The following is a 46,434-nucleotide window of genomic DNA, read 5'->3' as shown; positions in this document are numbered from 1 at the left end:
GGCTGAAGCGACGGAAGACGGTGTTCCATTCTCCAAACAGCTCCGGCAGATCGCGCCAAGGCGAGCCGGTGCGCACGATCCACAGCACCGCCTCGATGAACATACGATTGTCCCGGCCCGAAGAGCCGCGCGTCCGCTCGTCGCCGATGATGTGCGGCGCTATCCGCGCCCACTGCTCATCCCCAAGCACCAGTCGATCAAGAACACCCATCGCTGCCTCATCAAAGGCAGCTTTGAATCACAGATCATTCAGCCCGGGAACCCCAAGAGTCCACACTACCTAGCCGACCCCCAGCACGTAGAGCCAGAAGGTGATGGTGATGAGCCCGAGCGCGGTGGAGAGCGACACCGCGCTGGAACTGGTGCCGACCCCGACGCCGTAGCGCTGGGCCAGGAGATAGGCATTGATGCCGCACGGCATGGCGGCGAACAGCACGGCGACGCCGGCCCACACCGGCGGCATGGGCAGGATGCGGGTGAGGCCCAGCACCAGCAGCGGGTGCACGATCAGCTTCAGCCCGCAGATGAGGGCGGTGGGGCGCAGGTCGCCGGAGACGCCGTAGCGCTTCAGCGCCAGGCCGAGCGAGATCAGCGCGCAGGGGGTGGCCGAGGCGGCCATCATGTCCAGCACCTGCTTGAGCACGCCGTGCGCCTCGAAGCCGAACAGCCGGCCGAGGCCGCCGGCATAGATGCCGAGCAGGATGGGATTGAAGGCCAGCGAGCGGAACAGGCGCTTGCCGGTGGCCAGCGAGAAGCCCGAGCCGCCCTCCACCGCGATGGTGGCGGCCACCAGCATGATCGGCAGGTGCACCGCGATCAGCAGGAACAGCGGCACCGCGCCTTCCTCGCCATAGGCCTTGAGGATCAGCGGCACGCCGACGAACACGGTGTTGGCCTGCCCGGCGGAGAAGCCGTGGATCACCGCCTCGGTATGCGAGCGGTGGAACAGCTTGCGCGCCGCCAGCGAGGCGATGAAGAACACCGCGAAGGCGCCGGTGAAATAGGCGATCCAATAGCCCCAGGGCTGGGCGTCGGGCAGCTTGCTCTCGCTCAGCGTCTTGAAGATGAGGATCGGCACCGCGAGGCTGAAGACATATTCCGCCAGCCCGTCCGAGGCGGTGTCGCTGATAAGGCGGGTCTTCGATGCCCCGTAGCCGAGCCCGACAATCCCGAAGACCGGAAGGACGATGAGCGCGAGGTCCGCGAGAATGCCGAGCATGGGGGTCAGGCTGCGGCGGTGAGAGCCGCTCCGCTGTGAGGAAGGCCCTCGCCGAGCCGCACCATCTCCACGTCGCTGACCGGCACCATCACCCGCAGCCGGCCTTCCAGCCGGAGAGCGAGATCGGGGGCGGCGGTGAACTCCAGCTCCACGCAGAGCGCGCCGCCGCAATAGGCGACGTCGACGCGATGGGGCAGCACGTCGTGGATCACGAACGGCTCAAGGAGGCGCAGCAGCACGTTGGGATCGGGCGTGGCTTCGACGACAAGGCGATAGGCGGCGCCGGCAGGCACCCGCGAGAGGTCAGACATGGACGGAATTCCGGATATACGAGCGACAGATGCGATTCAGCGATCCCGGCCGACCTGGTCGACCGGGCGGAGAATTCGCAGCGCGCCACCGAAGGGGCGCGATGTCTCGCAACCGGAAATGCACATGGATTTGAGGTTAGGCGGATGCGGGTGCGGCGTCAACGGCCGCAGCCTTGCGTCCGCCTCATGCCGGCTCGCGCCAAGTTGCTTTCAGCGCAAGGCCGGATGGCCTTAGACTGCGCTCCGGCCGGGCGACCTCCGGCCGTGGCGAGGCATTGCGAAACCCATGCGCGCAGAGGTTCACGGGGCGGCCGGTGTCCATGAGGCGCCGGCACAGCCGCAAGCGGCGGAAGCGGGGGCGGGCTGGCGCATGCGCGTGCTCACCCTCGGCATCGCCGCCGTGGTCATGCTGCTGGTCGGCGCGGCGGGCCTGCTGTGGATGCGCCATGGCGTCGCCATCTTCTTCGACACGGTGGCGGCCGGGCTCGCGACGTGCTTTTGACTCTCCGCTGATTTCCGCCCGTTGATTTCCGCCCGATCGTCACGGATACCGCCGCCCCATGCCCGCCTTGTCCTCCCGCACCAAGATCATCGCCCTGTTCTGCGCGTTCGCCGCCGGCGCGCTCCTGCTGGTGGTGGGCGTCACGCTGCTGATGCCGGAACGGCCGGTGGCCGGCACCACCTCGCTGGTGGGCGGGCCGTTCCGGCTGACCGACCAGGATGGCGCGGTGGTGACGGAGGCGGCGCTGAAGGGCCATCCGACGCTGGTGTTCTTCGGCTTCACCCACTGCCCGGACGTCTGCCCGACGGCGCTGTTCGAGATTTCCGAGATCTTCCGCGCGCTCGGGCCGGATGCGGACAAGGCGCAGGCGGTGTTCATCACGGTGGACCCGGAGCGCGACACGCCGGAGGTGATGAAGTCCTACGTCTCCAGCTTCGTGCCGCAGATCAAGGGCTTCACCGGCACGCCGGAGCAGGTGGAGGCGGTGAAGAAGGGCTACCGGGTGTTCTCCCGCAAGGTGCCGCTGGCCGATGGCGACTACACCATGGACCATACGGCGGTGATCTATCTGATGGACAAGTCGGGCAATTTCATCGCCCCGTTCAACACCAAGCGGCCGCCGGCCGAGGCGGCGGCGGAGCTGAAGCGCTACCTCTGAGCCGCGACGGCGCGCATGTGCCGGCGGCGGCCCGGCACCGGGCGGCGCCGGCCGAGGCCGTGCTCGGTCTTGTCCCACCAGTGCGGCCGCACCACCAGTTGCACGACGGCCCGCCAGGCGGCGGCCGACTGGAACAGCCAGTAGAGCGGCAGGCCCAGCAGCACCGGCGCCAGCGCCAGCCGGCCGCGCCGCCGCAGGCCGAGCCCGCAGCACAGCCCGGCGGCCAGGTAGCCGACGGCGAGATTGGTGGCCGACAGCGCGGTGACCGCCACCCCGAGCGCGCTGCCGGAGGGCATCAGGAACACGCCGCGGGCGATGTCCGCCGCCAGCACCACCAGGCACAAGGGGTGCACCAGCGCCGAGGCGAACGGGCCGGCGGTGAGCAGCGCCAGGGCCGCCATGTTGCCCCAGCCCAGGTCCCGGCCCAGCCGGCGGGGCTCGCGCCCGTGCACCAGCAGGGTCTGCGCCCAGCCCTTCAGCCAGCGCGTGCGCTGGCCCATCCAGGCCTGCCGGGAGATCGGCGCCTCCTCCTCGGTGGAGGAGGCGATGACCGCCGTGGCCCAGCCGGCGCGGGCAAGGCGCACGCCCAGATCCGCGTCCTCGGTGACGTTGTAGGGGTCCCAGGCGCCGACGGCCTCCAATCTATCGCGGCGGAAATGGTTGGAGGTGCCGCCCAGCAGGATGGGCAGGCCGAGGCTGGCCAGCGCCGGCAGCAGCACGTCGAAGTGGCCGGCATATTCGGCCGCGAAATGCCGGCTGATCCAGCTGTCCTCCGCATTCTCCACGGTGAGGCGGGCCTGCACGCAGGCCACCGCCGGCCCGGCGCCGCGGAAGGCGGCGAGCGCCCGGCGCAGTTGGTCGGGGGCGGGCACGTCCTCGGCGTCGAACACCGCCACATAGCGGCCGCGCGCGAACGGCAGCGCGGCGTTGAGCGCCTTGGGCTTGGTGCGCGGGCCGACGGCGGGGGCCACCACCACCGCGAACCAGGGCGGCAGGGCCATGCGGCGCAGCGCGGCGCGCATGGGCGCGTCGTCGGGCTCGATCACCAGCTTGATGTCCAGCTTCTCCGGCGGATAGTCCAGCCGCCGCAGCGCCGCCACCAGGCGCGGCAGCACCCGCACCTCGCGATAGAGCGGCACGATCACGCTGTAGGGCGGCAGATCGGCGCCGCCGAGGCCGAGCGGCACCTCGCGCGGGGCCTTGACGAAGCAGGCGCCGAGCCGCAGCGCCGCGCCGCCGAGGAACACCGCCGACAGCAGCCCCTCCACCGCCAGCAGGGTGGCGAGCGGCGCCGTCGCCGTGAGCGCGACGAACGTCGCAGCCCCCAGCGCCAGGGGCGGCAGCAGCCGGCGGGAAGGGGTGAGCAGAGCGGCGGAGAGGTCCGGTGCGCGGGTGCGCAGGCCGAAGGCGGCCTCCGCGCCGATGCCGGCGGCGCCATGCCGGGCCAGGGCCAGGTGGAACCGTTCCGGCGGGACGAGGCGCGCCCGTGCGGCCAGATCGGGATCGCGCTTCAGGGCGCGGGCGAGCCGGCGCAAGGCGAGGCCGCGCGCGGCGAAGGTATAGACGGCGTCGCCGTCGTCCCGCGGCGCAAGGATGGTACCGAGGCGCAGCACGTCGGGGGTGAGCGCGGGCGGAAAGGGCAGCGCGGTCAACGGGTCCACGCCCAGCCCCAGATGGGCGGCGGCGCGGGCGCAGGCGGCATCGGGCGAGAGGTGGCCGGCGCAGATCAGCACCTCGTCGCCGCCGACCCGCAGCGCCCGGGCGCGGGCGTGCGCCCAGGCCAGCAGCTCGGGCGCCACATGGCCGCGCAGGGCGTCGAGCTCCACCGGCAGCGGGGGTGCGAAGCGGGCAGTGGCGGGGAAGCGGGGTGGCGGAGCCGGATCGGCAAACATCGTCCGCTTGCGGTCGCGCGCGGCCTCGCCCACCATGATCCACTCCCCCCGGGAGATCCGATGCTCGCAAGGGTAGTATGGCAGTCATGCAGGCGCTAGCGCTGATTTGTTTCGCGTCCAGGTTGCGGCGATTGGGTGCCGCCGCGCTGGTGCTGGCTTTCGCCGGCCCCTTGACGGTGGCGCCGCTCCACGCCCAGAGCCCGGGAACGGCGGCCGGTCCGGTTGTGCCGAGCTTCTGGAGCGCGTCGCGGCGGCTGGAGCGGCCGGACGCCACGCGCCTGCCCTCCACCATCCGCTTCCTCACCACCGACGACTATCCGCCGTTCAATTTCGCCGCCGCCGATGGCGCGCTGATGGGCTTCAACGTGGACCTCGCCCGGGCGGTGTGCGCCGAGCTGGCGGTGACCTGCACCATCCAGCCGGTGGCCTTCGACACGCTGCTGGACGCGCTGGAGCAGAACAAGGGCGACGCGGTGATCGCCGGCGTCGCCGCCAGCCCCGCCAACCGGGCGCGGGCGGATTTCTCCGAGCATTATCTCGGCACGCCGGCCCGCTTCGTCGGCCGCGGCGACATCGCGCTCACCGCCGCCAGCCCGGCGGAAGTGGCCTCGAAAAGCGTCGCCGTGGTGGGCGGGACGGCGCACGAGGCCTATCTGCGGGCCTTCTTCAACGAGGCGGCGATCCGGCCCTATCCGGACGCGGCGGGGGCGCGCGCCGCGCTCACCTCCGGGCAGGCGGACCTGCTGTTCGGCGACGGCATCTCGCTGTCGCTGTGGCTGAACAGCGCCCAGGCCGCCGGCTGCTGCCGCTTCGTCGGCGGGCCGTTCACCGAGAGCCGCTATTTCGGCGACGGCCTCGCGGTGGCGGTGAAGCCGGGCAACGAGCAGCTCCGCCGCGCCATCGACTATGCATTGCAGCGGGTGTGGGAGAAGGGCGTCTATACCGACCTCTATCTGCGCTGGTTCCCGGTGGGCTTCTACTGAGCTGATCCGGCCTGCCGCGAGGGCAGGCGAAATGTCGCAATCGTGTGTGGCGCGCGCGGGCCGTCTTGCTGAGATGGGGCAGGGTCCGCCGCTGGCGGGCCGCTTCCCGGAGGCCCCCATGTCGCTGCGCCGCATCCCCCGCCTTGCCCTGGCGCCCATCCTTCCCGCAGCCTGCCTGCTCGCGGCGTTCGCCGCCTTGCCCGCCGGCCCTGCGGCGGCGCAGGCCGCCGGCACCACCACTGCCAACGCGCCAAGCACCGTGCGCGGCGCCATCGCCGCCGTGGACGGGGCGATGCTCACGCTCACCACCCGCGCCGGCGCCACGGTGAAGGTGCGGCTCGCCGCCACGCCGGCGGTGACCGGCCTCGTGCCCATCACCATGGCCGACATCCCCACCGACGCTTATGTGGGCGTGGCGGCGGTGCCGCAGCCCGGCGCCCCGGCGGGCGCGCCCGAGACGGCGGTGTCGATCCACGTGTTCCAGCCGGCGCAGCGCGGCGTCGGGGAGGGCACCCACGGCTATGACGTGGCGCCCAATTCCAGCATGACCAACGGCGCGCTGGCGCAGAAGGTGGTGGAGAAGGACGGCTCGCTGCTGACCATCGCCTTCAAGGGCGGGGAGAAGCAGGTGCGCGTCACGCCGCAGACCTCGCTGGTGCGCTTCGAGCCCGGCAGCGCCAGCGAACTGAAGCCCGGCGCGCAGGTGCTGATGCGCACCACCCCCGGCGCCGACGGCGTGCCGGAGGCCGCCCGCGTGCTGGTGGGCCGCGACGGCGTGGTGCCGGCGCTGTAGAGGCGCTGCCCGCCCGGTGCGCATGCATAAAAGTGCGCCCCGGCTTTCTCTGTCCCTTCTCCAAGCTGGACACATGCACTAGAGCAGGGTCGCGCGGTGGCCCGGCCACGGCCCCGCGCGCCCCGACGCGGCTTCGCCCCGCGCGCAATTCCAGGCCGCGCCCGCCGCAAGGCCGGCGCCCTGACCCGGAGACCTGACATGACCACGGCCGCCCCGACCGAAGACCTTGCCACCGAACTGCGCACGTTTGCGGAAACCGCAGGCGCCTGGCCGTTCGAGGAAGCCCGCAAGATCGTCGCGCGGCTGAAGCGCAAGCCGAAAGACGAGGTGCTGTTCGAGACCGGCTACGGCCCCTCGGGCCTGCCGCACATCGGCACCTTCGGCGAGGTGGCGCGCACCACCATGGTGCGCCATGCCTTCCACGTGCTGACCGAAGACAAGATCAAGACCCGCCTGCTGTGCTTCTCCGACGACATGGACGGCATGCGCAAGATCCCGGAGAACGTGCCGGACCGGGCCGCGCTGGAGCCCTATCTCCAGATGCCGCTGACGGCAGTGCCCAATCCGTTCGGCGGCGACTACCCGAGCTTCGGCGACCACAACAACGCCATGCTGCGGCGCTTCCTCGACACCTTCGGCTTCGACTACGAATTCGCCAGCGCCACCGATTATTACAAGTCCGGCAAGCTCGACGCCGTGCTGCTGCGCGCGGCGGAAAAGTACGATGCCATCATGGCCGTGATGCTGCCGACGCTGGGCGAGGAGCGCCAGGCCACCTACAGCCCGTTTTTGCCCATCTCGCCGGTCAGCGGCCGGGTGCTCTATGTGCCGCTGAAGGCGGTGGACGCCAAGGCCGGCACCATCACGTTTACCGACGAGGACGGGGTGGACAAGACGCTGCCCGTCACCGGCGGCAAGGTGAAGCTCCAGTGGAAGCCGGATTTCGGTGCCCGCTGGGCGGCGCTCGGCGTCGATTTCGAGATGTTCGGCAAGGACCACCAGACCAACGCGCCGGTCTATGACAAGATCTGCGAGGTCCTGGGGGGCACCGCGCCGGAGCATTATGTCTATGAGCTGTTCCTCGACGAGAACGGCCAGAAGATCTCCAAGTCCAAGGGCAACGGCCTGACCATCGACGAATGGCTGACCTATGCCAGCCCAGAGAGCCTGGCGCTCTACATGTTCCAGTCGCCGCGCTCGGCCAAGAAGCTGCATTTCGATGTCATCCCGAAGGCGGTGGACGAGTATTTCAGCTTCCTCGCCCGCTATCCGACGCAGGACTGGAAGAACCGCCTGGGCAATCCGGTGTGGCACATCCATTCCGGCGAGCCGCCGGCGATCGACATGCCGGTGTCCTTCACCATGCTGCTCAACCTCGCCTCGGCCTCCAACACCGAGGATGAGAGCGTGCTGTGGGGCTTCCTGAACCGGCACGTGCCGGGCGTGTCGGCTGAGACCCATCCCAAGCTCGCCGAGCTGGTGGGCTATGCGGTGAAGTATTTCAACGACTTCGTCAGGCCCAGCAAGGTGTTCCGCGCGCCCGACGACGTGGAGCGCGGGGCCCTGGAAGTGCTCGACGCGGCGCTTGCCGCCCTGCCGCCGTCTCCGACCGCCGAGGAGGTGCAGACCGCGCTCTACGACGTGGCCCGCCCGATCCCGCGCTACCAGGACCTCAAGGCCAAGGGCGCCACGCCGGAGAAGCCGGGGGTGTCGGTGGAGTGGTTCAACACGCTCTATCAGGTGCTGATCGGCCAGGAGCGTGGGCCGCGCTTCGGCTCCTTCGTCGCCATCTACGGCGTGGCGGAGACCCGCGCGCTGATCGCCAAGGCGCTGGCCGGCACGCTGGCGGGCTGAACGCGACCGCCGGGGCTTCGCCGCGCCGGCTCCTCAGCCGGTCGCGGCCTTGCGCGGCCGGCCGCCCTTGCGGCCGTTCTCCCGGGAGCTGGCGGCCTTCGCGGCGGTCCGCGCCCGACCTCCCGCGCTGCCGAGCTGCTGTGCCATCCACGTCTTCGAGCCGAACACGCCTTGCAGCAGCGCCGGCACGTAGACGTCGGCATCGAGCTTCGGCCAATGCAGGCCGAGCCCGGCAGGGCTGATCTCGATCTCCGCCAGATCGTCCTTCGACGCGCCGGCCAGCCCTTCCACCAGCCCGACCGGAACGGCGATCTCCACGCCGGTGCCGAGCCGCACCACGAGGCGCGACGTGCGGCGGTCGAAGCGGGCGGAGACCGCGCGCCCGGCCTCCCGGGCGTCGGCCATGCGCTGTTCGGCCTCGGCGAACGCCTGTTCAGTCACCGCCATGGATCGCCCTCCACGCCTCGCATAACCGTGTCAGCGCCGCATCGAGCGCGCTCTTGATGCGTCCGACCTCGGGCCGACTGAAGCCATAGGTCTCGCGCAATTCGCTCGGCCCCTCTGGGCAATTCAGCAGGAACACCGCCTCGCCCCCGTTCCCGACGACATGGACGTGCGCGGGCCGGTGATCGTTGGGATAGCGCAACGCGCAAGCCTTCGAGGCGTAGGACCGTCGGCATTTGACTAGCCTAGCAAAACCCAAGCGGTTCGGATAGGGGTGCGGCGGAAGCGCCATGCCGCCGGATGACATGGTCCGTTCTTCCAAACTTCATCTATCGATGTGTATGATAGATTGAAGTCACATTCTTCTATCGTGGTTTGGAGAGAGACATGACGCTGCGCCTGGGGGACACGGTTCCCGATTTCACCGCCCAGACCACGGAAGGGCCGATCAGCTTCCATGCGTGGCTCGGCAATTCCTGGGGCATCCTGTTCTCGCATCCGAAGAACTTCACCCCGGTCTGCACCACCGAGCTCGGCCAGGTGGCGCACCTGAAGGGCGAGTTCGACAAGCGGAACGTCAAGGTCATCGGCCTGTCGGTGGACACGATCGAGAACCATCCGGCCTGGGTGGATGACATCAAGCTCGCCACCGGCGCGCAGCTCAACTTCCCGCTGATCGCCGACAGCGACAAGAAGGTCTCCGACCTCTACGACCTGATCCATCCCAATGCGAGCGACACCACCACCGTGCGCTCGGTCTTCGTCATCGGGCCGGACAAGAAGCTGAAGCTCACCCTCACCTATCCGGCGAGCACCGGCCGCAACTTCCAGGAAATCCTGCGCGTGGTGGATTCGCTCCAGCTCACCGCCCAGCATTCCGTCGCCACCCCGGCGGACTGGAAGCAGGGCGAAGACGTCATCATCGTCCCATCCGTCTCCGACGATGCGGCCAAGGAGAAGTTCCCGGAAGGCTGGAAGACGGTGAAGCCCTATCTGCGCATCGTCCGCCAGCCGGGCTCCGCCTCGGCCTGAACAGCGCGTCCCCCGCGCGGGCGGGGCTGAACGAACGGGCCATGGTCCCACGCCTGCGGGCGGCGGGGCCATGGCCTTTTTCGTGGCGGTCCCCGCGGGCTTGCCGGGGGCGACGGCCTCAGCCCGCGTGGATGGTTCCGATGTCCCGGCTGCGCGCCAGCCGGCGCAGCAGCCTGCGGGTATCCGCCGCCTTGCGGCCGAGCGGCCCCGCCGCCGGCCGCCGCTGCGGCGGGGCCGGGTCGCCGGGCTGCGGCAGGCCCATCTCCACATCCATGCGGGCGTAGAAGCCGGCGTAGCGGGCGAGGAACAGCGCCTGGGTCGCCGCATCCATCTCCTGGTAGCGCCGTGGCCGGCCCATGTTGAACTGGCCGATGGTGCCCGGCTGGGCGAACGGCGCCAGCACCCGCGCGACATCCACGTCGACGCCGATCTGCGCCGCCACGCGGGCGATGGTGGCCTCGGTGTCGAAGCAGATCTGGTTGTAGGTGAAGACTTCCGTAGTCTCGACCGCCGCCCAGCGCTCGAACACGGCGATCTGCGCGTCGATGGACGCCAGGGCCGCGAGCGGGCCGCCCACCTCCGAGAAGGCGTCTTCCCCGCGCGCCCGCGCCCGCACGCCGTGGTCCGCCATGGACAGGGCCATCTCGCGCGGATCGCGGATGCCGGCGCTGGCCAGCACCGTACCGGCGGCGATGCGGCGCGCCACTTCGGGATGCAGGTCGCCGTGGGTCTTCAGCACCACGGGCCGTCCGCAGGCCGCGTCGGCGACGCGGTCGAGCAGGCCGGGGCTGACGGCGTCGTAATAATTGGCCGTCCCGAAGGGGCCGCCATGGCGGATGCGGCAGAAGCCGAGACCGCCGAGGGACAATATCTCCTCGGTCAACTGGTACAGATACGTGCTGGCGGACTTGGTCACGCCGTAACAAATGTAGATCATTCCGGCCCCGGACTATCCGTGGGTCCACCAAGGGCAAGTGTCCGGGTGTCCGCCGGGCCTGTCAAGATCGGGCCGTGCCGGGCGCCGCGGGGGCGGGCGCGGTTTGTCTTGACACCACTGGCGCCCCCCTTAATTTGCGCGGCCTGCGCCCGGGTCGCGGCAAGGTTGGCGATGATCTATATTTGCTATGGCGCGACCAAGTCCGCCAGCACGTATCTGTACCAATTGACCGAGGAAATACTGTGTGTGTCCGGCAAGGGGTTCGGGCGCATCCGGCGCCGGGACAGCCGGAAGCTCGAAAACTACTATGATTTCATCACCGGGCCGTTCCTGGAGCGGGTGGAGCGGGCGGCGGGCGGGCGCAACGTCGTCCTGAAGACCCATGGCGCGCTCCAGCCGGAGGTGGCCGAGCGCATCCGGGCGGGCGAGATCCTCGCCAGCGCCAGCATCCGCGACCCGCGCGAGATGGCCCTGTCCATGGCCGACAACGGCGCGCGGGCGCGCAAGCTCGGCATCCTGCCGTTCGCCGAGATCCACACCCCCGCCGACGCGCTGCCCTCCATCGCCATGCAGATGGACTATTTCGCGCAATGGGCCGCCGTGCCCGGCGTCGAGCTGTTCACCTATAACGAGATCTGCTTTGCCTCCGAGGCCGCCGTCGCCCGCGTGGCGCGCCACCTCGGCGTGGCAGTGGATGCCGCCGAGGTGCTGGCGCCGTTCCGCGACGGCACGCTGATCGGCCAGTTCAACGTCGGCCGGCCGCAGCGCTACCGGGAGATGGATGCGGCGACCCAGGCGCTGTTCCTCGACCGCTTCGCCGACATCTACGCCCGGTTCGATTTCGACGCGCTCGCCCCGGCCGCGCCGGCGGCGGCGCTGCCCCGGCGCGGTGCGCTCGGCCACCGGCTGGAGAGCGCCCGCCGCCTGGTCCGCCGCACCTGGCAGGCGCGTAGCATCGGCGTCGTCGAGCCGGACTGAACGGCCGGCGGTTTTCCCGGCCGGATGGACGCGGGCGCCTTCCCTCGGGCAGGATCGCGCTCTATGGCAGGGGGCATTCGGCCGATTGTGCGGCGCGGCGAGGCAATCCATGGCAGACGGCAATTCCCAGTTCTCCCGCTTCCTCGGCGGCTCGCCGGTCTCGGTGCTGATCCGCCTCGTGCTGCTGTCCGTGGTGGTGGGGGTGATCCTGGCGGCGCTGGGGCTCGACCCGGCGCACCTGCTGGAGAGCGTGCGGCGCCTCGCCGACACCCTGTTCTCGCTGGGCTTCGACACGATCGAGCGGCTGTGGCGCTATTTCCTGCTCGGCGCGGTGATCGTGGTCCCGCTGTGGCTGCTCTCGCGCCTGTTCCGGGCCGGCCGGTGATCCTCCAGCCCCACGGGGCCGCCCGGTGAGCGGCCCCGCGCCCGCGCCCCGGCCGGTGACGCACAGGAGCGTGCTGGCCATCGCCGCGCCGATGACGCTCGCCCATCTCACCACCCCGCTGCTGGGGCTGGTGGCCACCACGGTGGTGGGGCGGCTCGGCGACGCGGCGATGCTGGGCGGCGTGGCGCTGGGCGCGGTGGTGTTCGATTTCCTGTTCTGGGGCTTCGGCTTCCTGCGCATGGGCACGGTGGGCCTTGCCGCCCAGGCGGTGGGCCGCCGCGACGGCGTGGAGGAGCGCGCGGTGCTGGCCCGCGCCGTCCTGCTGGCGCTGGCCTGCGGCGCGGTGCTGGTGGCCCTGCAATGGCCCATCGGCGTGCTGGCGCTGAAGATGGCCGGGGCGAGCCCGGCGGTGGATGCGGCGGTCGGCGCCTATTACGGCGTGCGCATCTGGGCCGCGCCCATGAGTCTCGCCAATTACGCGCTGCTGGGCTGGTTCACCGGCATCGGCCGCACCGGCCACGCGCTGGCGCTCCAGGCCGGCATCAACGCCCTCAACATCGGCCTGTGCATCCTGTTCGTGCTCGGCCTCGGCCGGGGCGTGGCGGGCGCGGCGGAGGCGGCGGTGTGGGCCGAGGGCGCGGGCATGGCGGCGGGGCTGCTGCTCTGCGCCCGCCTGCTGCGCTTCCGCCTGGATGTGCCGCGGGCGGTGGTGCTGAACCGGGCGCGCATCGTGGAGATGATGGCGCTCAACCGCGACATCATGATCCGCACCGCGGCGCTGCTCGGCGCCTTCGCCTTCTTCGCCGCCCAGGGTGCGCGGGCCGGCGACGTCACGCTCGCCGCCAATGCGCTGCTCAACACCATGGTGCTGCTGTCGGTCTATTTCCTCGACGGCTTCGCCACCGCCGCCGAGCAATTGTGCGGCGCCGCCGCCGGCGCCCGCGACCGCGCCGCCTTCTCCACCGCGCTGCGCCTCGTGCTGCTGTGGGGCTACGGCTTCGCCGTGCCGGCGGTGGCGGTCTTCCTGCTGGCCGGGCCGGCCATCCTCGGGCTGATGAGCACCAATGCGGAGGTGGTGGCGGAGGCGATCGCCTATCTGCCCTTCGCCGCGCTGCTGCCGCTCGCCGGGGTGGCCGCCTATGCCTATGACGGCATCTATGTGGGGGCGCTGTGGTCGCGCGACATGCGCAACCTCATGCTGGCGGCGCTGGCGGTCTATCTTCTCGCCTGGGCCGGGCTCAGGCCGTTCGGCAATGCCGGGCTGTGGACCGCGCTGCTGATCTTCCTGGTGGCGCGCGGCCTCTTCCAGGCGCTGCGGCTGCCGGCGCTGGTGCGGCGGACCTTCCGGACCGCCTGACGCCTCAGGGCAGAGGGAAGCGGTGGGTCCCGTCCGCGCCCAGCGGCAGCGGCTTCACCCACAGCACGTCGGTCATCTGCAGCGGGCCGTAGAGGTGGGGGAACAGCGCCCCGCCGCGCGAGGGCTCCCATTTCAGCTGCGCCAAGCTGGTGGCATCCACCGCCACCAGGACCAGATCGTCCTTGCCGGCGAAATGCTTGGCGGCGGTCTCGCGCACCTGCTCCACGGCGGAGAAATGGATATAGCCGTCCGCGAGGTCCACGGGTGCGCCCTCGAACCGGCCGGCGGCCGCGGCCGCCTCCCACAGCGGGCGGGGGCAGATCTTGTAGATGAGGCAGTGCGATGCGGTCATGCGCCGGGTGTAGCGCCCTTGGCGGGCGGGCGCCAGAGGCCGCGCCGGGCCAACAGCGGACTTGATTCCTGCCCCCGGAGCGGATCATACATATTTTCCTATGTATCCCTCTGACCCGCGCAGGCGCCCATGCTGACCCACGGCCAGATCTGGACGGCGATCGACCGCCTCGCGGCGGCGCACGGCCTCTCCGCCTCGGCGCTGGCCAAGCGCGCCGGGCTCGACGCCACCGCCTTCAACCGCTCCAAGCGCATCTCCCCGGACGGGCATACCCGCTGGCCCTCCACCGAGAGCATCGCCAAGGTGCTGGCCGCCACCGGGGCGAGCATCGACGATTTCATGGCCCTGCTGGCCCCGGAGGGCCATGGCGCGCGCGCCCATGGCGGCTTCATGGAGGAAGCGGCCCCGCCGCCGCGCGCCGTGCGCGCCATCCCCCATATCGGCCTCGCCCAGGCGGGGGCGGGCGGCTTCTTCGACGACGCCGGCTTCCCGGTGGGCGGCGGCTGGGACGAGATCCTGTTTCCCGAGGTGGAGGACGAGCACGCTTATGCGCTGGAGATTTCCGGCGACAGCATGCGCCCGGTCTACCGCCCCGGCGACCTGGTGGTGGTCTCCCCCGCCGCCTCGGTGCGCAAGGGCGACCGGGTGGTGGTGAAGACCCGCGAGGGCGAGGTTCTGGCCAAGGAACTGGTGCGCCGCACCGCCCGCACGGTGGACCTGCGCTCGCTGAACCCGGACTATGAGGACCGAGCACTGGCGGCGGCCGACGTGTTGTGGGTCGCGCGCATCATCTGGGCGAGCCAGTGAGGGGATTAGCCTGAGGTCTCCGCCGGAGCAGAAGCTCGCCCGCCCGCCTGCTGGAAGGCAGAAGTTAATTGTTTCGCCAGAAATGCCTCCAGGAGTTCTTCCATCTTTGAGACATCGAGACGTCCCTCTGTGCAAGCAGCATCGGCTGCATCAAGCGCATCAAAATAAGGGTTTCTATTGCGGACTATCAGGTCGGGAATTGTAGGCTCACCTGGCAGCAAATACCCAAGTTTTATGCACATTACCATGTACGATAAAATTCTGGATGTACGCCCGTTGCCGTCAGCAAATGGATGAATCCAATTCAATCGCCACATGATATATGCGGCGAGATGCAATGCCGTTTTTTCGGACCAATGCTCATTGATATAATCGCATAAGCCTTCAACCAGTTCAGGCACCAAGTGGGCGCCTACTGGTTCATGCTTGCTTTCCGAAATCGCAACTCCGCCAGGACGAAAATTTCCTGCAAATTGACTTATTCCTGCAAGCGCTTCGCGTTGGAGGCTCAGAATGTGCGAAAGGCGGAGCTTGTAAGCTCCGCCCCTTTCGATGGCCTCTTGCACCATCTTCATACCAAGATCGTATTGCCGTAGACCGTTTCTGGCTTCGGCTTCGGCCTTAAGAACCGGATCGGAAATAAGCTCCACCTCCTCAGCGCGGCTGTCTCGCATCTGGATTGGTTCCGGTTCTTCGGTCACTTGCCGCCCTGAGCCCGTTCGGCTTGGGCCAGTTTTTCGGCCTGACGATCAACCATCTCGCGGGTTATGCGCTGGTTCTCAAAGGACGTGTTTCCATAGGCAAAGCTGCGCCTCTGGCTTTCCCGCTGCTGCGGACTCACTTCCACGCGCTTCGCTGCCTCAATCAGCGTGCGCAGATCTGCTGTCATCGCCCTGTCTCCCACGTGCCCAACCGATACGCTCATTTGCGAGCCTACGCAAAATGCCTAACTAAAAAACCCACGCTGATTGCAGGCGTGGGTTTCACGCCCGTTCTCTGATCGCACCTATGATGGCAAAAATTGTCGATGAAACGGCGGTAACGGCGCTTTATGGAATGGCCGCCCACAGGGAGCGATATCAAGGTGCGTTTGCTTTGCCGTCGAATTGGCGGCTCAGCCCGAGCGGGAAGTAGGCCCCTCGCGATTGTGTGCCTGCCCCAACAGCGTCCCCAGCGCCGCCCCACCTTCTGCGTCGGCTCGTCCCGTGGAGGCGGCCCCGTGCCGGCCATTGCGGGTCACGATGATCGACCGTTCCTCCAGCAAATGTCCTCCCCGCGACACACGTTGGGCGGCCCATCCATTGCCCGGGCCCTCGCTTGCGCCATGATGAGACGCCGGTCATCCGACCCTCCTCCCGCGCCCCGGGGCCGCCCATGCAGCACATCCTCACGGCCTTGTCCGCCCTCGACCCGCTCATCGCGTTCGGCGTGTTCCTGGCCACGGCGGCGACGGATGCCTGTTACGTCGCCTTCACCTCGGCGGTGGTGGCGCGCAAGCGGCTCTCCGCCGCCAATTGGTCGAGCGTCTGGTACATGCTCTCCTCCTTCGCCGTGATCAGCTACACGGAGAATTGGGTGTATGTGATCTTCGCGGCGGTGGGGTCCTGGGTCGGCGCGTTCCTGTCGCTGACCCTGCTGCATCGGCCGGGACAGGCGCCGGCACCCGTCGGCTCCTCCCCGCCGGAGTAAGCCGGGATAGCGTCCTCGCCTCGCCCCAGCAGCGTCTCCAGCCGGCAGCCCTCACGCCTGCCCCGCCGCCGGCGCGTCCAGGGCGAGGGCGGCGAGCAGGCGGGCCAGCTTGTCCGGGTTGCGGGTGATGTAGATGTCGGTGATCCGCCCCTCGGCGATGGCGAAGGCGGTGGTCTGGAGCAGGCCGCCGCGCTCGCGGCTGAGGAAGCCCGGCAGCCCGTCGATGACCAGGGGGCGCAGCATCTCGCCGGCATGGCTCTCCTTCGCGGCGAGCCGGGCATAGAGCCGGGCCACCTTCTCCACGCCGAGGATGGGATTGCGGAAGGCGTGCACCCGCCCGCCGCCGTCCGAGCGCAGCACGATGTCGTCCGCCAGCAGGGCATGCAGGGCGCCGACATCGCCGCTGCGGCTGGCGGCGAAGAAGGCCTGGGCGATGCGCGCACCTTCGTCTCGCGCCACCGGAAAGCGCGGCCGGCCGTCGCGCACGTGCTGGCGCGCCCGGGCGGCGAGCTGGCGCACGGCGGGCGGCTCGCGCTCCAGCGTCGCCGCCACCTCGCCGAGCGGCACGCCGAATACGTCGTGCAGCAGGAAGGCTGCGCGCTCCAGCGGCGACAGGCGCTCCAGCGCCAGCATCAGGGTCAGCGTGAGGTCGTCCGCGTCCGGCTCCGGATCGGGCAGCGAGAGCCCCGCCACCAGCGGCTCCGGCAGCCAGGGGCCCACATAGGTCTCCCGTCGCGCCCGCGCCGATTTCATCACGTCGAGGCACAGCCGGGTGACGATGCGCGACAGGAAGGCGGGCGGCGCCGCCACCTTGTCGAGGTCCACCCGCCGCCAGCGCAGCCACGCGTCCTGCACCACGTCCTCCGCCTCGCCGATGGAGCCGAGCATGCGGTAGGCGAGGCGCACCAGCCGGGGCCGGTGCGCCTGGAAGACGGCGGTGGCGGCGTCAGCCGGCGGCACGCAGGGCCTCGACGGCGGGCGCCACCCGGAAGCCCACCTGGAGGCGGTTCCAGGTGTTGATGGCGCCGATGAGCAGGGTGAGCTGCACCTGTTCCTCCTCGGTGAAGACGGCGGCGATGGCAGCATAGTCCGCATCGGGTGCATGCGTCTCGGCGAGCCGGGTGAGCGCCTCGGTCCAGGCCAGCGCCGCGCGCTCGCGCTCGGTGTAGACGGGCGCCTCGCGCCAGCCGGCCAGCAGGTGCAGGCGCATCTCGCTCTCGCCCTTGGCGCGGGCATCGCCGGCGTGCATGTGCAGGCAGAAGGCGCAGCCGTTGATCTGCGAGGCGCGCATCTTCACCAGTTCGCGCAGGCCGTATTCCAGCGTGGTGTGGGCGAAGCTCGCTTCCAGCGCGCTCATCGCCTTGATGCCTTCGGGCGCCAGCTTGAAGGGGGCCTTGATCCGTTCGCTCATGTCATCTCTCCCGCGTGCAAAGGGCACGGTCGCAGACAGGACGAGCGGGAGCGGCGGGGTGTGACATGGGCCGGCCGCCGCGGAGAAAAAATCGGCAGGTTACGCATCGGCGCCGCGGTGCCCGATGTCCCAGGGGCGCCCTGCCACGGCTTGACCCATCGGGAGGTATCTCCTAGCCTTTTCGGGGGTGGGGGGAAGTCTCATGCGACATCTGTGGGCGGACGCGGGGCGTGTCCTGTCGGTCATGGCGCACGGCGGGCGATGGCCCCTGCGCGCCGCCCTGGCGGGCACGGCGGCGGGGCTCGCCCTGCTCGGCGCGCCGGCGGTGCAGGCCCAGAGCGTGTGCGGCACCACGGCCTGCATCGCGGCGCAGACGGCGGGCCAGCAGAGCGTGCTGTCCGCCTTCACCACGCTGCTCGGCTCGCCGCAGGGCGTCGCGCTCCTCCAGGCCGACATGGCCAAGGAGATCGCGATCTACCTCTCCTCCACCGCCGACCAGAAGAACCTCGCGATCACCAATTCGCAGAGCCCGTTCACGCCGAGCGTGGTCAGCGCGAACATCTGGAGCATGGCGGGATCGTCCGGCGTGGCCGCCACCATGGTGGCGGAGGCCAATGCCGGGACGCTGCCGCCGGTGGTGACGCCGTTGCTCAATGCGGCGTTACAGACCATCCAGGTGGAAAACCTGAAGACCAATTTCGGCCTGTCCAACATCTACGGCATCGCCTTCAACACGCCCTCCACCTATGGCGACCCGCGCCCCTACCAGACCTCGGCCGTCATCGCCGCCAATCCCTGGCAGCCCGGGCAGGCGAGCCCCGCCTCCATCGCCTCGCAAGTGGCGCAATGGGCCGAGAACGCGACCTCCCCGGCCTATCCCAGCGGGCATTCCTCGGCCGGCAACACGACGGCGCTGCTCTATGCGGTGCTGATGCCGGAGCAGTATCAGGCGCTGCTGGTAGCCGGGCAGGAGTTCGGCCTCAGCCGCAACATCCTGGGCGTGCACTACCCCACCGACATCATCGGCGGGCGCATCGTCGCCATGTACAATCTGGTGCAGCTGCTTGCGAACAACCCGAGCTATTCCTCGGTGTTCGCCCAGTCCGCCACGGCGGCCAGCGCGGAGCTGCACGTCCAGCTGGGGAGCGCTCTCGCCGTGCCTTATGCGGGCTGCGCCGCCAGCATCGCGTCCTGCATCGCGAGCGGGGTGTTCCCGACCGCCGCGTCCTTCCGCGCCGCGTCGCAGGCCTATGTCTCCAGCATCACCTACGACCTGCCGTCCGTGGGCGCCACCACGGACGCGCCGATCGTGCCGGACAACGCCTATCTGCTGCTCCAGACCCGCTTTCCCTATCTCTCCAGCAGCCAGATCACCGCCGTCCTCGCCTCCACGGAACTGCCGTCCGGCGCGCCGCTGGACGACCACCTGACCGGCTGGGCGCGCCTCAATCTCTATGCCGCCGCCAGCGGCTACGGCGCCTTCGCCTCCGACGTGACGGTGACCATGGACGCGGCCCTCGGCGGCTACAGCGCCATCGACATGTGGAGCAACGACATCTCCGGGCCGGGCGGCCTGACCAAGCTCGGCAGCGGCACGCTGGTCCTCGGCGGCACGGACACCTACACCGGCGGCACCATCGTCGGCGGCGGCACGCTGGCGCTGACCGGCAGCCTGATCGGCAACCTCACCATCCTGCCCGGCGCGAGCTTCGTCTCGGGCGGCGGCTATGCCGTGGGGGCGACGTCGCAACTGGTCAACCAGGGCACCTTCCAGTCGGTCAACGCCACGCTGCTCAATCTCGGCCAGATCACCAACAGCGGCCTGCTGCTGGGCGCGGTCGCGAACGCCGGCACGCTGACCAACCTCGCCGGCGGCACCGTGGCCGGGGCCGTCGCCAACACCGGCCTGCTGGTGAACAACGGCCTCGTCTCCGGCGACGTGACCAACACCGGCACCCTGAAGGGCAGCGGGCGGATCGTCGGCGCGCTGGTCAACGGCGGCGTCGTCGCGCCGGGCAACAGCATCGGCACCTTGACCGTGAACGGCCCGGTGACGTTCACCGCCGGTTCCACCTATCAGGTCGAGACCGGCGCCGGCGGCGCCAGCGATCTCATCGTCGCCTCGGGGCCGATCACCCTGGGCGGGACGCTGCAATTCGTCTCCACCGCCAGCCCGGCGCTGTTCTCCTCCTACACGATCCTGGCCTCGGCCTCGGGCATCGCCGGCAGCTTCGCCAGCGTGGTGGACGGCTTCGGCTCGGCCTATCCCTTCCTCGACATGGCGCTGGCCACCACCGGCGGAACGCTCACGGCGACGGTGGTGCCGGATCGGGCGGCCTTCGCCTCGGGCTGGGGAACGCCGAACCAGAATGCGGTCGGCCGGGCGCTGGCCGGCTTCCCGCTGAGCAGCCCGCTGCTCCAGGCCGCCGCCGTGCTGCCCGGTTCCGCCGCGCCGCTCGCCTTCGATATGCTGTCCGGCCAGATCTACGGCTCGACCGCCACCGTGCTGCAGGAGCAGTCGCTCTATCTGCGCGAGGCTATCGGCGGGCGCCTGCGCCAGGTGGGGCCGAACGCCGGCGGGCAGCCTCTCGACGGCCCCTCTGCCGCGCCGTTGGCGCCGAGCCTTGCCGCATCGGTCTGGATGCAGGGCTACGGCGGCTGGGGCAGCACCAACGCCACGTCCAACACGGCGGCGCTCACCCGCGACGTGGGCGGGGTGTTCGGCGGCGTGGACGCCGCGCTGGGCGAGAGTTGGCGGGTGGGCGTTGCCGGCGGCTACAGCCGCTCCACCTATCAGGTCGGCACGCTGTCCTCGTCCGGCACCAGCGACAATTACGATCTCGCCCTCTATGCCGGAACGCGGGCCTCCGGCTTCGACCTGCGCCTCGGCGCGGCCTATACGTGGCATGACCTGTCCACCAACCGCACGGTGGTGCTGCCCGGCTTCGTGAACGCCCTCACCTCGGGCGCGACGGGCGGGACCACGCAGGTGTTCGGCGAACTGTCCCGGCCGTTCGCGGTCGGCCCGGCCACCATCGAGCCGTTCGCGGGCCTTGCCTATGTGCACCTTGATCTCGGCGGCTTCACCGAGACCGGCGGGGCCGCCGCATTGACCTCCGGCGGCTCCTCCCAGGACAACAGCTTCACCATGCTGGGCGTGCGGGTGGCGCAGACCGTGCCGTTCGGCCCCGGCAGCCTGACGGCGCGCGGGAGCCTTGCCTGGCAGCATGCCTTCGGCGACCTCACCCCGGACGCGACGCTGGCCTTCGTGTCCGGCTCCACCCCCTTCACCATCGCCGGCGCCCCCATCGGGCAGAATGCGGCGCTGGTCGGCGCGGCGCTGGACTATCGCGCGACCGCCAACGTGGTGCTCGGCATCAGCTATGCCGGGGCGATCTCCGACCAGGGGCAGGACAATGCCCTGAGCGGGCGGCTGTCGGTGCTGTTCTAGAACCGGAGCGGGGCGTGGCGGTCGCGACCGCGCGCCGTGGCCTTCCGGTCACCGTGGCCAGGCCAGGTAGGGAGGCTCTCTGCCGATGAGGCGCTGGGGCGGGACTTCGGTCTCCCACTCCGGCGCTTCCGGGCTTGGCAGGGTCAAATCTGCAAGCTCTGGCTGGTCCGCCAGCAGAAGCCGATATGTGGACGTCTCTCCGCCGCCGCGGTCCTGCGTGGCATCACCCGCCAGGGCGCGCCTCAGGAGGGGGCGGAGCTGCCTCACGGCCTGTGGCGGAACGATATAGTCGGTCACGTCGGGCGCCCGCCCGGTGAGCCACGTGCGCCGCACATCGCTCAGCCATTGGGGGACGTCTTGGGTGGGGATCTCCATGAGCCCGCACCTGTGCATGCTCTTTCGCGAGCCGTTATTGGCCGTGGCAATGGAGGATATCAGGCAGACGGAGGTATGTTGCTGGAGGGAAAGGCTTATGGCGCGCACCGCCACCAGGACGTCCTGTAGCCCGTAGGGCTTCAGCCGGCGGGCGTCGGGGTGGACGACGAGCCCGGCCAGTTCGTAGACGGAGACAGGCTGGCCCCCGCCCCTGCGGCAGCGTGCGACGAAGAACGTGCCGCCGACCGCCACAAGCTGGCCTCGCCGGTTGGAGCATCCGAAGATCTGGCCGTCCTTCATCGCGTCGTGGAGGTCGTCCGGATCGGGGATCGGCAGAAAATCACCTGCATGCTCAAGATAAAGCGCATGTGCCTGGATCAGGTCATCTATCGAGTGAAGGCTCCGTATGGTGAGGAGGTCCGTAGCCACGATGGTCCTGAAGGGCTGTGCAACATTTGTTGCGTGGCTGGATATTTAAGCGTATATGAATGCCCCTTACTTTGAGGAGGAGGGTCAGTGGCAGTCAAGTACGGCAGCGTGCCCGAAGTCGGACCCGATCCGAATCCCAGATGGTCGATGCCTTCGCCCGCGGCGCTCGGGATCGAGCGGCCTGATCCTCAGGCGGATCTTGCGCGCCTGCTGCGGGAAATTTCCGATGACATGACGGCGGTCGAGCGCAAACTGATCGAAGCCGTGTCCCTGCTCTCGCGCTTGGGCGCGTGGAACGAGGTCGTGCGCCTTCTCGTCGGTGTGGGCGGCTACCAGCTCGCCGAGATCGCGGAGGCGGTGGGCGTGATGCGCTCGACGGTCACCCGCTGGTACAATGGCGAGACGACCCCGCCGCCCGACCAGATCACACGCTATGCCGAGCGCCTGATCGCTCACATGCGGTCTTCCCGGAAGATCGCCCTGCAGGTGGATCCGAAGTCGCTGGTGGACGACGGCTCCCGGCAATGACGCGGGCCAGGGGCGGAACCGTCGCTGCCGTCATGCTGCCGAGGACGTGCCGGCGCGCCTGACGCGTGGGCGGCCATGCTAAGCGCCGCCTCACCCCTCGCTCCGCAGCAGCGCCTCCAGAGTTTCCAGTCGGTCGGCCTCGCGGGGCGGCTTGTCCCAGCGTAGGCGGGCAACGCGGGGAAACCGCATCGCCACGCCCGACTTGTGCCGCGTGGAGCGGGCCAGCCCCTCGAAGGCGATCTCCAGCACCAGCCCCTCGTCCGGCGCGTGCAGCACCTCGCGCACCGGGCCGAAGCGGTTGACGGTGGCGCTGCGCACGAACTTGTCGATCTCCAGCAATTCGGCGTCGGTGAAGCCGAAATAGGCCTTGCCCACCGGCACCAGAACGTCGCCGTCCTCTCCCGCCGTCCATACCCCGAAGGTGTAGTCGGAATAATAGGACGAGCGCTTGCCGTGGCCGCGCTGGGCATACATCAGCACCGCGTCCACCGTGTGCGGGTCGCGCTTCCATTTCCACCATGGCCCCTTGGGGCGGCCGGGCAGATAGGGCGTGTCCCAGCGCTTCAGCATCACCCCTTCCACCGCCGCCGCGTCCGGCCCCGCGCCGGCCCCCGCCGGGTCCGCGCGGGCGGCAGCGAGGGCCTCCCAACTGGCGAACGGCACCATGGGGGAGAGGTCGAGCCGGTCGTGGCCGCCGGCGATCAGGCGGGCGGCGAGCGCCTCCAGCCGCGCGCGGCGGGCGCGGAACGGCAGGGGGCGCAGGTCCTCGCCGCCCTCGGTCAGCAGGTCGTAAGCGCGGATATGCGCCGGGAATTCGGCCAGCATCTTCGCCGTGACGGTCTTGCGGTTGAGCCGCTGCTGAAGAACGTTGAAGGACTGCACGCGGGCCTCGCGCACCACCAGCAGCTCGCCGTCCAGCGCGCCCTCGAAATCGAGCGCCGCCACGAGGTCCGGGAAGGCGGCGGACAGATCCTCGCCGGTGCGGCTGTAGAGCCGCGTGACCCGCTCGCCCTCAAGGCTGCGGCCGGACACCGCCTGCACCCGGATGCCGTCCCATTTCCATTCGGCGGCGAAGTCGGCGGCGGCAAGGCCGCCGAAGCCCTCGTCCTCCACCGCATGGGCCAGCATCACCGGACGGAACGGGGCGGGGTCCAGCGTCTCAGGCCGCTCCGCGCGGCCCTCCACCCAGGCGAACAGCTCGCGATAGGGCATGGTCAGCCCCGGCCAGACCAGCTCCACCTCGTCGGGCGGGATGTCGCCGAGCGCGGCCACCGCCGTCTTGGCGAGGCGGGCGGAGGCGCCCACCCGCAGCGCGCCGGTGATGAGCTTCAGCAGCGCCCACCGCCCGGTCTCGTCCAGCCCGTCGAGCCACTGTGCCAGTTGGCCCGGCAGGTCGCGCTTCGGCAGCACCTCCAGTCCCTCGACGATCTCGGACAGGAAAGGCGGGTGGTTGGCGGCGGGGGCCGCCTTCGGCGGCGCCGGCCACATGAGGGCGACGGTCTCGGAGAGGTCGCCCACGTAATCGTAGGACATCTCGAACAGCACCGGGTCGGTGCGCTCGGCGATCAGGGTGCGGATGAGGCCGGGCTTGGCATTGGTGAAGGCGAGCTTGCCGGTGAGCGCGGCGAGCGCGACGCCGCGCTCCGGGTCCGGCGTGGCGCGGAAATAGTCCGCCATCAGCCGGATCTTGGCGTTGCGGCGCGGCTCATAGGCGAGGCGGTCGAGCAGAGCGGCGAAACGGTTCATGGCGCGCCGTCCCCGGCGCCCGCCTCCGCCTCGCCCTCGGCTGCCGCCGGGGGCGGCTCTCCTTCGGCGGCCGCCTGGGCGTCCTCGTCCTCCTCCGCATAGCCCACCATGTGGAGCGGGCGGGCGCGAAGCCCCCGCGTCCCCGCCCAATGCACCAGCGCGTCTTCCGCGCCGTGCGTGACCCAGAGTTCCTCGCAGCCGGTGGCGGCGACGCTGGCAGTGAGCCCGTCCCAGTCCGCATGGTCGGAGACGACGAGCGGCAGCTCGATGCCGCGCTGCCGGGCGCGGGCGCGCACCCGCATCCAGCCGGAGGCGAAGGCGGTGACCGGATCGGGGAAATTGCGCGTCCACACATCGGTGAGCGCCATGGGCGGGGCGATGACGATGGCCCCGGCCAGTTCGGCCTTGGCGACGCCCTTCACCGGCCGGATGGGGCCGAGGGCCATGCCCTTCGCCTCATAGTAATCGGTGATCTCGGTCAGCGCGCCATGCACGTAGAGCGGCGCCGCATGGCCCGCCTGCCGGAGCAGCGCCATCATGCGCTGGGCCTTGCCGAGCGAATAGGCGCCGAGGATGTGGGCGCGCTCGGGGAACAGCCCGACGGAATTGACGAGCTTGGCGGTTTCCGCCGCCGCGTCCGGGTGGCGGAACACCGGCAGGCCGAAGGTGGCCTCGGAAATGAAGACGTGGCAGCGCACCGGCGCGAAGGGCGCGCAGGTAGGATCCGCTGCGTCCTTGTAGTCACCCGAGGCGACGATGGTGAGGCCGCGCCAGTCCAGCGCCATCTGTGCCGAGCCGAGCACATGGCCGGCGGGATGGGCGGTGACGCGCACGCCATTGATGTCCACGCTCTCGCCATAGGCGAGGGCCTGGGTCGCGCCGGCGAAATTGGCGCCGTAGCGCAGCGCCATGAGGTCCAGCGTCTCGCGGGTCGCCAGCACTTGGCCGTGGCCGCGCCTGGCGTGGTCGGAATGGCCGTGCGTGATCAGCGCGCGGGGGACGGCGCGCACCGGGTCCACGTAGAAATCGCCGGCGGGGGAATAGAGGCCCTTGGGCGAGGGGCAGAGAAGGTCTTCCGGGCGCATGGTTAAGGGCTATATGGGAGCCCAATTCCCTTTGTGCGAGGCCCGCGTGGCATCCCCTTCCAGTTCCCAGCCGCTGTCCGCCACCTCCGGCGATCCCGCCCTCGACCGACGGCTCGACTGGGCGCGCGCCGATCTGGAGGCGGGCGATGCCACGGCCGCCGCCGAGCTGATGGCCGATACGGTCCGGGAAGCTCCCCATTTCCTGGCCGCATGGTTCCTGCTGGGCGAGGCGCGCCTCGCGGCGGGCGACACCGCCGGGGCGGCGGCGGCCTTCGCTGCGGCGCGCGAGCGCGATCCGGCCGATGCGCTGGGGGCCGGGCTGCGGCTGGCGCAATTGGGCGGGGCGGCGGCCGAGGGCGCCATGTCGCCGGACTATGTGCGCACCTTGTTCGACCAGTACGCGCCCCGCTTCGACGCCGCCCTGCGTGAAAATCTCGCCTATCGCGGGCCGGAGGTGCTCAGCGAGGCGGTGGAGGCGGCGTGCGCCGCCGCCGGCCGGGCGCCGCGCTTCGCCCACGCGCTGGATCTGGGCTGCGGCACCGGGCTGGCGGCGCCGCTGTTCGCCGGGCGGGTGGCGGCGCTGGACGGGGTGGACCTCTCCCCCGCCATGGTGGCGCGGGCCCGCGCGCTCGGCCTCTATGCCCGGCTGGAGGTGGGCGAGATGGGCGCGGCTCTCGCCGCCGTCCCCCCCGGCAGCCTGGACTTGATCCTGGCGGCGGACGCGCTCTGCTATGTGGGCGAGCTTGGCCCCATCTTCCGGGCCGCCGCCGCCGCGCTCGCCCCCGGCGGGCTGTTCGCATTTACCGTGGAGACCCATGCGGGCGACGGCCTGCTGCTGCGCGAGACGCTGCGCTACGCCCATGGGCGGGCGCTGGTGACGGCGGAAGCCGATGGCGCGGGCCTTGCCGTGCACCTGCTTGAGGACCGATCCACCCGCACCGAGAAGGGCGCGCCGGTTCCGGGCCTCGTGGCGGTGCTCGCCCGGTCAGTCGATCTGTAGAGCGAAGGGCTCGCCCTCGAAGGCGTCCTTGCCGCGGCCGATGGCGGCGATGGCCTTGACCATGCGCCCCTCGCGGCCGAGCGCGGTGTCCGCCAAAGCGACGATGCGGGCGTTGGGCGTGGCGCTGGGCGAGGCCTGCCGCACCCGGAGCGCGAGGTCCATCTCGTCCTTCTCCGGCAGCAGCGCGCAGAGCGTCGTATAGGCGGCGGCGGTGGAGCGGGAGATGCCGGCGTAGCAATGGATGACGAGCGGCGCCTGTCGGGGCCACAGCGTCACGAAGTCCAAAAGGTCGCGCATGTGCGCCGCGCCGGGCGCCACCAGCCCTTCGGCCTCCTCGACGATGTCGTTGATGCCGAGGAAGAGATGGTGCGTGGGGTCCACATTGTTCGGACGCGTCACGGCGGTGCCGCCGTTGATGAGCGTGATGACGTGCCGGGCGCCGGTGCGCTCCACCGTCTCATGCAGCCGCGAGAGGGAGCAGACGTGGATCATCGGACAAGCTCCTCGAACCGCGCCAGGAACCGGGTTTTCGCCTCCTGAGCGCTCCAGGGTGTGAGATAGGCATTCTCAACCTCCGCGTCGAGACGCGGCGGGCGGCCGAAGAATTTCTGCGCCTCCGCCTGCGAGAAGCCGGCGAGGCGGGTCGCCTCCAGAAAGGCGGCGGCGCGGTCGGCGGTCTTGGTGGCCTTCACCAGCGCCTCCGGCCAGGAGGGCGGCAGGCCGAAGCGCAGGCTGATGGCGGCGAGCAGGCGGTTCTCGACGCTCTTGTAGTCGCCTCCGATCATCGCCTTGAAGGGCGAGATCATGTCCCCGATCACATATTCCGGGGCGTCGTGCAGCAGCACGGCGAGGCGCCAGCGCCGGTCGAGGTCGTGGCTGGCCTCGCGCGCCATGCGCTCCACCAGCAGCGAGTGCTGGGCGACGGAGAAGATGTGGTCGCCGCTGGTCTGCCCGTTCCAGCGCGCCACGCGAGCAAGGCCATGGGCGATGTCCTCGATCTCGATGTCCAGCGGGGAGGGGTCCAGCAGGTCCAGCCGCCGGCCGGACAGCATGCGCTGCCACGCGCGGGGCTTGGCGGATGGCTTGGCGGATGGCTTCGCGGCCGCCTGGGCGGCGGGTTCGGCTGGGTCTCTGGTCACGGCTCTTATGTCCACGCTCGGGCCGTGCGGCCTCGTCCGCCGGCCGCGCGGGACGAGGTGATTCCCCGCCCGCGCCTGGTGCAGGCTTATCGCGCGTCCTCCCATCGCGGAAGGCCCGGCATCCCCGTGCCGGTGGGCAAGAACCCTGCTAGGCTCGCCCTCCCGATCCGTCCCCGCCTTTCCCCGAGCCGCCATGACCGAGCCCGTCCGCCCCGTCCTTGCCGCCAGCGCCGCCGTGTTCCGCGATGCGCGGGTGCTCCTGGCCCGTCGGGGCCGTGGCCCCGGGCACGGCCTGTGGAGCCTGCCCGGCGGCAAGGTGGAGCCGGGCGAGACCCTGGCTGAGGCCGCCGCCCGCGAGGTGATGGAGGAAGTGGCGGTGGAGGCGGAGATCCTGGCCGTGGCCGCCGCCCGCGACATCATCGTGCGCGGCGAGGACCAGGGCCTGCTGGCGCACTATGTGGTCATCGCCCATGCGGCGCGCTGGCGTTCCGGCGAGCCGGTGCCGGGCGAGGAGGCGCTGGAGGTGGGCTGGTTCGCGCCGGAGGATGTCGCCGGTTTGCCCACCACCGACGGGCTGGCGGAGGTGGTGCGGGCCGCCGCGCGGCTGATGGCGGAGGCCGAGGCTTCTTGACGGAATGGCCCCTTGACGGCGCGCCCGCCCGGCGGCACGAACATCTGATGGCCCGCGCATTTCAGCTTCCGGTTGTCCTGGCTCTTGCCGCCACCCTCCTGGGCGGGCGGGCGGCCATGGCCGCGCCGGCGGAAGGCTCGACCCCGCCCTATGAGCAGGATCTGCTGAAGATCGCCGAACTGCTCGGCTCCCTGCATTATCTGCGTCCGCTGTGCGGCGCATCGGGCGAGGGGCAGCGCTGGCGCACCGAGATGCAGACGCTGATCGATGCCGAGCAGCCGTCCGATGCCCGCAAGGGCAAGCTCGTCGCCTCGTTCAACGCCGGCTATTCCAGCTATGCCACGGTCTACCGCACCTGCACGCCGGCCGCTGTGCTGGCGGTGCAGCGGCAGATGGAGGAGGGCGCCCGGCTCTCCCATGAGATCGTGGTGCGGTTCGGCGGCAACTGAGGCCGCAAACCGCCGCCGCCGGCCGGTCTTCGGGCGGGTTTTGCACAGCGCCGCGCGGCGCCCGCGCCCTGCCGTTGGGGGATTAACCTTTCGTTCAGAACTTCCGTGACGGGACCGGCCGGCGTGCTACTTCTTGGCCGTCGCACGATTGGGGATGCGGCGCGGAGGTCGATCTTGTCCAGCACGTCCAATTTCGCCTCTTACCCGCTGAACGTCGCCGAACCCGCCTCGGACGAGCGGCACGTGGCCCTGTCCTATCTGGAGGACGCCTGGACGGAAGCGCTGCGCGACGGCCTCGACGAGGATTGCCTCGTGCAGGCGGCGCTGTTCAGCGCGCTCCGCACCCTGGTGGACACCTATGGCGAGGAGCCTACCGCCGACTACGTGACCTCGCTGGCCGAGCGCGTGCGCACCGGCGCCTATACGCTGATCGGCCAGCGCCAGTAGCCACCGATTTCCCGGCCCATCCGGAATATGAAAACGCTCCGCGGGCTTGGCCTGCGGAGCGTTTTTCGTTGTCGTCCGGCCCCGGCTCAGGGCCTCGCTCAGGCCTTGGGCAGGGCTTCCAGGAAGGAGATGGGCGCGCCCTGGGCGGGGGTGGTGAGCTCGCCCTCCCACATCACCTTGCGGCCGCGCACGAAGGTGCCCACCGGCCAGCCGGTGACCTCGACGCCGTCATAGGGCGTCCACTTGGCGCGCGAGGCGATCCAGTCGTTGGTGATGGTGGCGCGGCGCTTCAGGTCCACAACGGTGAAGTCGGCGTCGTAGCCCACCGCGATGCGGCCCTTGCGGGCGATGTTGAACAGCCGCGCCGGGCCGGCGCTGGTCAGGTCCACGAAGCGCAGCAGCGACAGCTTGCCATTGGCCACGTGGTCCAGCATTAGCGGCACCAGGGTCTGCACGCCGGTCATGCCCGAGGGGGTGTCCGGATAGGGCTTGGACTTTTCCTCCAGCGTGTGCGGCGCGTGGTCGGAGCCGAGCACGTCCACGATGCCGGCGGCGAGCGCGCGCCACAGCGCGTCGCGGTGGCGGGCATCGCGCACCGGCGGGTTCATCTGCGCCAGGGTGCCGAGGCGCTGGTAGCACTCCGGCGCCGCCATGGTGAGATGGTGCGGGGTGACCTCCACCGAGGCCACGTCGCGGGCATCGGCCAGGAAGTCCATCTCCTCGGCGGTGGTGACGTGCAGCACGTGCACCCGCGCGCCCACCTCCCGCGCCAGGTTGACCAGGCGGCGGGTGGCGGTCAAAGCGGCGATCTCGTCGCGCCACACCGGGTGGGAGGACGGGTCGCCCGGCACGCGCAGGGGCTTGCGCTCGTTGAGGCGCGGCTCGTCCTCGCAATGGAAGGCGGCGCGGCGGCGGATGACCTTGAGGATCTCCTTCACGCCGCCGTCGTCCGCCACCAGCAGCGAGCCGGTGGAGGAGCCGATGAACACCTTGATGCCGGCGGCGCCGGGCAGGCGCTCCAATTCCGGCAGGTCGCGCACGTTGTCGTGGGTGCCGCCGACGTAGAAGGCGAAGTCGCAATGCATGCGGTCGGTGCCGCGGCGGATCTTGTCCTCCAGCGCGGCGGCGTCCGTGGTCTGGGGATTGGTGTTCGGCATCTCGAACACGGACGTCACCCCGCCCATGACGGCAGCGCGCGACCCGGTCTCCAGGTCTTCCTTCTGCTCCAGCCCCGGCTCGCGGAAATGCACCTGGGTGTCGATGACGCCGGGCAGGATGTGCAGGCCGGTGGCGTCGATCACCTCGCCGGCGCTGGCCGCCCCCAGCGAGCCAAGCGCGCGGATGCGCCCGCCGCTGACGCCGATGTCGCAAAAGACCTCGCCTTCCGGCGTTACCGCGCGGGCGCCCTTCAGTATAAGATCGAAGCTATCGGCCATGGCAGTGTGCTCGCTGATGGTGGGCGCTGCCGGGGGCTTTAAGTCTCTCTGAGACGTCTGACAAGGATACGGCCATGCCTCTCGCATATCTCGCGGATCGCGCCGTCGTCACCGTGACCGGCCCGGATGCGCGTGCCTTTCTGCATAATGTGATTACCTGCAACGTGAAGACGCTGACGCCGGGCCAGGCCCGCTACGGTGCCCTTTTGATGCCCCAGGGCAAGATCATCAGCGATTTCCTGGTCTATGCGCCCACGCCCGCGACCGACACGGCCAAGGACGAGCCCGAGCATTTCCTGCTCGATGCCCCCCGCGCCCTGGCGGGCGACCTGTTGAAGCGCTTCACCATGTACCTGCTGCGCTCCAAGGTAGCGTTCGCGCTCGCCGAGGACCGCGCCGTGGTCGCCGCCTGGGGCGATGCCGCCCCGCCGGAGGGGGCCGAGGCCTTCGCCGACCCGCGTCTCGCGGAACTGGGCACCCGCAGCGTCGTCCCGCTGGCGCAGGCGCAAGGCATCGGCGGCGACGCGCAGGCCTATGCGGCGCACCGCATCGCGCTCGGCATCCCGCAGGGCGGGGCGGACTTCATCTATGGCGATGCCTTCCCGCACGAGGCGGACATGGACCAACTGGGCGGGGTCGACTTCAAGAAGGGCTGCTACATCGGCCAGGAAGTGGTCTCGCGCACCCAGCATCGCGGCATCGCCCGCACCCGCGCGGTGGAGGCGCTGTTCGCCTTCGCGCCCGAGGCCGGGGCCGAGATCCGCGCCGGCGAGAAGACGGTGGGCCGCATCGGCTCCTCCGCCGCCGGCCAGGGCATCGCTCTGGTGCGGCTCGACCGCGTGGCGGAAGCGAAAGCCAGCGGCCTGCCTTTGGTGGCCGGCGGCGTGGAAGTGACCCTGAAGCGCCCGGCCTGGGCCACCTTCGACATGGAGGGCGTGTGAGCGCACCTGCCGAACCTCTGGCGCCGCCCGCTCTCGCGGGCGGCCTCAGGCCGCATCCCGACGGCAAGTGCCGTTGCGGATGGTGCGGCACCGATCCGCTCTATGTCGCCTATCACGACACCGAATGGGGCGTGCCCGAGCGCGACGACCGCGCGCTGTTCGAGAAGCTGGTGCTCGATGGCTTCCAGGCCGGGCTCGCCTGGATCACCATCCTGCGCAAGCGGGACAATTTCCGCCGCGCCTTCGACGGCTTCGAGCCGGAGGTGATGGCCCGCTACGGCGCGGAGAAGCAGGCGGCGCTGATGGCGGACGCCGGCATCGTGCGTAACCGCGCCAAGATCGAGGGCGCCGTGCTCTCCGCCCGCGCCTATCTCGACCTGCGCGACAAGGGCGTATCGTTCTCGCATTTCATGTGGGAGGCGGTGGACGGTGCCGTGCAGGTGAACCACCCGCGCACTTTGTCCGACATCCCGGCCGAGACGCCGGCCTCCCGCGCCTTGTCCAAGCGCCTGAAGGCGGCTGGTTTCAAGTTCTGCGGCCCGACCATTGTCTACGCCGCCATGCAGGCCTGCGGGCTGGTGGACGACCATCTGGCGGATTGCTGGCGGGCGTGAGGCTCAGCCCGCCGGGGTAAGGTCTGCCGTCGACAGCCGATGCGGCCGGAAGCGGCGCAGCGCCACCAAGGCGGCGAGCGTCACCAGCGCGCAGGCGGTGGCGAGGCCGAGCACCGAGCCGGCGCCGGTTTCCAGCAGCATGCCCGTGAACAAGGGCGGCGAGATCGCGCAGGCGATGTTCAGCGGCAGGGCGATGGTGGAGAGCGCCCGCGCATAGGCCGCCTGGTCGTAGAAGACCAGCGGGATGGTGGAGCGGGCGACGGCGAAGGCGCCGGTGCCGAGCCCGTAGACCAGCACGAACAGACCGATCACCGCCAGCGACCCGTCCGCCAGCAGCGCGATCAGCGGCGCGGCGACGATGAAGCCGCCGGCCCACAGGCCGGTGGTGAGGCCGTCCCAGCGCCCGCCGCCGAGGAAGTCGATGACCCGCGCGCTCACTTGCAGCACGCCCAGCAGCGAGCCGACCGCCACCGACTGCTCGGGCGGCACGCCCTGCACCTTCAGCAGCTCGATGAAGATGGCGTTGAAGCCGAAGGCGACGAAGCCGTTGAGCGCGATGGCCGCCATCATGAGGCAGAAGGTGCGCTTGCCGCCGATGCGGCGGCCGGGCTGCGGCGCGGCTTCGGCGGGCTGTGGCGCGGCATGGGCGGGCGGCCGCGCGGGCAAGGCGAAGGCGAGCAGCGGCAGGCACACCGCGAGGTGCAGGCCGGCATAGATCCAGCAGGTGGCGCGCCAGCCCCAGAGGTCCGCCAGCACGGCGGTGGTGGGCCAGAACAGGCTGCTGGAGAGGCCCGTGGCCAGCATCAGAGCGCCCATGGCCCGCTGCGCCCGCGCGCCGGCCGTCTCATGGATGAGGATGGCGGCGGCGGTGGAGAGCATGGCGCTGCCGCTCACGCCGAGCAGCGTCCAGCCGGCGAAATAGGCCGGCGGCCCGGAGGCGGTGGCCAGCAAGGCGAAGCCGGGCGCCGCCACCAGCGTGCCGGCCATCATCACCCGCCGCGCGCCGTAGCGCACGAAGCCCTTGGCGAGGATGGGGCTGCACAGCCCCATCACGCAGTAGAAGACGGTGCTGCCCGCGAATGCGGTCGGCACGTCCATGCCCAGGTCCGCCGCCATGCGGATGCCGACGATGGCGAGCAGGCTCGCGGTCCCCCAGGCGATCAGCTGGATGACGGCGGTGACGCAGAGAACGCGGAGAAGGGCGGGGTCCATGGCGGGGCAGGCGAATCGTAAGAATGCCTTACCATAGGCCCGTTTGGGAAAGCGGGGATATCCTCATGGTACCTCACTCCCCCTCATAGAGGCGCTGTGTCGCCAGCAGCGCGCTGTCCAGGGTCGCCCCTTGGGCATAGACGCCGAGGCTGTCCGGCGTCGCGACGCCCGCCGGCACGTGCGGGCTGGTCTCGATGGCGCCGATGACGGTGCGCACCGGGATGACGCCGGCCCAGATCGGCAGGTCCATGTCCTCGGCATCATCGCCCACGCCCTTGGCGCGGACCTTGGCCGAGGCCTCGTCGATGGGCATGGCGATCACCGTGGTGGCCTTGATCTCCTGCGCGCTCATGGGGCGCAGCGTGGCGTCGCGGCCGGGGAAGAAGCGGTCCACCAAGGCGGACAGCGCCGCCGCTTTCGCGGCCGGCTCGTCGACGATGCGCGCGGTGCCGAAGCACATGGCGGAGCGGTAGTTGGCCGAATGGTTGAAGCCGCAGCGCGCCAGCACCAGTCCGTCAAGATGCGAGACGGTGAGGCAGGCGGAGGCGCCGTCCTTCAGGTGGCGCAGCATCCGGCTGGCGGAGGAGCCGTGCCAATAGAGCGTGTCGCCCTCGCGCCAGTGGATCGTGGGCGTGGCGAAGGGTTGGCCGTCGATCACATAGGAGACGTGGCAGAGGAAGCCGGCGTCGAGGATGGGATAGATCACCGCGCGGTCGTAGCTGCCGCGCTCGTGCATCCGCTTCACCTTGTTGCGCGGGGTGACGGGGAAAGCGGCTTCGGCGGTCGTCGGATGGGTCATGGCTTGCCTTTCTGCTGACGACAGAGCTAAGGCTGGGATTGGACTCATGAAAGATCCAATATGGCCCGCATCGAGCAGACCAATGTGCCGGACTGGTCGGCGCTCATCCCCGTGCTGCCGCAAAGCGGGCCGCGCCGGGTGGCGCTCTATGCGGAACTGCGCCGTCTGATCGAGACCGGCGCCCTGCCGCCCGGCGCCAAGCTGCCGACGACGCGCGACCTCGCCGCCAGGCTCGGCCTGTCGCGCGGCGCGGCGGTGGCGGCGTTCGAGATGCTGCTGGCCGATGGGTTCGCGCAGGCGCGGGTGGGGGCGGGCACCTATGTCGCCGCGCAGGTGCCGCAGATCGCCCCGGCCGCGCCGCCGCCGCAAGCGCCTCAGGCATCAGAGAGTATGCCGCAGGCACCAGACGGTGGGCCACAGGCGCGGGAGGTGGCGCAGCCCTTGCCGGGCACCATCGGCGTGGCGGCGCCCGACGCGCGGACCTTCCAAGTGTTCCGGGCGCTGCTCACGCGGCACCTGGCGCAGCCCGCGCCCGCCCATTTCGCCTATGGCGATCCGCGCGGCAGCCTGGCCCTGCGCGAGGAGGTGGCGGCCTATCTGCGCACGGCGCGCGGCGTGCGCTGCCATGCGGCGCAGGTGACGCTCACCTCCGGCTCGCAGCAGGCGCTGGACCTCGTCATCCGCGCCGCCCTCGCCCCCGGCGACAAGGTCTGGATCGAGGACCCCTGCTATCCCATGGCCCGCGCGGCCTTTGCCGGTGCCGGCATGCGCCTCGTCGGCGTGCCGGTGGACGCGGAGGGGCTCGACCCCGCCGTCGGCGCGGCGCGCGCGCCCGAGGCCCAGGCGGTCTATGTGACGCCCTCGCACCAGTTCCCGCTGGGGGTGACGCTGCCCATGTCCCGCCGCCTCGCTTTGATCGACTGGGCGCGCCGCGCCGGGGCCTGGATCATCGAGGATGATTACGACAGCGAGTTCCGCTTCGCCGGTCCGCCGCTCACCGCGCTCCAGGGCGTCGATGCGGCCGGCCGCGTCATCTATGTGGGCACCTTCTCCAAGGCGCTCTTTCCCGGCATCAGGGTCGGCTATGTGGTGGTACCCGAGCCGCTGCTCGACGCGGTGATCGCGGTGCGCAACCGCTCCGACCGCTTCCCCGCCACCCTGGCGGAAAGCGCGCTGGCGGCCTTCCTGCGCGAGGGACATTTCTCGGCCCACCTGCGCCGCGCCCGCCGCCGGGCGCGCATCGCCCGCGACGCGCTGCTGGAGGGCCTGGACGGCGCGGGCCTCGCCGTCACCGCGCCGGACCAGGGCCTGCATCTGCTGGCCGGCCTGCCGGCGGGCAGCGACGACGTGGTGATCGTGGCGGCCGCCCGCACGGCGGGCTTCGGCCCGCGCGCGCTGTCGCCGCTCTATGTGGATGCCCCGCCGCGCGCGGGCCTCGTCATAGGCTTCTCCGGCTTTCCGCCGGAAGACCTGCGCGCCGCCGCCCGGCGCTGGGCGGCCGGGCGGGGGCTGCGCGGATGAGCGCTACCTTTGGTCCGGGCCGGGGAACACCCACTGGCCGTTCTTCAGCGGCAGGAAGCTGCCGTCGTCCACGCCCACTTCCTCGGCGATGCGGGCGTTCAGCTTGGCGTTCATGGCGAGGATCAGGTCGCGGTGCTTGGTGCCGTCCGCCGCGAGGTTGCGCGCCTCGGTGGGGTCAGCCTCCAGGTCGTAGAGTTCGAGGTCGTTGGCGGCGACCAGAGCCTCCCACGTGTCCGGCGTGTTGAAGGCGAGCGGGGCGAAATAGCGCGAGAAGCGGTAGCGCCCGTCGAAGAGGGAGCGGATGGCGCAGCGGCCGTGGAAGTCCGGCTCGTACTGCTTCATCCAGGCCATCTTCTGCGCCCCGCTCATGGCGTCGTCGTGGATCACCTGCTCGGCCCGGACGATCCATTTGGCGTCCTGGAACAGCAGCATGTTGTAGTTGAACAGCGCCCCCGGCCGCAGTGCGTCCACGCCGGCGGTGGCGGGCGCCTTCATCAGAGTGGAGAAGTCGCGCCCCGGCAGGCCGTCGCTCGCCGCCTTGCGGGCGTCGGGGGCGGCGCCGGTCAGCGCGATCAGCGTGGGGGTGAGATCGATCTGCGAGGTCACCGCCCGGCACTGGCTGCCGCCCGGATAGGCCGGGTGGACCACCATGAGCGGCAGGTGGTTCTGCTCGCGATAGGTGGAATTGCCCTTGCCGCGCATCTGGTGCGCACCGCCCAGCTCGCCGTGATCGGCGGTGAAGACGATGATGGTGTCGCGGTCCATCCCGGTCTGGCGCAAGGCGTCGAGCAGGGCGACCACCTGCCGGTCGCAGTCGCGGATGCAGTTGAAATAATAGTCCCGCAGCACCCGCCAGCGCCGGTCCTCGTCGGGCCACTGGCCCACCAGCGTGTCCTGCACCGACTGGTAGATCCGCTGCGCCGCCGGCCGGCCCGGCGCGTCGAAGGGCTGGCTGCGGGTGGCGGGCAGAGGCGCGTCATCCCAGGTGGCCTTGTAGATGACGTCGTCCGGCGGGCGGGCGATGCCCATGGCGGAAGACTTGCCCTGTACGGTTTCGCCGGGCAGGTCCGAATTGATGTACATGACGTCGTGCGGATTGACGAAGTTCACCGCCAGATACCAGGGCTGGCCCTTGGCCTTCAGCTCCAGCCCGGTGGTGCGCAGCCAGCGGGCGGAGAAGGCGGTGGTGGCCTCGTCGTAATTATAGCCGCCGAGCGTGGTGTCGGTGACGTCGCCGAAGCCGAAGAAATCCTGGAAGCCGTAGGTCTCCATAGTCTTGCGGTATTCGGCCATGGGCGCCTCCACCGCCTGCTTCACCTTGTCGAGATTGTAGCTGAGGTGCCACTTGCCCTGATAAGCGGCGTGGTAGCCGAGACCGGCGAGGCGGTGGCCGATGGTCTTGATGTCGGTGGCCAGGTCCGCCTGCCAGGGCGAATTGGCATTGTCGAAGATGCGGGTGTGCTGGATGTGCTGCCCGGTATAGAGCGTCGAGCGCGCCGGCGAGCACACGCAGGACGCCGCCTGGTGGTTGGTGAAGCTGATGCCGTTGGCCTTGATCCATTCGCGGCCGGGCACCGGGAACGGCCAGCGCTCGAAGAAATGCTCCTGGTCCACCAGGATGAACAGGATGTTGTAGCCGGCGGGCGGACTGTCCGGGGCCACCGGCGAGGGGGCGGCCGGGCGCGGCGGCGGCTCCGCCGCCTGGGCGCCCTGGCCGCCGGGCAGCAGTTGCGCCCCGATCAGCGCGGCGCCGCTGCCCATCATCCGGCGCCGGCTCGGGTCCGCCGGGCCGTCCTGCCTGTCGTTCATCGATCCCTCCCGCCCGGCGCCGTGACCTTGGCGGTGCGCCGCGGGCGCGATCTTGGCATGGCGGGGGTCGGGAGCAACAGCCGTCCGGCGGGACGGCGGCCGAGATTTCAGGCCTGTTCGTCGAGCCGCTTGGAGAACACCACGCGGGGCTCGTCGAGATAGCCGATGGCCTCGTAGAAGCCGCGCACCTTCTCGTTCTCCGGGCGCACCAGCAGCATGACCTTCGGCACGCCGCGCGCCTTCAGCCAATCCTCTGCGGCGGCCACGAGGACGCGGCCGAGGCCCTTGCCCTGGCGGGCCGGATCGACGGCGAGATAGTACATCCAGCCGCGATGCCCGTCGTGGCCGACCATCACGGACGCGGCCAGCGCGTCGCCGTCGCGCGCCACCAGGATGGTCGAATGCGGCCCCCGCTTGGCCAGCATGATGTCCGCATGCGGGTCGTTCCAGGGGCGGGTGAGGCCGCACGCCACCCAGAGGCGGATCAGCGCCTCGGTCTCCTCCTGCGCCACATGGCCGATGGGCAGCGCAGATCCGGTGTCGGTCATGATTGGATGTCCTTGGGGCGGGGGGCGGCGGCGCGGCCGAGCCGGTCGGCGATGGCTTCGCCGAGGCCCTCGCGGGGAAGGGGGACGACGGCGATGCCGGCGGCGCCGCGCGCGTCGATGGCGCGCAGGGCGCCGTAGAGATTGGCCGCCGCCTCGGTGAGATCGCCGGCGGGCGACAGGTCGATGACCAGCGCCGCCGCGTCCGCGCCCGGCGGGCGGGCACCGTCGAAGGTGAGCAGGGCTTCGCCCGGCCGCACCTCCTCGGCGTCGAGCCGCACCGCGGCCCTGGGGGCATAATGGGAGGCGAGGCGGCCGGGTGCCGTGGGCTTCGCCGCGTCGCCGCCGGTGGCGTCCGGCAGCGGGCGGCCGAGAACCTGCTCGATGGCGGCGCGGGTCAGCCCGCCCGGCCGCAGCAGGCGCGGCTCCGGCCCGGAGCAGTCGACGATGGTGGATTCCACCCCGACCATGGTCGGCCCGGCATCCAGCACCGCGTCGATGCGGCCGGACAGATCGGCCAGCACATGGGCGGCCAGCGTGGGCGAGACATGGCCCGAACGGTTGGCGCTCGGCCCCACGACGGGACGCCCCGCCGCCGCCAGGAAAGCCAGTGCTGCGGGATGGTCCGGCACCCGCAGGGCGGTGGTGGCGAGCCCGGCGCGGGCAAGATCGCAGATGGCGTCCGTGTCCCGGCAGGGCACGATGAGGGTCAGGGGGCCGGGCCAGAAGGCGGCGGCGAGCCGGGTGGCGTCGTCGTTCAGCACGCCGAGGCGGGCGGCGGCGGCCAGGTCCGGCACGTGGGAGATCAGCGGGTTGAAGGCCGGGCGACCCTTGGCGGCATAGACGTCCGCCACCGCGCGCGGGTTGCCGGCATCCGCGCCGAGGCCGTAGACCGTCTCGGTGGGGAAGGCCACCAGCCGGCCCTCGGCGATGAGGCGCGCGGCGGCCACCGCCGCCGCCTTGATGCGGGCCGGGCTGGTCGCGGGCAGCACCTGGGTGGCGCGGTCGGCGGCGGGGGAAGCGGGAGGGGTCATGACCATTCGGCGCCAAGCATGCCGGCATCGCCGGGCGCCGGGCGAACGGACCGCCGGGGCGCGCACGGCTTAAAGGCGCTCCCGGGCCTGCGGTCAAGGCGTCAGATGGTCGTGCGGCTCAGCGGCCGGGCAGCACCAGCAGGGTGGGCTTGCGCGGCAGGCTCTCGCGCGAGAGCAGCACGCTGGGGCTCTCCGCCCGCGTCACCTCATACTCCTTGCCGAGGCGGGCGAGGAAACGGTCGAGCCCCCACTGGCTGAAATAGTGCATGGGGATGACCAGCGGCGCGTTGATCGCCTTCAGCGTCTCCACCATGCCCTCGATGTCGAGCGTGTAGGAACCGTCCACCGGCGCCAGCACCACGTCGATGCGGCCGAGCGCCTCCAGGTGGTCCTGGGTCAACAGGTGGTGCAGGTGGCCGAGATGGGCGATGCACAGGCCCGCCACCTCGAACACGAAGATGGAATTGCCGTCGTAGCGCGTGCCCGCGCCCTGGCGGATGTTGGTGGGCACGTTGTGGATCCACACGTCGTCCACCGTGAGGTCGTGATGCACCGGGCTGCCGTCCTCGCTCCAGCCGCGCAGGATGTGGGCGATGCCGGGGGGCGGGTTGCTGGTGTAGTGGGTGTCGTGCGCCCGGTTCATGGTGACGATCTCCGGCACGATGTCGGGCCGGACATAGTCGTTATAGTCCGTGGCGATGGTCACGCCGTGCGGGCTCTCGATCAGGAAGGTGGCGTGGCCGATGAAGGTCAGCCGCACCTGGCCGCCTTCCGCCGCCGCCAGCCGGACGGAGGCGGGGATGATGCGGGGGCGTCCGTCCGCCACCATGCGCGGGCATTTCTCGGGTTCCGCCGCGGCGGGCGACGGGCTGAGCAGGACCGCTCCCAACGTCATCAGTGCCAAAAACGCCGATGCGAGAAGTTTGCGCAGGCTGAAAGATTCGGCAGCGACCGCCGGCGCCGGCCTGAAATGTCCACTTGCGATCCGCGCTGTCATGGCCGCTTCCCCGAGACATCACGGCCACATGGCCCTGGGGAAATCACCGCATATGTGCTGCTGCGCAGCAATGGACCTGAGACCAATGGAGGATCACAGCGGCGTGAGGTTCATGTGGCATTGCACGCGTTAGCTGGCTAGAAGGGCGGAACCAGACCCGCCCTTTGCCTCTTTCTAGCGTGAGCGCAGCCGCTGCGACCCTGATAGGAGAGCCGTCATGACCTTCGATCTCGTGATCATCCAGCCGATCGTGGCTCTGGTAGCGGGGATCCTCATCCTGCTGTTTCCCCGGCTGCTCAACGTCCTGGTGGCGATCTATCTGATCGTGGTGGGCATCCTTGGCCTGGTCCCGCACTGAGTACAAATCCGGGCACACCCTCAGGGTGTGCCGTTCCGTGCAGTTGAAGCTTGCCGTTCCGCGAGCTAAAGCAACCGCGCCGTCCGGCACAGACGCGCGCGCTACCCTAAGGGGAACTCCGAGATGACGAAATGGGTCTACTCCTTCGGCGACGGTAAGGCTGAGGGGAAATCCGAGATGCGGAACCTGCTCGGCGGCAAGGGTGCGAACCTCGCCGAAATGGCCAATCTCGGCCTTCCCGTTCCTCCCGGCTTCACCATCACCACGGAAGTCTGCACCTATTATTACGCACACGGCGAGACCTATCCGGCCGAGTTGAAGGGCGGCGTCGAGACCGCGCTGTCGCAGGTCGGCGCGCTTACCGGGCGCACCTTCGGTGACCCGGCCAACCCGCTGCTGGTCTCGGTGCGCTCCGGCGCCCGCGCCTCCATGCCGGGCATGATGGACACGGTTCTGAACCTCGGCCTCAATGACGAGACGGTGGAAGCGGTGGCCAAGGACGCCAACGACCGCCGCTTCGCCTATGACAGCTACCGCCGCTTCATCACCATGTATTCCGACGTGGTGCTCGGCGTGGACCACCACCATTTCGAGGAGATCCTCGAAGCCTACAAGGCCCAGCACGGCCACACGCTCGACACCGACCTTTCCGCCGACGACTGGGCGACGCTGGTCGTCGCCTACAAGGAGAAGGTGCTGAAGGAGCTGGGCAAGCCCTTTCCGCAGGACCCGCAGGACCAGCTCTGGGGCGCCATCGGCGCCGTGTTCGGCTCCTGGATGAACCAGCGCGCCATCACCTACCGCCGGCTGCATGCCATCCCCGAGAGCTGGGGCACGGCCGTGAACGTGCAGGCCATGGTGTTCGGCAACATGGGCGAGACCTCGGCCACCGGCGTCGCCTTCACCCGCAACCCCTCCACCGGCGAGCGCGCGCTCTATGGCGAGTTCCTGGTGAACGCCCAGGGCGAGGACGTGGTGGCGGGCATCCGCACCCCGCAGGATCTGACCGAGAAGGCCCGCAAGGCCGCCGGTTCCGAGAAGCCCTCCATGGAGAGCGCGCTGCCGGAGGCCTTCAAGGAGTTCGAGCGCATCTCCCACGTGCTCGAGACCCATTACCGGGACATGCAGGACCTGGAGTTCACGGTCGAGAAGGGCAAGCTCTGGATGCTCCAGACCCGGTCCGGCAAGCGCACCGCCAAGGCGTCGCTCAGGATCGCGGTGGAGCTGGCCAACGAGGGCCTGATCACCCAGGAAGAAGCGGTCGCCCGCGTCGATCCCGCCTCCCTCGACCAACTGCTGCACCCGGCCATCGACCCCAAGGCCGACCGCAAGGTGGTGGCCACCGGCCTGCCGGCCTCGCCCGGCGCGGCGGCGGGCGCCATCGTGTTCTCGGCCGACGAAGCCGAGACGCTGAAGGGCCAGGGCACCAAGGTCATCCTGGTGCGCGTGGAGACGAGCCCCGAGGACATCCACGGCATGCACGCAGCCGAGGGCATCCTGACCTCGCGCGGCGGCATGACCTCGCACGCCGCCGTGGTGGCGCGCGGCATGGGCAAGCCCTGCGTCTCCGGCGCCGGCGCCCTGCGCATCGACTATGGGGCGCAGACGCTCACCGTGAACGGCCAGCTGTTCAAGAAGGGCGACATCATCACCATCGACGGCTCCACCGGCCAGGTGCTGGCCGGCCAAGTGGCGATGCAGCAGCCCGAGCTGTCCGGCGAGTTCGCCACCCTGATGGGCTGGGCGGACAAGGTGCGCCGGCTGAAGATCCGCGCCAATGCGGAAACTCCGGCCGACGCCCGCATGGCCCGCTCGTTCGGCGCGGAAGGCATCGGCCTGTCGCGCACCGAGCATATGTTCTTCGACGCCGGCCGCATCCTGGCGGTGCGCGAGATGATCCTCTCCGACGACGAGGCCGGCCGCCGCGCGGCGCTGGCCAAGCTGCTGCCCATGCAGCGGGACGACTTCGTCGAGCTGTTCGAGATCATGAAGGGCCTGCCCGTCACGATCCGCCTGCTGGACCCGCCGCTGCACGAATTCCTGCCGCACACCGACGCCGAGGTGGCGGACGTGGCCAAGAGCCTGGGCGTGGACGTGGAGCGCATCGAGCGCCGCCAGAAGGAGCTGCATGAGGTCAACCCCATGCTCGGCTTCCGCGGCTGCCGCATCGCCATCGCCTTCCCGGAGATCGCCGAGATGCAGGCCCGCGCCATCTTCGAGGCGGCGGTCATCGCCGCCAAGAAGACCGGCGAGGCCGTGGTGCCGGAAGTGATGGTGCCACTCATCGCCACCAAGGCGGAGTTCGACATCGTCAACGCCGTCATCCAGAAGGCCGCCAAGGCGGTGGAGCAGGAAACCGGCGCCACGCTCACCTTCCAGGTGGGCACCATGATCGAGCTGCCCCGCGCCGCGCTGCGCGCCAAGGAGATCGCCGAGACGGCGGAATTCTTCTCCTTCGGCACCAACGACCTCACCCAGACCTGCTACGGCGTCTCGCGCGACGACGCGGGCACCTTCCTCGGCCCCTACGTGCAGAAGGGCATCATCGAGGTGGACCCGTTCGTCTCCATCGACGTGGAGGGCGTGGGAGAGCTGGTGAAGATCGGCGTCGAGCGCGGCCGCCAGTCGCGGCCGAACATCAAGCTCGGCATCTGCGGCGAGCATGGCGGCGATCCGGCCTCGGTCGCCTTCTGCGACGAGGTCGGCCTCGACTACGTGTCCTGCTCGCCCTTCCGCGTGCCGATCGCGCGCCTTGCCGCCGCGCAGGCGGCGCTCGGCCGCAAGGCCGCCAGCCAGGCCTGATCCGGGCCTTCATCTTGGAGTTCGGAAAGGCGGGGCATGCCCCGCCTTTTCTGTTTGGAACGTCGCCCGGTTGCATGGACGCGCGGCGCAACGTCGCCGCTGCGGTGCAGTCGAGAATCGTTCCGCACTGCGTGGAATATGGTATGTCACGGGAAAGAACCCTCCATGAGAGAGGCCCTGACGCCAATGTCCACCCTGCTCATCACCCATCCTGCCGGTCTCCTGCATGCCACCCCCGCCGGACATCCGGAACGGGCGGACCGGCTGCGGGCGCTCGACCGGATCTTCGAGCAGGAGCGGTTCGCGAACCTGCTGCGGGACCAAGCGCCGCTGGGCGAGCGCGAGGACATCATCCGCGTCCATCCGGGTGATTTCGTCGATGCCCTGGCCGAGGCCACGCCCGAGGACGGCGTGGTGCGGATCGATTCCGACACGGTGCTGTCGCCCGGCTCCTGGCAGGCGGTGCTGCGCGCCGTGGGCGGCGCCTGCTTCGCCGTGGACGAGGTGGTGGAGAAGCGCGTGACCAACGCCTTCGTCGCCATGCGCCCGCCCGGCCACCATTGCGAGACGCGGCGGCCCATGGGCTTCTGCCTGCTCAACCAGGCGGCCATCGCGGCCCGCCACGCCCAGGCCAAATACGGCATCGGCCGGGTGGCGATCATCGATTTCGACGTCCACCATGGCAACGGCACCCAGGAGATCTTCTGGGCCGACGACAGCGTGCTCTACGCCTCCACCCACGAGATGCCGCTCTATCCCGGCAGCGGCGCGGTCGGCGAGACCGGCGCGCTCGGCACCATCGTCAACGCTCCGCTGCGCTCGGGCGACGGCGGCGCCGAGTTCAAGGAAGCCTTCGAAAGCCGCATCCTGCCGCGCCTGGAAACCTACCGGCCCGAGCTGGTCATCATCTCGGCGGGCTTCGACGCCCACAAGAACGACCCCCTGGCTTCGCTGCGCCTGGTGGACACGGACTTCGGCTGGGTGACCAAGCGCCTGATGGAAGTGGCCGACAAATATGCCGAGGGCCGCGTGGTCTCGGTGCTGGAGGGCGGCTACGACCTGGAGGGGCTCGCCACCTCTGCCGCCGCCCATGTCACGGCGCTGATGCACGGCTGAGGGTGTCCCTCGGCCGCGCCGTCGCGGACGTTCAGCGGCGCTCTGCCTGGGGCAGATAGGGCTCCAGCGCGTGGGCGAGCTTGGACGGGGTGAGCGTCTGGAGCCAGACCTTGCCGGGACCGGTCAGCTCCGCCAGGAACAGGCCGTCGCCGCCGAACAGGATGTTCTTCACGCCGCGTATCATGGTGATGTTGAAGCCGACGCTTTCCTCGAACATGCCCACATGGCCGGGATGGACCAGCAATTGCTGGCCCGGCGCCAGGTCGTAGCTGACGATCTCCCCGCCCAGCTCGATGAAGGCCGTGCCGCTGCCGGCGACGCGCTGGAGCACGAAGCCGTTGCCGCCGAACACGCCGGAGCCGAGGCTCTGCTGGAAGCCGACGGAAATCTCGATCCCCGACGAGCCGGCGAGGAAGCCGTGGCGATGGGCCATGAAGCCGCGCTGAGGGGCGACGGGCACCTCGATGATGTTCCCAGGCACGGTTGCGGCCAGCGCCACGAGGCCATCGCCGCCCTGGGCGGTGAACTCGGTCATGAACAGCCCGCCGCCGGAGATCGCCCGCCCGATGGCGCCGAAGATGCCGCCTCCGCCGCCCGCGCCGGTGGTGGTCTGGAGGGCGATGTTGTTGGTCATCCACGACAGGCGGTCGGTCTCCGCCAGCAGGGTCTCGCCGGCGGCGAGGGTGACCTGGAGCACGGGAAGCGTGGTGCCGGTGATCTGATGGCGCATGGGCGGCGTCTCGCGGGGATGAACGGGCGCGCAGAGTGGGGGGAAGACCGGGGAGCGGCAAGTGGGGTGGCAAATGGGGTGGGGCAAGTGGGGGTGCCTGTTCGGGGCGCTGCGCGCTGCTATAGTCGCGGCCCATGAGCCCTGATCTGCGCCTTGCCCGCCCGGACGACCGGCCCGCCGTCGAGGCGCTGGTCCATGCCGCCTATTCGCCCTACGTGCACCGCAACGGCCTGATGCCCGGCCCCATGCGCGACGACTATGGCGCGCTGATCGGCGATAGCCGGGTGCATGTGGTCGAGCGCGACGGCGCCCTCCTGGGCCTCGTGGTGCTGCTGCCGCAGCAGGACGCCATGCTGCTCGACAATGTGGCGGTGGACCCGGCGCTGCACGGCTCCGGCATCGGCCGGATCCTGCTGCAATTCGCCGAGCAGGCGGCGCGGGATGCGGGCTATGGGGCCATCCGCCTGTACACGCAGGAGATCATGACCGAGAACGTCGCGCTCTATACCCGCATCGGCTATCGCGAGACGCATCGGGTTGAGGAGAAGGGGCTGCGCCGGATCTATATGCTCAAGACGCTCGCGGACTGAACCCGTCGTCCGCCAGACTGCAGAGGCAGAGCATGGCCATCCTTGCCCGTTTCGACCGTGCCGCGCGTATCCTGCGCCTTGGCCTCGCCGCCGCGCTGTCGGCCGCGCCGGTCTGCGCCCTGGCGGCCGGGCCAGATTATTCCGGCGCCGCGGGGGCGGTGTTCCTGCCCTTCCTTAATGCGCCGCTCGCCGGCCAACCGGCGACGCGCACGCCGAAGCTTGCCATCGCCTTTCCCGGCGGGCAGGCGCATCGCGGCACCCTGGACACCGGCTCCACCGGCGTCGTGGTGTCCGCCACCTCGATCCCCAATTTCGACCAGTTGCCCCGGCTCGGGCCGGGCCAGCTGACCTATTCCAGCTCCGGGCGGATCGAGAAGGGCGTATGGGTGGTGACGCCCCTGACCCTGTCCGGCGGCAACGGCGCGAGCGTCACCACGCGGCCCATGCCGGTGCTGGCGGTGAACGAGATCGCCTGCACGGCGAGCGCCCGCAATTGCCGCCCGCGCCGCAACCCCAAGGGCATCGCCATGTTCGGCATCGGCTTTGCCCGCCAGCACGACCACCAGGCGCAGGGCACGCCGGACCACAATCCTCTCCTCAACGTGGAGGGCATGGGCACGCCGGAGCAGCTGGGCCGGATGCGGCGCGGCTATGTGGTGAGCCGGCGCGGCGTGCTGGTGGGGCTGGACGCGGCTTCGACCGCCGGCTTCTCTTTCGTGAAGCTGGACAAGAGCCCGGTCTATCCCGACTGGTCGGCGGCTCCGGTGTGCATCTCGGTCGCCGGCACGGCGCCGCCGGCCTGCGGGACGATGCTGATGGATACGGGCGTCACCACCATGTATCTGCGCGTGCCGCCTGAGCAGCTTGCCGGGCATACCGCGCCGAACGCCAAGGGCCTGCCGGTGCTCAATCCCGGCACCTCCGTCGCGCTGACCATGACCGGGGCGCAGGGCATCGGCTACAGCTTCAACGTGGGTGACCGGGCGAACCCGCTGGCGCCGCTGGACGTGGTGCTGGTCCACGCCGACGCCAACCCCGGCCCGTTC

At 70.3% G+C, this 46,434-nt stretch carries 50 protein-coding genes (1 of these 50 running past the window's edge); 25 read left to right on the top strand and 25 right to left on the bottom strand.

All coding sequences use genetic code 11. The features are described from left to right. The 3 genes from YU1_RS29930 to YU1_RS29925 form a co-directional block, all read right to left on the bottom strand. A partial coding sequence (locus tag YU1_RS29930) for a transposase (protein ID WP_035714732.1) occupies positions 1-211 on the bottom strand: 211 nt, incomplete at its 3' end. A gap of 69 nt (positions 212-280) precedes the next feature. After that, a complete protein-coding gene (locus tag YU1_RS0116865) occupies positions 281-1,219 on the bottom strand; it encodes an AEC family transporter (RefSeq protein WP_029005070.1) in 939 nt (312 codons plus the stop codon). A 5-nt stretch (positions 1,220-1,224) separates the two neighbouring features. Then, a complete protein-coding gene (locus YU1_RS29925; RefSeq protein WP_051356963.1) occupies positions 1,225-1,530 on the bottom strand; it encodes a hypothetical protein in 306 nt (101 codons plus the stop codon). A gap of 286 nt (positions 1,531-1,816) precedes the next feature. Between YU1_RS29925 and YU1_RS33535 the strand changes: the two genes are divergently transcribed. Beyond that, positions 1,817-2,032, top strand: a complete 216-nt coding sequence (locus tag YU1_RS33535; protein WP_156922211.1) for a hypothetical protein — start codon at positions 1,817-1,819, stop codon at positions 2,030-2,032. A gap of 58 nt (positions 2,033-2,090) precedes the next feature. Further along, the gene (locus tag YU1_RS0116850) at positions 2,091-2,690 is read left to right on the top strand and encodes an SCO family protein (protein ID WP_029005069.1); all 600 of its coding nucleotides are present in this window, start codon (positions 2,091-2,093) and stop codon (positions 2,688-2,690) included. On the opposite strand, the gene YU1_RS29920 is transcribed toward YU1_RS0116850, so the two are convergent. Further along, positions 2,681-4,618 carry a glycosyltransferase gene (locus tag YU1_RS29920; protein WP_051356962.1) on the bottom strand — a complete coding sequence of 646 codons (1,938 nt, stop codon included), beginning with the start codon at positions 4,616-4,618 and terminating at the stop codon, positions 2,681-2,683. The two genes, YU1_RS0116850 and YU1_RS29920, sit on opposite strands and share 10 nt — an antisense overlap. A gap of 95 nt (positions 4,619-4,713) precedes the next feature. Between YU1_RS29920 and YU1_RS29915 the strand changes: the two genes are divergently transcribed. The 3 genes from YU1_RS29915 to YU1_RS0116830 all read left to right on the top strand — a co-directional run bounded on the left by YU1_RS29915 (position 4,714) and on the right by YU1_RS0116830 (position 8,212). Then, on the top strand, positions 4,714-5,565 hold the full coding sequence (locus YU1_RS29915; protein WP_245263362.1) for a transporter substrate-binding domain-containing protein: 852 nt from the start codon (positions 4,714-4,716) through the stop codon (positions 5,563-5,565). A 118-nt stretch (positions 5,566-5,683) separates the two neighbouring features. Then, positions 5,684-6,358 carry a hypothetical protein gene (locus YU1_RS0116835; RefSeq protein ID WP_051356961.1) on the top strand — a complete coding sequence of 225 codons (675 nt, stop codon included), beginning with the start codon at positions 5,684-5,686 and terminating at the stop codon, positions 6,356-6,358. A 198-nt stretch (positions 6,359-6,556) separates the two neighbouring features. Next, a complete protein-coding gene (locus tag YU1_RS0116830; protein ID WP_029005067.1) occupies positions 6,557-8,212 on the top strand; it encodes a lysine--tRNA ligase in 1,656 nt (551 codons plus the stop codon). A gap of 33 nt (positions 8,213-8,245) precedes the next feature. Here YU1_RS0116830 and YU1_RS0116825 read toward each other — a convergent pair whose 3' ends face one another. Together YU1_RS0116825 and YU1_RS32780 are read right to left on the bottom strand one after the other, a co-directional pair. Further along, a complete protein-coding gene (locus YU1_RS0116825) occupies positions 8,246-8,659 on the bottom strand; it encodes a DUF2442 domain-containing protein (protein WP_029005066.1) in 414 nt (137 codons plus the stop codon). Then, the gene (locus YU1_RS32780) at positions 8,646-8,858 is read right to left on the bottom strand and encodes a DUF4160 domain-containing protein (RefSeq protein ID WP_245263361.1); all 213 of its coding nucleotides are present in this window, start codon (positions 8,856-8,858) and stop codon (positions 8,646-8,648) included. The genes YU1_RS0116825 and YU1_RS32780 overlap by 14 nt, the downstream gene beginning before the upstream one ends. Before the next feature lie 185 nt (positions 8,859-9,043). Here YU1_RS32780 and YU1_RS0116820 point away from each other — a divergent pair, with 185 nt between their 5' ends. Further along, complete coding sequence (locus tag YU1_RS0116820) at positions 9,044-9,688, top strand: peroxiredoxin (RefSeq protein ID WP_029005065.1); 645 nt, start codon at positions 9,044-9,046, stop codon at positions 9,686-9,688. A gap of 118 nt (positions 9,689-9,806) precedes the next feature. Here the strand turns inward: YU1_RS0116820 and YU1_RS0116815 are convergent, their stop codons facing one another. Further along, positions 9,807-10,625, bottom strand: coding sequence for a hypothetical protein (locus tag YU1_RS0116815; protein WP_029005064.1), 819 nt, complete (start codon positions 10,623-10,625; stop codon positions 9,807-9,809). Between the two features lie 171 nt (positions 10,626-10,796). Between YU1_RS0116815 and YU1_RS0116810 the strand changes: the two genes are divergently transcribed. The 3 genes from YU1_RS0116810 to YU1_RS0116800 all read left to right on the top strand — a co-directional run bounded on the left by YU1_RS0116810 (position 10,797) and on the right by YU1_RS0116800 (position 13,345). Continuing rightward, positions 10,797-11,603 carry a hypothetical protein gene (locus YU1_RS0116810; protein WP_156922209.1) on the top strand — a complete coding sequence of 269 codons (807 nt, stop codon included), beginning with the start codon at positions 10,797-10,799 and terminating at the stop codon, positions 11,601-11,603. Positions 11,604-11,712: 109 nt separating this feature from the next. Then, the gene (locus YU1_RS0116805) at positions 11,713-11,988 is read left to right on the top strand and encodes a DUF6460 domain-containing protein (RefSeq protein WP_029005062.1); all 276 of its coding nucleotides are present in this window, start codon (positions 11,713-11,715) and stop codon (positions 11,986-11,988) included. Between the two features lie 91 nt (positions 11,989-12,079). Beyond that, positions 12,080-13,345 carry an MATE family efflux transporter gene (locus YU1_RS0116800; protein ID WP_084539934.1) on the top strand — a complete coding sequence of 422 codons (1,266 nt, stop codon included), beginning with the start codon at positions 12,080-12,082 and terminating at the stop codon, positions 13,343-13,345. A 4-nt stretch (positions 13,346-13,349) separates the two neighbouring features. On the opposite strand, the gene YU1_RS0116795 is transcribed toward YU1_RS0116800, so the two are convergent. After that, entirely contained in the window at positions 13,350-13,697 is a 348-nt protein-coding gene (locus tag YU1_RS0116795) for a DUF952 domain-containing protein (protein ID WP_029005060.1), read from the bottom strand. 129 nt (positions 13,698-13,826) lie between these two features. Here YU1_RS0116795 and YU1_RS0116790 point away from each other — a divergent pair, with 129 nt between their 5' ends. Beyond that, positions 13,827-14,504, top strand: a complete 678-nt coding sequence (locus YU1_RS0116790; protein WP_029005059.1) for a S24 family peptidase — start codon at positions 13,827-13,829, stop codon at positions 14,502-14,504. Between the two features lie 5 nt (positions 14,505-14,509). On the opposite strand, the gene YU1_RS32775 is transcribed toward YU1_RS0116790, so the two are convergent. Then, positions 14,510-15,205 (bottom strand): Fic family protein, encoded by a 696-nt coding sequence (locus YU1_RS32775; protein ID WP_342447000.1) that lies wholly within the window; start codon positions 15,203-15,205, stop codon positions 14,510-14,512. After that, entirely contained in the window at positions 15,202-15,393 is a 192-nt protein-coding gene (locus tag YU1_RS0116785) for a hypothetical protein (protein WP_029005058.1), read from the bottom strand. The genes YU1_RS32775 and YU1_RS0116785 overlap by 4 nt, the downstream gene beginning before the upstream one ends. A gap of 506 nt (positions 15,394-15,899) precedes the next feature. Here YU1_RS0116785 and YU1_RS0116775 point away from each other — a divergent pair. Then, positions 15,900-16,193: a hypothetical protein gene (locus tag YU1_RS0116775; RefSeq protein ID WP_029005057.1), complete on the top strand. Its 294-nt coding sequence runs from the start codon at positions 15,900-15,902 to the stop codon at positions 16,191-16,193. Positions 16,194-16,244: 51 nt separating this feature from the next. On the opposite strand, the gene YU1_RS29910 is transcribed toward YU1_RS0116775, so the two are convergent. Together YU1_RS29910 and YU1_RS0116765 are read right to left on the bottom strand one after the other, a co-directional pair. Further along, positions 16,245-17,153: a sigma-70 family RNA polymerase sigma factor gene (locus YU1_RS29910; RefSeq protein WP_035715640.1), complete on the bottom strand. Its 909-nt coding sequence runs from the start codon at positions 17,151-17,153 to the stop codon at positions 16,245-16,247. Next, positions 17,140-17,604 carry a carboxymuconolactone decarboxylase family protein gene (locus YU1_RS0116765; protein WP_029005056.1) on the bottom strand — a complete coding sequence of 155 codons (465 nt, stop codon included), beginning with the start codon at positions 17,602-17,604 and terminating at the stop codon, positions 17,140-17,142. The genes YU1_RS29910 and YU1_RS0116765 overlap by 14 nt, the downstream gene beginning before the upstream one ends. Before the next feature lie 202 nt (positions 17,605-17,806). Between YU1_RS0116765 and YU1_RS0116760 the strand changes: the two genes are divergently transcribed. Then, positions 17,807-21,055: an autotransporter domain-containing protein gene (locus YU1_RS0116760; protein WP_029005055.1), complete on the top strand. Its 3,249-nt coding sequence runs from the start codon at positions 17,807-17,809 to the stop codon at positions 21,053-21,055. 48 nt (positions 21,056-21,103) lie between these two features. On the opposite strand, the gene YU1_RS0116755 is transcribed toward YU1_RS0116760, so the two are convergent. Further along, positions 21,104-21,859 (bottom strand): hypothetical protein, encoded by a 756-nt coding sequence (locus tag YU1_RS0116755; RefSeq protein ID WP_029005054.1) that lies wholly within the window; start codon positions 21,857-21,859, stop codon positions 21,104-21,106. Positions 21,860-21,946: 87 nt separating this feature from the next. Between YU1_RS0116755 and YU1_RS0116750 the strand changes: the two genes are divergently transcribed. Next, a complete protein-coding gene (locus YU1_RS0116750; protein ID WP_156922207.1) occupies positions 21,947-22,387 on the top strand; it encodes a helix-turn-helix domain-containing protein in 441 nt (146 codons plus the stop codon). Between the two features lie 90 nt (positions 22,388-22,477). On the opposite strand, the gene YU1_RS0116745 is transcribed toward YU1_RS0116750, so the two are convergent. Together YU1_RS0116745 and YU1_RS29905 are read right to left on the bottom strand one after the other, a co-directional pair. Then, positions 22,478-24,133, bottom strand: a complete 1,656-nt coding sequence (locus tag YU1_RS0116745; RefSeq protein ID WP_029005052.1) for a cisplatin damage response ATP-dependent DNA ligase — start codon at positions 24,131-24,133, stop codon at positions 22,478-22,480. After that, positions 24,130-25,218, bottom strand: a complete 1,089-nt coding sequence (locus YU1_RS29905; RefSeq protein ID WP_035715638.1) for a ligase-associated DNA damage response exonuclease — start codon at positions 25,216-25,218, stop codon at positions 24,130-24,132. The genes YU1_RS0116745 and YU1_RS29905 overlap by 4 nt, the downstream gene beginning before the upstream one ends. A 46-nt stretch (positions 25,219-25,264) precedes the next feature. Between YU1_RS29905 and YU1_RS0116735 the strand changes: the two genes are divergently transcribed. Further along, positions 25,265-26,218: a class I SAM-dependent DNA methyltransferase gene (locus YU1_RS0116735; RefSeq protein ID WP_245263360.1), complete on the top strand. Its 954-nt coding sequence runs from the start codon at positions 25,265-25,267 to the stop codon at positions 26,216-26,218. On the opposite strand, the gene YU1_RS0116730 is transcribed toward YU1_RS0116735, so the two are convergent. Both YU1_RS0116730 and YU1_RS0116725 read right to left on the bottom strand, forming a co-directional pair. Beyond that, positions 26,204-26,710, bottom strand: coding sequence for a tyrosine phosphatase family protein (locus YU1_RS0116730; RefSeq protein WP_029005050.1), 507 nt, complete (start codon positions 26,708-26,710; stop codon positions 26,204-26,206). The genes YU1_RS0116735 and YU1_RS0116730 overlap by 15 nt on opposite strands. Next, entirely contained in the window at positions 26,707-27,270 is a 564-nt protein-coding gene (locus tag YU1_RS0116725) for an HD domain-containing protein (RefSeq protein WP_198018964.1), read from the bottom strand. The genes YU1_RS0116730 and YU1_RS0116725 overlap by 4 nt, the downstream gene beginning before the upstream one ends. A gap of 280 nt (positions 27,271-27,550) precedes the next feature. Between YU1_RS0116725 and YU1_RS0116720 the strand changes: the two genes are divergently transcribed. The 3 genes from YU1_RS0116720 to YU1_RS0116710 all read left to right on the top strand — a co-directional run bounded on the left by YU1_RS0116720 (position 27,551) and on the right by YU1_RS0116710 (position 28,884). Beyond that, positions 27,551-27,988 (top strand): NUDIX hydrolase, encoded by a 438-nt coding sequence (locus YU1_RS0116720; RefSeq protein WP_029005048.1) that lies wholly within the window; start codon positions 27,551-27,553, stop codon positions 27,986-27,988. A gap of 47 nt (positions 27,989-28,035) precedes the next feature. Further along, positions 28,036-28,437 (top strand): TIGR02301 family protein, encoded by a 402-nt coding sequence (locus YU1_RS0116715; protein WP_029005047.1) that lies wholly within the window; start codon positions 28,036-28,038, stop codon positions 28,435-28,437. 174 nt (positions 28,438-28,611) lie between these two features. Then, the gene (locus YU1_RS0116710) at positions 28,612-28,884 is read left to right on the top strand and encodes a hypothetical protein (RefSeq protein WP_051356959.1); all 273 of its coding nucleotides are present in this window, start codon (positions 28,612-28,614) and stop codon (positions 28,882-28,884) included. Between the two features lie 98 nt (positions 28,885-28,982). Here the strand turns inward: YU1_RS0116710 and YU1_RS0116705 are convergent, their stop codons facing one another. Continuing rightward, the gene (locus tag YU1_RS0116705) at positions 28,983-30,320 is read right to left on the bottom strand and encodes a dihydroorotase (protein WP_029005045.1); all 1,338 of its coding nucleotides are present in this window, start codon (positions 30,318-30,320) and stop codon (positions 28,983-28,985) included. Positions 30,321-30,394: 74 nt separating this feature from the next. Here YU1_RS0116705 and ygfZ point away from each other — a divergent pair, with 74 nt between their 5' ends. Together ygfZ and YU1_RS0116695 are read left to right on the top strand one after the other, a co-directional pair. Next, positions 30,395-31,261 (top strand): CAF17-like 4Fe-4S cluster assembly/insertion protein YgfZ, encoded by an 867-nt coding sequence (gene ygfZ / locus YU1_RS0116700; protein ID WP_029005044.1) that lies wholly within the window; start codon positions 30,395-30,397, stop codon positions 31,259-31,261. Next, the gene (locus YU1_RS0116695; RefSeq protein ID WP_425339161.1) at positions 31,258-31,875 is read left to right on the top strand and encodes a DNA-3-methyladenine glycosylase I; all 618 of its coding nucleotides are present in this window, start codon (positions 31,258-31,260) and stop codon (positions 31,873-31,875) included. The genes ygfZ and YU1_RS0116695 overlap by 4 nt, the downstream gene beginning before the upstream one ends. 3 nt (positions 31,876-31,878) lie before the next feature. On the opposite strand, the gene YU1_RS0116690 is transcribed toward YU1_RS0116695, so the two are convergent. Beyond that, on the bottom strand, positions 31,879-33,087 hold the full coding sequence (locus YU1_RS0116690; RefSeq protein WP_029005042.1) for an MFS transporter: 1,209 nt from the start codon (positions 33,085-33,087) through the stop codon (positions 31,879-31,881). A 73-nt stretch (positions 33,088-33,160) separates the two neighbouring features. Then, on the bottom strand, positions 33,161-33,886 hold the full coding sequence (locus YU1_RS0116685) for a pyridoxamine 5'-phosphate oxidase family protein (protein ID WP_035715636.1): 726 nt from the start codon (positions 33,884-33,886) through the stop codon (positions 33,161-33,163). Positions 33,887-33,946: 60 nt separating this feature from the next. On the opposite strand from YU1_RS0116685, the gene pdxR reads away from it, so the two are divergent. After that, positions 33,947-35,407, top strand: coding sequence for a MocR-like pyridoxine biosynthesis transcription factor PdxR (gene pdxR / locus YU1_RS0116680; RefSeq protein ID WP_029005040.1), 1,461 nt, complete (start codon positions 33,947-33,949; stop codon positions 35,405-35,407). A 3-nt stretch (positions 35,408-35,410) separates the two neighbouring features. Here pdxR and YU1_RS0116675 read toward each other — a convergent pair whose 3' ends face one another. From YU1_RS0116675 to YU1_RS0116660, 4 genes are all read right to left on the bottom strand, one after another. Then, the gene (locus YU1_RS0116675) at positions 35,411-37,216 is read right to left on the bottom strand and encodes a sulfatase family protein (protein ID WP_029005039.1); all 1,806 of its coding nucleotides are present in this window, start codon (positions 37,214-37,216) and stop codon (positions 35,411-35,413) included. Positions 37,217-37,323: 107 nt separating this feature from the next. Next, positions 37,324-37,764 (bottom strand): GNAT family acetyltransferase, encoded by a 441-nt coding sequence (locus tag YU1_RS0116670; RefSeq protein WP_029005038.1) that lies wholly within the window; start codon positions 37,762-37,764, stop codon positions 37,324-37,326. Further along, positions 37,761-38,795 carry an L-threonylcarbamoyladenylate synthase gene (locus YU1_RS0116665; RefSeq protein ID WP_029005037.1) on the bottom strand — a complete coding sequence of 345 codons (1,035 nt, stop codon included), beginning with the start codon at positions 38,793-38,795 and terminating at the stop codon, positions 37,761-37,763. The genes YU1_RS0116670 and YU1_RS0116665 overlap by 4 nt, the downstream gene beginning before the upstream one ends. Before the next feature lie 118 nt (positions 38,796-38,913). Further along, positions 38,914-39,690 carry an MBL fold metallo-hydrolase gene (locus YU1_RS0116660; RefSeq protein WP_051356958.1) on the bottom strand — a complete coding sequence of 259 codons (777 nt, stop codon included), beginning with the start codon at positions 39,688-39,690 and terminating at the stop codon, positions 38,914-38,916. 319 nt (positions 39,691-40,009) lie between these two features. Between YU1_RS0116660 and YU1_RS32770 the strand changes: the two genes are divergently transcribed. The 3 genes from YU1_RS32770 to YU1_RS0116645 all read left to right on the top strand — a co-directional run bounded on the left by YU1_RS32770 (position 40,010) and on the right by YU1_RS0116645 (position 44,068). Continuing rightward, positions 40,010-40,150, top strand: coding sequence for a DUF3096 domain-containing protein (locus tag YU1_RS32770; protein WP_084539927.1), 141 nt, complete (start codon positions 40,010-40,012; stop codon positions 40,148-40,150). A gap of 123 nt (positions 40,151-40,273) precedes the next feature. Further along, positions 40,274-42,952: a pyruvate, phosphate dikinase gene (gene ppdK, locus YU1_RS0116650; protein WP_029005035.1), complete on the top strand. Its 2,679-nt coding sequence runs from the start codon at positions 40,274-40,276 to the stop codon at positions 42,950-42,952. A gap of 186 nt (positions 42,953-43,138) precedes the next feature. Then, the gene (locus YU1_RS0116645; protein ID WP_029005034.1) at positions 43,139-44,068 is read left to right on the top strand and encodes a histone deacetylase family protein; all 930 of its coding nucleotides are present in this window, start codon (positions 43,139-43,141) and stop codon (positions 44,066-44,068) included. 31 nt (positions 44,069-44,099) lie between these two features. On the opposite strand, the gene YU1_RS0116640 is transcribed toward YU1_RS0116645, so the two are convergent. Continuing rightward, a complete protein-coding gene (locus YU1_RS0116640; RefSeq protein ID WP_029005033.1) occupies positions 44,100-44,798 on the bottom strand; it encodes a TIGR00266 family protein in 699 nt (232 codons plus the stop codon). 134 nt (positions 44,799-44,932) lie between these two features. Here YU1_RS0116640 and YU1_RS0116635 point away from each other — a divergent pair, with 134 nt between their 5' ends. After that, on the top strand, positions 44,933-45,388 hold the full coding sequence (locus tag YU1_RS0116635) for a GNAT family N-acetyltransferase (RefSeq protein WP_029005032.1): 456 nt from the start codon (positions 44,933-44,935) through the stop codon (positions 45,386-45,388). 32 nt (positions 45,389-45,420) lie between these two features. After that, on the top strand, positions 45,421-46,434 hold the 5' portion of the coding sequence (locus YU1_RS34475; RefSeq protein WP_051356957.1) for a hypothetical protein. The gene runs 93 nt beyond the window's last position; only the first 1,014 of its 1,107 coding nucleotides appear in the window; the start codon lies at positions 45,421-45,423; the stop codon falls past the right edge of the window.

Source organism: Azorhizobium doebereinerae UFLA1-100 (assembly GCF_000473085.1).
Taxonomy (GTDB): domain Bacteria; phylum Pseudomonadota; class Alphaproteobacteria; order Rhizobiales; family Xanthobacteraceae; genus Azorhizobium; species Azorhizobium doebereinerae.
This window is presented reverse-complemented; position numbering and strand designations above follow the sequence as displayed.

Excerpts from the sequence above, each read along its gene's own strand:
- YU1_RS0116800 (WP_084539934.1), top strand. The coding sequence starts at position 12,080 with ATGACGCTCGCCCATCTCACCACCCCGCTGCTGGGGCTGGTGGCCACC.
- YU1_RS0116720 (WP_029005048.1), top strand. The coding sequence starts at position 27,551 with ATGACCGAGCCCGTCCGCCCCGTCCTTGCCGCCAGCGCCGCCGTGTTC.
- YU1_RS0116670 (WP_029005038.1), bottom strand. The coding sequence starts at position 37,764 with ATGACCGACACCGGATCTGCGCTGCCCATCGGCCATGTGGCGCAGGAG.
- YU1_RS33535 (WP_156922211.1), top strand. The coding sequence starts at position 1,817 with ATGCGCGCAGAGGTTCACGGGGCGGCCGGTGTCCATGAGGCGCCGGCA.
- YU1_RS0116745 (WP_029005052.1), bottom strand. The coding sequence starts at position 24,133 with ATGAACCGTTTCGCCGCTCTGCTCGACCGCCTCGCCTATGAGCCGCGC.
- YU1_RS0116635 (WP_029005032.1), top strand. The coding sequence starts at position 44,933 with ATGAGCCCTGATCTGCGCCTTGCCCGCCCGGACGACCGGCCCGCCGTC.
- ygfZ (WP_029005044.1), top strand. The coding sequence starts at position 30,395 with ATGCCTCTCGCATATCTCGCGGATCGCGCCGTCGTCACCGTGACCGGC.
- YU1_RS0116805 (WP_029005062.1), top strand. The coding sequence starts at position 11,713 with ATGGCAGACGGCAATTCCCAGTTCTCCCGCTTCCTCGGCGGCTCGCCG.
- YU1_RS0116675 (WP_029005039.1), bottom strand. The coding sequence starts at position 37,216 with ATGAACGACAGGCAGGACGGCCCGGCGGACCCGAGCCGGCGCCGGATG.
- YU1_RS0116715 (WP_029005047.1), top strand. The coding sequence starts at position 28,036 with ATGGCCCGCGCATTTCAGCTTCCGGTTGTCCTGGCTCTTGCCGCCACC.
- YU1_RS0116705 (WP_029005045.1), bottom strand. The coding sequence starts at position 30,320 with ATGGCCGATAGCTTCGATCTTATACTGAAGGGCGCCCGCGCGGTAACG.
- YU1_RS0116815 (WP_029005064.1), bottom strand. The coding sequence starts at position 10,625 with ATGATCTACATTTGTTACGGCGTGACCAAGTCCGCCAGCACGTATCTG.
- YU1_RS0116760 (WP_029005055.1), top strand. The coding sequence starts at position 17,807 with ATGCGACATCTGTGGGCGGACGCGGGGCGTGTCCTGTCGGTCATGGCG.
- YU1_RS0116730 (WP_029005050.1), bottom strand. The coding sequence starts at position 26,710 with ATGATCCACGTCTGCTCCCTCTCGCGGCTGCATGAGACGGTGGAGCGC.
- YU1_RS0116640 (WP_029005033.1), bottom strand. The coding sequence starts at position 44,798 with ATGCGCCATCAGATCACCGGCACCACGCTTCCCGTGCTCCAGGTCACC.
- YU1_RS29905 (WP_035715638.1), bottom strand. The coding sequence starts at position 25,218 with ATGCGCCCGGAAGACCTTCTCTGCCCCTCGCCCAAGGGCCTCTATTCC.
- YU1_RS0116765 (WP_029005056.1), bottom strand. The coding sequence starts at position 17,604 with ATGAGCGAACGGATCAAGGCCCCCTTCAAGCTGGCGCCCGAAGGCATC.
- YU1_RS0116825 (WP_029005066.1), bottom strand. The coding sequence starts at position 8,659 with ATGGCGGTGACTGAACAGGCGTTCGCCGAGGCCGAACAGCGCATGGCC.
- YU1_RS0116665 (WP_029005037.1), bottom strand. The coding sequence starts at position 38,795 with ATGACCCCTCCCGCTTCCCCCGCCGCCGACCGCGCCACCCAGGTGCTG.
- YU1_RS0116645 (WP_029005034.1), top strand. The coding sequence starts at position 43,139 with ATGTCCACCCTGCTCATCACCCATCCTGCCGGTCTCCTGCATGCCACC.
- YU1_RS0116835 (WP_051356961.1), top strand. The coding sequence starts at position 5,684 with ATGTCGCTGCGCCGCATCCCCCGCCTTGCCCTGGCGCCCATCCTTCCC.
- YU1_RS0116850 (WP_029005069.1), top strand. The coding sequence starts at position 2,091 with ATGCCCGCCTTGTCCTCCCGCACCAAGATCATCGCCCTGTTCTGCGCG.
- YU1_RS0116790 (WP_029005059.1), top strand. The coding sequence starts at position 13,827 with ATGCTGACCCACGGCCAGATCTGGACGGCGATCGACCGCCTCGCGGCG.
- YU1_RS0116660 (WP_051356958.1), bottom strand. The coding sequence starts at position 39,690 with ATGACGTTGGGAGCGGTCCTGCTCAGCCCGTCGCCCGCCGCGGCGGAA.
- YU1_RS32770 (WP_084539927.1), top strand. The coding sequence starts at position 40,010 with ATGACCTTCGATCTCGTGATCATCCAGCCGATCGTGGCTCTGGTAGCG.
- YU1_RS0116820 (WP_029005065.1), top strand. The coding sequence starts at position 9,044 with ATGACGCTGCGCCTGGGGGACACGGTTCCCGATTTCACCGCCCAGACC.
- pdxR (WP_029005040.1), top strand. The coding sequence starts at position 33,947 with ATGGCCCGCATCGAGCAGACCAATGTGCCGGACTGGTCGGCGCTCATC.
- YU1_RS0116785 (WP_029005058.1), bottom strand. The coding sequence starts at position 15,393 with ATGACAGCAGATCTGCGCACGCTGATTGAGGCAGCGAAGCGCGTGGAA.
- YU1_RS0116685 (WP_035715636.1), bottom strand. The coding sequence starts at position 33,886 with ATGACCCATCCGACGACCGCCGAAGCCGCTTTCCCCGTCACCCCGCGC.
- ppdK (WP_029005035.1), top strand. The coding sequence starts at position 40,274 with ATGACGAAATGGGTCTACTCCTTCGGCGACGGTAAGGCTGAGGGGAAA.
- YU1_RS29920 (WP_051356962.1), bottom strand. The coding sequence starts at position 4,618 with ATGGTGGGCGAGGCCGCGCGCGACCGCAAGCGGACGATGTTTGCCGAT.
- YU1_RS0116795 (WP_029005060.1), bottom strand. The coding sequence starts at position 13,697 with ATGACCGCATCGCACTGCCTCATCTACAAGATCTGCCCCCGCCCGCTG.
- YU1_RS0116865 (WP_029005070.1), bottom strand. The coding sequence starts at position 1,219 with ATGCTCGGCATTCTCGCGGACCTCGCGCTCATCGTCCTTCCGGTCTTC.
- YU1_RS0116725 (WP_198018964.1), bottom strand. The coding sequence starts at position 27,270 with ATGCTGTCCGGCCGGCGGCTGGACCTGCTGGACCCCTCCCCGCTGGAC.
- YU1_RS0116830 (WP_029005067.1), top strand. The coding sequence starts at position 6,557 with ATGACCACGGCCGCCCCGACCGAAGACCTTGCCACCGAACTGCGCACG.
- YU1_RS29925 (WP_051356963.1), bottom strand. The coding sequence starts at position 1,530 with ATGTCTGACCTCTCGCGGGTGCCTGCCGGCGCCGCCTATCGCCTTGTC.
- YU1_RS0116810 (WP_156922209.1), top strand. The coding sequence starts at position 10,797 with ATGATCTATATTTGCTATGGCGCGACCAAGTCCGCCAGCACGTATCTG.
- YU1_RS0116690 (WP_029005042.1), bottom strand. The coding sequence starts at position 33,087 with ATGGACCCCGCCCTTCTCCGCGTTCTCTGCGTCACCGCCGTCATCCAG.